44 protein-coding genes, 1 tRNA gene and 1 other RNA gene (1 of these 46 cut by a window edge) are annotated in these 49,112 nt (G+C 57.7%); 33 read left to right on the top strand and 13 right to left on the bottom strand.

Features of this window, described 5'->3' with window-relative positions:
- From ABRP88_RS06940 to ABRP88_RS06960, 5 genes are all read left to right on the top strand, one after another.
- Nucleotides 1-724 carry the end of an ATP-dependent helicase gene (locus tag ABRP88_RS06940; RefSeq protein ID WP_349836769.1) on the top strand. The gene continues 2,384 nt to the left of window position 1, outside the view, so only the last 724 of its 3,108 coding nucleotides appear in the window; the start codon falls outside the window, past its left edge; it ends in the stop codon at nucleotides 722-724.
- Nucleotides 717-3,896: an ATP-dependent helicase gene (locus tag ABRP88_RS06945; RefSeq protein ID WP_349836730.1), complete on the top strand. Its 3,180-nt coding sequence runs from the start codon at nucleotides 717-719 to the stop codon at nucleotides 3,894-3,896. Before ABRP88_RS06940 ends, ABRP88_RS06945 begins: the two co-directional genes overlap by 8 nt.
- 99 nt (nucleotides 3,897-3,995) lie before the next feature.
- Nucleotides 3,996-5,114 (top strand): potassium channel family protein, encoded by a 1,119-nt coding sequence (locus ABRP88_RS06950; protein ID WP_349836731.1) that lies wholly within the window; start codon nucleotides 3,996-3,998, stop codon nucleotides 5,112-5,114.
- On the top strand, nucleotides 5,115-5,846 hold the full coding sequence (locus tag ABRP88_RS06955) for an NAD(+) diphosphatase (protein WP_349836732.1): 732 nt from the start codon (nucleotides 5,115-5,117) through the stop codon (nucleotides 5,844-5,846). It abuts the gene before it with no gap.
- Nucleotides 5,839-7,893, top strand: a complete 2,055-nt coding sequence (locus tag ABRP88_RS06960; RefSeq protein ID WP_349836733.1) for an ATP-dependent DNA helicase UvrD2 — start codon at nucleotides 5,839-5,841, stop codon at nucleotides 7,891-7,893. The genes ABRP88_RS06955 and ABRP88_RS06960 overlap by 8 nt, the downstream gene beginning before the upstream one ends.
- On the opposite strand, the gene ABRP88_RS06965 is transcribed toward ABRP88_RS06960, so the two are convergent.
- Complete coding sequence (locus ABRP88_RS06965; protein ID WP_349836734.1) at nucleotides 7,871-8,737, bottom strand: hypothetical protein; 867 nt, start codon at nucleotides 8,735-8,737, stop codon at nucleotides 7,871-7,873. The genes ABRP88_RS06960 and ABRP88_RS06965 overlap by 23 nt on opposite strands.
- Nucleotides 8,738-8,852: 115 nt before the next feature.
- Here ABRP88_RS06965 and ABRP88_RS06970 point away from each other — a divergent pair, with 115 nt between their 5' ends.
- On the top strand, nucleotides 8,853-9,374 hold the full coding sequence (locus tag ABRP88_RS06970) for a M48 family metallopeptidase (protein ID WP_284770004.1): 522 nt from the start codon (nucleotides 8,853-8,855) through the stop codon (nucleotides 9,372-9,374).
- Nucleotides 9,375-9,380: 6 nt separating this feature from the next.
- Here ABRP88_RS06970 and ABRP88_RS06975 read toward each other — a convergent pair whose 3' ends face one another.
- Entirely contained in the window at nucleotides 9,381-10,826 is a 1,446-nt protein-coding gene (locus tag ABRP88_RS06975) for a zinc-dependent metalloprotease (protein WP_349836735.1), read from the bottom strand.
- Between the two features lie 93 nt (nucleotides 10,827-10,919).
- Here ABRP88_RS06975 and ABRP88_RS06980 point away from each other — a divergent pair, with 93 nt between their 5' ends.
- Entirely contained in the window at nucleotides 10,920-11,984 is a 1,065-nt protein-coding gene (locus ABRP88_RS06980; RefSeq protein ID WP_349836736.1) for a YlbL family protein, read from the top strand.
- A 22-nt stretch (nucleotides 11,985-12,006) separates the two neighbouring features.
- Here ABRP88_RS06980 and ABRP88_RS06985 read toward each other — a convergent pair whose 3' ends face one another.
- Both ABRP88_RS06985 and ABRP88_RS06990 read right to left on the bottom strand, forming a co-directional pair.
- Nucleotides 12,007-12,672, bottom strand: a complete 666-nt coding sequence (locus tag ABRP88_RS06985; RefSeq protein WP_349836737.1) for a beta-N-acetylglucosaminidase — start codon at nucleotides 12,670-12,672, stop codon at nucleotides 12,007-12,009.
- Nucleotides 12,673-12,708: 36 nt separating this feature from the next.
- Nucleotides 12,709-13,245, bottom strand: coding sequence for a PPA1309 family protein (locus ABRP88_RS06990; protein WP_284770000.1), 537 nt, complete (start codon nucleotides 13,243-13,245; stop codon nucleotides 12,709-12,711).
- A gap of 123 nt (nucleotides 13,246-13,368) precedes the next feature.
- On the opposite strand from ABRP88_RS06990, the gene ABRP88_RS06995 reads away from it, so the two are divergent.
- The 3 genes from ABRP88_RS06995 to ABRP88_RS07005 all read left to right on the top strand — a co-directional run bounded on the left by ABRP88_RS06995 (nucleotide 13,369) and on the right by ABRP88_RS07005 (nucleotide 18,089).
- Nucleotides 13,369-16,338 carry a UPF0182 family protein gene (locus ABRP88_RS06995; RefSeq protein ID WP_349836738.1) on the top strand — a complete coding sequence of 990 codons (2,970 nt, stop codon included), beginning with the start codon at nucleotides 13,369-13,371 and terminating at the stop codon, nucleotides 16,336-16,338.
- Nucleotides 16,339-16,500: 162 nt separating this feature from the next.
- A tRNA-Met gene (locus tag ABRP88_RS07000) sits at nucleotides 16,501-16,577 on the top strand.
- A gap of 681 nt (nucleotides 16,578-17,258) precedes the next feature.
- Nucleotides 17,259-18,089, top strand: a complete 831-nt coding sequence (locus tag ABRP88_RS07005) for a GDSL-type esterase/lipase family protein (protein ID WP_284769998.1) — start codon at nucleotides 17,259-17,261, stop codon at nucleotides 18,087-18,089.
- 157 nt (nucleotides 18,090-18,246) lie between these two features.
- Here the strand turns inward: ABRP88_RS07005 and ABRP88_RS07010 are convergent, their stop codons facing one another.
- The 3 genes from ABRP88_RS07010 to ABRP88_RS07020 are packed head-to-tail and all read right to left on the bottom strand — an operon-like array spanning nucleotide 18,247 to nucleotide 21,214.
- Entirely contained in the window at nucleotides 18,247-19,059 is an 813-nt protein-coding gene (locus ABRP88_RS07010) for an ABC transporter ATP-binding protein (RefSeq protein WP_284785015.1), read from the bottom strand.
- Nucleotides 19,059-20,150: a FecCD family ABC transporter permease gene (locus ABRP88_RS07015; RefSeq protein WP_284796857.1), complete on the bottom strand. Its 1,092-nt coding sequence runs from the start codon at nucleotides 20,148-20,150 to the stop codon at nucleotides 19,059-19,061. The genes ABRP88_RS07010 and ABRP88_RS07015 overlap by 1 nt, the downstream gene beginning before the upstream one ends.
- Nucleotides 20,147-21,214, bottom strand: coding sequence for a FecCD family ABC transporter permease (locus tag ABRP88_RS07020; protein ID WP_349836739.1), 1,068 nt, complete (start codon nucleotides 21,212-21,214; stop codon nucleotides 20,147-20,149). Before ABRP88_RS07020 ends, ABRP88_RS07015 begins: the two co-directional genes overlap by 4 nt.
- 424 nt (nucleotides 21,215-21,638) lie before the next feature.
- Between ABRP88_RS07020 and ABRP88_RS07025 the strand changes: the two genes are divergently transcribed.
- From ABRP88_RS07025 to ABRP88_RS07035, 3 genes are all read left to right on the top strand, one after another.
- Nucleotides 21,639-22,622, top strand: a complete 984-nt coding sequence (locus ABRP88_RS07025; RefSeq protein ID WP_349836740.1) for an ABC transporter substrate-binding protein — start codon at nucleotides 21,639-21,641, stop codon at nucleotides 22,620-22,622.
- Between the two features lie 403 nt (nucleotides 22,623-23,025).
- Nucleotides 23,026-24,825, top strand: a complete 1,800-nt coding sequence (locus ABRP88_RS07030; RefSeq protein WP_349836741.1) for a siderophore-interacting protein — start codon at nucleotides 23,026-23,028, stop codon at nucleotides 24,823-24,825.
- Between the two features lie 410 nt (nucleotides 24,826-25,235).
- Nucleotides 25,236-25,859 carry a kinesin gene (locus tag ABRP88_RS07035; protein ID WP_349836742.1) on the top strand — a complete coding sequence of 208 codons (624 nt, stop codon included), beginning with the start codon at nucleotides 25,236-25,238 and terminating at the stop codon, nucleotides 25,857-25,859.
- Nucleotides 25,860-25,924: 65 nt separating this feature from the next.
- Here the strand turns inward: ABRP88_RS07035 and ABRP88_RS07040 are convergent, their stop codons facing one another.
- Nucleotides 25,925-26,053 (bottom strand): hypothetical protein, encoded by a 129-nt coding sequence (locus ABRP88_RS07040; protein ID WP_255632095.1) that lies wholly within the window; start codon nucleotides 26,051-26,053, stop codon nucleotides 25,925-25,927.
- 433 nt (nucleotides 26,054-26,486) lie between these two features.
- Between ABRP88_RS07040 and ABRP88_RS07045 the strand changes: the two genes are divergently transcribed.
- Genes ABRP88_RS07045 through ABRP88_RS07060 form a run of 4 tightly spaced genes read left to right on the top strand, consistent with a single transcriptional unit; the run spans nucleotide 26,487 to nucleotide 30,109 of the window.
- Entirely contained in the window at nucleotides 26,487-27,359 is an 873-nt protein-coding gene (locus ABRP88_RS07045) for an ABC transporter substrate-binding protein (protein WP_349836743.1), read from the top strand.
- Nucleotides 27,360-27,388: 29 nt separating this feature from the next.
- Nucleotides 27,389-28,321, top strand: a complete 933-nt coding sequence (locus ABRP88_RS07050) for a FecCD family ABC transporter permease (protein ID WP_502879877.1) — start codon at nucleotides 27,389-27,391, stop codon at nucleotides 28,319-28,321.
- Nucleotides 28,311-29,294, top strand: a complete 984-nt coding sequence (locus ABRP88_RS07055; RefSeq protein WP_349836744.1) for a FecCD family ABC transporter permease — start codon at nucleotides 28,311-28,313, stop codon at nucleotides 29,292-29,294. The genes ABRP88_RS07050 and ABRP88_RS07055 overlap by 11 nt, the downstream gene beginning before the upstream one ends.
- A gap of 2 nt (nucleotides 29,295-29,296) precedes the next feature.
- Nucleotides 29,297-30,109, top strand: coding sequence for an ABC transporter ATP-binding protein (locus tag ABRP88_RS07060; protein ID WP_349836746.1), 813 nt, complete (start codon nucleotides 29,297-29,299; stop codon nucleotides 30,107-30,109).
- 904 nt (nucleotides 30,110-31,013) lie between these two features.
- On the opposite strand, the gene ABRP88_RS07065 is transcribed toward ABRP88_RS07060, so the two are convergent.
- Nucleotides 31,014-31,310 carry a hypothetical protein gene (locus ABRP88_RS07065; RefSeq protein ID WP_349836747.1) on the bottom strand — a complete coding sequence of 99 codons (297 nt, stop codon included), beginning with the start codon at nucleotides 31,308-31,310 and terminating at the stop codon, nucleotides 31,014-31,016.
- Between the two features lie 71 nt (nucleotides 31,311-31,381).
- Nucleotides 31,382-31,822 carry a DUF1990 family protein gene (locus tag ABRP88_RS07070; RefSeq protein ID WP_349836749.1) on the bottom strand — a complete coding sequence of 147 codons (441 nt, stop codon included), beginning with the start codon at nucleotides 31,820-31,822 and terminating at the stop codon, nucleotides 31,382-31,384.
- Nucleotides 31,823-32,032: 210 nt separating this feature from the next.
- Between ABRP88_RS07070 and ABRP88_RS07075 the strand changes: the two genes are divergently transcribed.
- From ABRP88_RS07075 to ABRP88_RS07090, 4 genes are all read left to right on the top strand, one after another.
- Entirely contained in the window at nucleotides 32,033-33,124 is a 1,092-nt protein-coding gene (locus ABRP88_RS07075; protein WP_349836751.1) for a S1 family peptidase, read from the top strand.
- Nucleotides 33,125-33,363: 239 nt separating this feature from the next.
- Entirely contained in the window at nucleotides 33,364-33,660 is a 297-nt protein-coding gene (locus ABRP88_RS07080; protein ID WP_349836753.1) for a FeoA family protein, read from the top strand.
- A 3-nt stretch (nucleotides 33,661-33,663) separates the two neighbouring features.
- On the top strand, nucleotides 33,664-35,601 hold the full coding sequence (feoB, locus tag ABRP88_RS07085) for a ferrous iron transport protein B (protein ID WP_349836754.1): 1,938 nt from the start codon (nucleotides 33,664-33,666) through the stop codon (nucleotides 35,599-35,601).
- Nucleotides 35,598-35,858, top strand: coding sequence for a hypothetical protein (locus ABRP88_RS07090; protein WP_005277598.1), 261 nt, complete (start codon nucleotides 35,598-35,600; stop codon nucleotides 35,856-35,858). Before feoB ends, ABRP88_RS07090 begins: the two co-directional genes overlap by 4 nt.
- Here the strand turns inward: ABRP88_RS07090 and hisN are convergent.
- Together hisN and ABRP88_RS07100 are read right to left on the bottom strand one after the other, a co-directional pair.
- Nucleotides 35,855-36,637: a histidinol-phosphatase gene (gene hisN, locus ABRP88_RS07095; RefSeq protein ID WP_349836756.1), complete on the bottom strand. Its 783-nt coding sequence runs from the start codon at nucleotides 36,635-36,637 to the stop codon at nucleotides 35,855-35,857. The genes ABRP88_RS07090 and hisN overlap by 4 nt on opposite strands.
- A complete protein-coding gene (locus ABRP88_RS07100; RefSeq protein ID WP_284849907.1) occupies nucleotides 36,630-37,466 on the bottom strand; it encodes an inositol monophosphatase family protein in 837 nt (278 codons plus the stop codon). The genes hisN and ABRP88_RS07100 overlap by 8 nt, the downstream gene beginning before the upstream one ends.
- A gap of 60 nt (nucleotides 37,467-37,526) precedes the next feature.
- On the opposite strand from ABRP88_RS07100, the gene prfB reads away from it, so the two are divergent.
- Nucleotides 37,527-38,630: a peptide chain release factor 2 gene (gene prfB / locus ABRP88_RS07105; RefSeq protein WP_005277601.1), complete on the top strand. Its 1,104-nt coding sequence runs from the start codon at nucleotides 37,527-37,529 to the stop codon at nucleotides 38,628-38,630.
- A 21-nt stretch (nucleotides 38,631-38,651) separates the two neighbouring features.
- Here prfB and ABRP88_RS07110 read toward each other — a convergent pair whose 3' ends face one another.
- Entirely contained in the window at nucleotides 38,652-40,274 is a 1,623-nt protein-coding gene (locus ABRP88_RS07110) for an AbgT family transporter (RefSeq protein ID WP_349836757.1), read from the bottom strand.
- A 120-nt stretch (nucleotides 40,275-40,394) separates the two neighbouring features.
- Between ABRP88_RS07110 and ftsE the strand changes: the two genes are divergently transcribed.
- The 11 genes from ftsE to ABRP88_RS07165 all read left to right on the top strand — a co-directional run bounded on the left by ftsE (nucleotide 40,395) and on the right by ABRP88_RS07165 (nucleotide 48,846).
- Nucleotides 40,395-41,093, top strand: coding sequence for a cell division ATP-binding protein FtsE (gene ftsE / locus ABRP88_RS07115; RefSeq protein ID WP_023028469.1), 699 nt, complete (start codon nucleotides 40,395-40,397; stop codon nucleotides 41,091-41,093).
- Nucleotides 41,090-41,992 carry a permease-like cell division protein FtsX gene (ftsX, locus tag ABRP88_RS07120; protein ID WP_349836759.1) on the top strand — a complete coding sequence of 301 codons (903 nt, stop codon included), beginning with the start codon at nucleotides 41,090-41,092 and terminating at the stop codon, nucleotides 41,990-41,992. The genes ftsE and ftsX overlap by 4 nt, the downstream gene beginning before the upstream one ends.
- A gap of 44 nt (nucleotides 41,993-42,036) precedes the next feature.
- The gene (gene smpB / locus ABRP88_RS07125; protein WP_023016945.1) at nucleotides 42,037-42,540 is read left to right on the top strand and encodes an SsrA-binding protein SmpB; all 504 of its coding nucleotides are present in this window, start codon (nucleotides 42,037-42,039) and stop codon (nucleotides 42,538-42,540) included.
- Nucleotides 42,533-42,898, top strand: coding sequence for a DUF488 domain-containing protein (locus tag ABRP88_RS07130; RefSeq protein WP_349836760.1), 366 nt, complete (start codon nucleotides 42,533-42,535; stop codon nucleotides 42,896-42,898). The genes smpB and ABRP88_RS07130 overlap by 8 nt, the downstream gene beginning before the upstream one ends.
- Before the next feature lie 66 nt (nucleotides 42,899-42,964).
- Nucleotides 42,965-43,347: a transfer-messenger RNA gene (gene ssrA / locus ABRP88_RS07135) on the top strand.
- A 172-nt stretch (nucleotides 43,348-43,519) separates the two neighbouring features.
- Nucleotides 43,520-43,843 (top strand): DUF4288 domain-containing protein, encoded by a 324-nt coding sequence (locus ABRP88_RS07140; protein ID WP_023025804.1) that lies wholly within the window; start codon nucleotides 43,520-43,522, stop codon nucleotides 43,841-43,843.
- Nucleotides 43,844-44,237: 394 nt separating this feature from the next.
- The gene (locus ABRP88_RS07145) at nucleotides 44,238-45,005 is read left to right on the top strand and encodes an amidohydrolase family protein (protein ID WP_284785002.1); all 768 of its coding nucleotides are present in this window, start codon (nucleotides 44,238-44,240) and stop codon (nucleotides 45,003-45,005) included.
- A gap of 85 nt (nucleotides 45,006-45,090) precedes the next feature.
- Entirely contained in the window at nucleotides 45,091-46,083 is a 993-nt protein-coding gene (locus ABRP88_RS07150; RefSeq protein WP_502879876.1) for a siderophore ABC transporter substrate-binding protein, read from the top strand.
- 66 nt (nucleotides 46,084-46,149) lie between these two features.
- Complete coding sequence (locus tag ABRP88_RS07155) at nucleotides 46,150-47,115, top strand: ABC transporter permease (protein WP_349836763.1); 966 nt, start codon at nucleotides 46,150-46,152, stop codon at nucleotides 47,113-47,115.
- Nucleotide 47,116: 1 nt separating this feature from the next.
- Nucleotides 47,117-48,094, top strand: a complete 978-nt coding sequence (locus ABRP88_RS07160) for an iron chelate uptake ABC transporter family permease subunit (protein WP_237801509.1) — start codon at nucleotides 47,117-47,119, stop codon at nucleotides 48,092-48,094.
- Nucleotides 48,091-48,846: an iron ABC transporter ATP-binding protein gene (locus tag ABRP88_RS07165; RefSeq protein WP_023025818.1), complete on the top strand. Its 756-nt coding sequence runs from the start codon at nucleotides 48,091-48,093 to the stop codon at nucleotides 48,844-48,846. The genes ABRP88_RS07160 and ABRP88_RS07165 overlap by 4 nt, the downstream gene beginning before the upstream one ends.
- Nucleotides 48,847-49,112: the final 266 nt, after the last annotated feature.

The raw sequence follows: 49,112 nt of genomic DNA on the forward strand, positions 1-49,112 counted from the left end.
GGCGATTGTGGGCAACCTTACCGAAGATCCCAGCGGCGCCGAGCACCTCCTGCGCGGCACCATGGCCCACGCCTTCTTGGAGGCCATCGGCCGCGGCATGGATGCGGAAAAGGCCCGCCTGCTCGTCATGGAAGCCTATGAGCTCATCCTGGATGTTCCGCAGTGGCAGCTACAGAGCAAGTTGGAAGAATTCTCCCGCCTGCTGGAGCGCACGCAGCAATGGGCGCAGCAATCCGAGGTCAAAAATGAACTCGCCGGGGTAGAAGTACCCGTCTACGTCGAGGTCGCCCCGGATATCCGGGTTGGCGGCTTCATGGACCGCTTGATGCAGGATGGAGACGGAAATTACTTGGTCGTGGATCTCAAGACCGGTAAATCTGCAGCGACGCAGGCAGAGGCGGAAGAAAACCGCCAGCTAATGACCTACCAATTGGCCTTGTCCCGGGGAAGCTTTGACGGGCAGCGCGTGCGCGATGGCGAAGGGATGCCGCGCGCAGGCGGGGTGCTTGTCTATCCCGGAAAAGATTCCAGCAAAATCACCACGCGCACACAAAGCCAGCTCACCGCAGAGGCGCTGGAAGAATTTTCCGCACTTTTGCCACCACTGGCAGCGGAACTGCGTGGTCCGCAACTTACCGCGCGCACCAATAAAGATTGCGATAAGTGCCCCATTCGTACCATCTGCCCGGTGCAGGAGGAAGGAAAGATGACCATCCATGCCTAAGCAGAATTTTTCCCCGGAAGAAATAGCCCAAGCACTGGGCAAGGATTACCCACCTACTGAGGAACAAGCCCACGTCATCGAGGGTCCTTTTGGCCCCAAGCTCGTGGTGGCCGGCGCGGGTGCAGGTAAGACGGAAACCATGGCCTCCCGCGTGGTCTATTTGGTGGCCAATGGCTACGTGCGCCCTGAAGAGGTATTGGGGCTAACCTTTACGCGCAAGGCGGCCCAGCAACTAGAACAGCGCATTCGCCGCCAGCTCATTCAGCTGCGCGATTCCGGCCTCATCGTCCCCGGTAGCCCCGCCGCGGAGGCGCTTAACAATATCGCACCCACCGTGGCCACCTATGACTCGTATGCCGGCGAGCTCGTGCGCGAATACGGCCTCTTGGTCCCGGTCGAGCCCTCGGCGCGAATTATCACGGAGGCGGAGCGCTTTGCCATTGCCTATGACGTGGTGAAAAACTACGGCGGTAAATTATCGGATGAAAAGACCTTGGGTTCCATCACGGAAACCCTGCTCAAGATCACTTCCGATATGGACAATTCCTTGAAGGATCCGGATGATATTGCCGAGTTCGCACGGGATTTCCGCGCCGATATTGACAACCTGGAAAAGGCGCCGAGGACGAAGGGCGAGTATTCCAAGAAACTGCAGGACTACATCAATGTCCAGGATCTGCGCGTGCAGTACGTGCCATTGATCGAGGAACTCAAGCGCGCGCAGGCAGAACAGCAGGTCATCACTTTTGGCGAGCAGATGTCTGTGGCAGCGCGCCTCGCGCAATCGCACCCAGCGGTGGGCAAGCAACAGGCGCAGCGCTACCGCGTGGTCATGCTGGATGAATATCAGGACACGTCTTATGCCCAGCGAGTATTATTGCGCAGCCTTTTTGGCGGGGAGCAGAAAGACATTTCCGTGACAGCGGTGGGCGATCCCATGCAGGCCATCTACGGCTGGCGAGGGGCTACCTCAGAAAACCTCACCGCATTCGTGGAGGATTTCCCGCAGGAAGATGGCGCCCCTGCTCCCAAGGATCAGCTCACTACTTCGTGGCGCAACCCGTCGGGTGCCTTGGAGCTGGCCAACTCGGTGGCGGCCGGGGTCTTTGCGGGCGGCCCGCGCCCCGTCGATGAGCTGCATGCGGCCCCGCACAAGGGTGAAGGCGAGATTGAACTGGCCTATTTCGCCAGCGAGGACGAGGAACACGATTTTATTGCCCAGAAAGTAAGGCAGCAGTGGGAAGCGCGCGAGGGAGATGGTTTTCGCGCAGCGGTATTGGTGCGCACCAACCGGCAAACCGCAGCCATTGCAGCTGCCCTGGATGCCGTCGATGTGCCCAATGAAATCAATGGTCTAGGTGGATTGCTGTGGCAACCGGAAATCCAGGACCTCGTAGCGCTGGCAACCATGTTGGTGCGGCCGGAAGATGCTCAAGCGGCCCTCCGCATTTTCGCCGGGCCCATTTGCGGGCTGGGCATGGGCGATATCCAAGCCCTTGCCGTGCGGCAAAAGAATTTGGCAGGGGCAAAGCAAGAGCGCCTGCAGTGGGAAGAGGGCGTGGATCCAGAGGAGTATCTGCGCGCCCAATTGGCGCAGCTTACGGCCGAGGGCCCTGATCAGACGGTGGGGCTTGCCGATGCCCTGGCAGACCTCGGCGAGTGCGATCGCTATACCCCGGAGGGCTTAGCGCGCATGGAAGAGGTATCTGCCAAGCTGCGCTACCTGCGCACTTACTCGCTGTCCAAGCCTTTAAGCGATCTCTTCGCTGACATCGAGGCCATCTTCAATATCCGTACCGAGGTTCTTGCCCGCGGCAGCGCCGGGGGAGCCACCCACCTAGATAAATTCGCCGATATCGTCGCGGGATTCCACGGGGATTCCCTGTATGCGCTCCTAGATTATTTGGAGCTCGCCCGCGAACATGAAGATGGCCTCGGGCTTGGGGAGGTGCCTGCTTCCACGGATCGCGTACAAATCATGACCGTGCATAAGGCCAAGGGCCTGGAGTGGGAGCACGTCTATGTCGTGCACGCTGACTCTTCGAGTTATAAGGCACAGGCAGAGACCTTTTTGTCCAAGATTGAAAAGGTGCCCGGTGACAATGACTACATCGAGGTCTCACCCGATGCGGTCACCCGTTCCGAATTCGAAAAGGCCTGCAAGGCATTCTTGGATGATGACCGCGCGCATAACGCGGAGGAAGCGGCTCGCCTGTTTTATGTGGCCTTGACCAGAACCGAGTCCACGTTGACCGTTACCGGCTCCGGTACTAATAACCGGTCGGGCAAGGCTAAGAAGGGCCCGTATGAATACCTCGAAAGGCTAAAAGAATCTTTCTCCCAGTACGTTGGGGAGTGGACTGTGCCCGAAGAGCCGGTGGAAACCTCGGCTAATGCGGCAGAAAGCGGGCTCTTCCCCGCCCTTGAAGCCGATCCGGATTCCCTGGCTGGCGCGGATGCGGTGCTAGCGGCCATGGAGGAGCTTCCTGAGTTAAGCCACGGCGAGACCTTCGAGTTGTGGGAACAGGATGCGGGCGCGCTCATTGAGGAATACAAGTCTCTGCAACAACCGGTAGTGGATGTGGAACTTCCCAGCGAGCTTACCGCCTCTGACATGGTGGCCTTGGGCAGTGATCCGCTACAGTTTGCGCGCCGGCAGCGCCGGCCGGTGCCGTTTAAGCCCAATTCTTATGCCAAGCGGGGCACCGCCTTCCACGCATGGCTGGAAGAGCGCTTTGGCAGCCCCGCGCTGCTAGGAGAAGAGGAATTGCCGGGCATCGATGAGCCGGAGGACTTCGACCTGGAAAAACTCAAGGAATCCTTCCTGAACTCCGAATGGGCGGAGCGCCAGCCGGACTTTGTGGAGGCGCCGTTTGAAATCACCATCGGCAGCGCGGTGGTGCGCGGGCGAATGGATGCCGTCTTCCGCTTGGCAGATGGCACCTGGATGGTGGTGGATTGGAAGACCGGGCGGCCGCCGAAGGGTACTGCCATGGAAGCGGCGAAGATTCAGTTGGCGGTCTACGTCGAAGCCTGGCGGCGCATCCACGGCGGCGATAAAATCCGCGCCGCTTTCCATTATGTTCACGATGGTTATACTTTTGAGCCAGATACTTTAGCCCAAGGTGAGCAGCTGCGTAGCCTGCTTGAATCGTCAGTAGCAGGCCACTAGGGCTAAGGTATGGGGACGGAACGCGGACGATGAATGGATAGTTGCGTCCCCGTATAACCGGCGGAATCAAAAATCGATCCAGAAAAGAAGGCTGGGCCAGTGGCCAAAAAACATGCGAAGGTGCTCAAAGGGCGTATCAAACAGCGCTTTTTGCCGCAGGTCGAGTTGTCCTCGCAACCTGATCACGCGCTCCTTGATGTCATCACTGTGCCCAAGGATCAAAATGCCAGCCCGTGGCGCCAGTTGGCCAAACGCGCGCTGTGGGCATTTGGCATACTCATCTTCGTCACCGTCGTGGTGTACTTGGACGGCGAGGGCTATAGCGAGGACATGTCGCTTTTGGATTCCTCCTACTATGCCGCCGTCACGCTGACCACCGTGGGTTATGGCGATATCGTTCCCGTTACGGAGCAATCGCGGTTTATTAACCTCGTACTTATCACCCCGGCCCGCCTCGTCTTCCTTGTGCTGTTGGTTGGTGCGACGCTATCCGTGCTCACGGACAAGGCCCGCCGCACCTTTGAAATCCAGAACTGGAGAAAGCAATTGCGTAACCACACCGTCGTTATTGGCTATGGAACGAAGGGTGCCGGGGCGGTCGCCGCGCTCTTGGCAGATGACGTACCCACCTCCCAGATCGTGGTCATCGATAATAACCGCGCGTCGCTGGCGCATGCGGAGCACCACGGTCTGGTCACCATCTTTGGTTCGGGAACCAAGCAGGACGTGCTTAAGGTGGCCGGGGTGGAGCACGCGAGCTCCATAGTGGTCACCCCGTCCTCGGACGATACCGCGGTGCTGTGCTGCCTATCGGTGCGCGAGCTTGCCCCCAAGGCCAAGATTGTGGCCTCGGTGCGCGAGTCCGAAAACCGCCACCTCTTGCGCCAATCCGGTGCCGATTCCGTGGTGACGTCTGCAGAGACCGCCGGCCGCCTGCTGGGGCTTGCCACCGTGACCCCCACCGTGGTGGAAATGATGGAAGACCTGCTTTCTCCTAATGAGGGCTTTTCGGTATCTGAGCGCGCCGTGCGCGAGTTCGAGGTCGGGTCCAACCCGCGCCACCTGGCGGATATCGTGCTCGCGGTGCTGCGCAATAACGAACTCCACCGCGTCGATACTGCTGATGCCTCCGCACTGAAACCGGGCGACCGCCTGCTGTATATCAAGCACGATCTGGAACAACCCGTGGAAGTGCAAGATGATGACGAGGAGGATTAATTGTATTTGCCCGTAACGCACACGGGACTAGTGCCCGCCACCGCGAGTGGGGACGCGGCGTTGGTGGAGGAATTGCCGGAAGGTGTGGGAACTCCGGAGATGGTGGACATCGGCACGCTGCACGTTTTTGCCTGCCCGGAAGCAATTGCACGGGGGATAGGGCAGCTGCAACCTGCGACCTTTTTCGCCGATAATTCCCTTATCATGCAGGCGATTGCTTTGATCCGCAACAGGTTGGAGCAACGCTTCGATCCACGCACAGGCCAGCCGTTGGATTATCCAACGCCGGGTATCGTTGGCCGCGATCCGCAGGATTCGCGCCGTATGGTATTCCCGCGCTTGGACCCCGCGGTCATTGGGCTTATTGAGCTCAAGGGCGAGGAGAAGATTTTGCTGGCGCGCAATCGCGGGCGCAATAACTTCTTTTCCTTGATCGCTGGATACGTGGAGCCGGGCGAGACCATTGAGGCCGCCTTTGCCCGCGAAACCATGGAGGAAACTGGGCGGCGCATTGAGAATCTTCGTTACTGGGGATCCCAGCCGTGGCCGCCGAGCGGCTCGCTTATGCTGGGCTTTCACGCAGAGACATCGGATGTCCAGGCCACCTGCCATACTGATGGGGAACTGGAAGAAATTCGTTGGGTGACCCGCGCCGAGCTGCCTAAGCTTCCGCTGGCCACCGCGGGTTCTATCGCACACACGATGATTATGGAGTGGTATCACGGTGAGTAAGCCGGATTTGTCCCTGCTGGATGAGGATCAGCGCCGCGCGGCCACCGCCCCGCGCGGACCGGTGTGCATTTTGGCGGGCGCGGGTACCGGTAAGACCCGCACCATTACCTATCGCATCGCCAACATGGTGGATCAAGGGTTCGTAAACCCCCAGCGAGTTTTGGCCGTGACCTTTACCGCGCGTGCGGCGGGAGAAATGCGGGATCGCCTGCGCATGATGGGTGTTGCTGGCGTGCAGGCCCAAACCTTTCACGCGGCCGCGCGGCGGCAGCTGAAGTATTTCTGGCCGCAGGTCGCAGGCGATCTGCCATGGACGCTTTTGGATAATAAATTCCCGTTGGTAGCCCGCGCGGTGCGCTCGGTGGGGCTGGATAATTCCAAAGACATGATCCGTGACGTGCTGGCGGAAATCGAATGGGCGAAATCCGCACTGGTCAGCGCGGAGGACTATGAGAGCGTCATCGCGGAAACGGATCGCACCGCCCCGGCTGATGCCGCCAAGGTGGCCGAGGCCTTCCGGCGTTACGAAAAGGCCAAAGCCACGCCGGATATGATGCATCTGGACTTCGATGACCTGCTCATGCACATCGCGGGCGCCATCGAAAACGTCCCAGCCATTGCGGAGACCTTCCGCGAGCAATACCGCACCTTCGTCGTTGACGAGTACCAGGACGTCACGCCCCTGCAGCAGCGCGTGCTGAACGCCTGGCTGGGTGATCGCGATGATCTCACCGTGGTGGGCGATGCCAACCAGACCATCTATTCCTTCAATGGCGCATCTCCGGAGTACCTGCTGAATTTTTCGCGCAGCTATCCGGACGGGACCATTGTCAAGCTGCAGCGCGACTATCGTTCCACGCCGCAGGTAACGGATTTGGCGAACCGGGTCATCGGCAAGGCTACGGGGCGCGCGGCGGGCACCCGCTTGGAGCTGCAGGGCATGCGCGAGCCCGGGCCGGAGCCGACGTTCAAGGCCTACGAGTCCGAGGAAAATGAGGCACAGGAGGTGGCTGGGCAGGTGCTGACACTGCTCAATCAGGGTGTGCCGGCTTCAGAAATTGCTATCTTGTACCGCATTAACGCCCAGTCGGAACAGTTCGAGCAGGCGCTTGCCGATGCCGGAGTGGTCTACCAAGTCCGCGGCGGTGAAGGTTTCTTCCGCCGCCCGGAGATTCTGGAGGCCATTCGCGTGCTCATCGCCGCAACGCGCCGCGATGATTTGCCGGAGGACCCCGTGGCGATTGCGCGGGCCGCCTTCGTGGAGCTTGGGCTCAGCGCCACCGAACCGCAGGGCGCGCAGGCCCGCGAGCGGTGGCAATCGCTGAACGCGCTGGTGGGCTTGATCGAAAAGATCGTGGAATCCACCCCGGGTATCGATCTCAATGGGGTGCTGGGTGAGCTGCGGCGCCGCTCCACCGATAAGCAAGCCCCCGCCATGGAGGGCGTGACCCTCGCTACGGTGCACGCGGCGAAGGGCTTGGAATGGGACGCCGTCTTCCTCGTCGGGCTGAGCGAAAAACTCATGCCCATCAACCACGCCATTAAGGCGGGCGATGAGCAGATTGAGGAAGAACGCCGCCTGTTTTATGTAGGCATTACCCGCGCCCGCGAGCACCTGGCCCTGTCGTGGGCATTGGCGAAGACCGCCGGTTCGCGAGCCTCCCGGGAACGCACCCGCTTTCTCGACGGCATCGCGCCCGGCGTGGAATCTTCTGCAGGGAGTGGCCGCTCCGGCCGCCCGAAGCGCTGCCGCGTATGCAGCGGGGTTTTAGAGACCCCGGCGGAAAAGGTCATTGGCCGGCATGAAGACTGTGAGGGCAATGGCGATGACGAGGTCTTTTCCGCCCTGCGCTCGTGGCGCGCGCAGGTGGCCCGTGAGGAAAAGGTTCCGGCCTATGTCATCTTTACGGATGCCACGCTGCAGGCCATCTCGGAAGAGCTGCCGGCAGATGAGGCGGAGCTGCTGTCCATTTCCGGAATAGGGCCCAATAAGTTGGAGCGCTACGGCGAGCAAATCCTGGAGGTCATTCGCTCGGTGCGGCTGTAGCCAGGTTGACCTTGCCGCCAAAGCACACCGGGCATCGCGGATGGGCGATGGCCGTGCGTTGCTGGTGGCGGCCGTAGACGTCTACCTCCCATTGCTGCCCCGGCCGTGGGAAGGCCGTGGGCGCGCCTGGTGGTAAGGGGCGCTTGCTTAAGCGGCGGATCACCACCTGTGCTTGGGCCGCTACGGCATCGATGACTAGTTTTTCTGGCTGCCTGCGCACGCTGGCGAGCTGGGAAGCAATGGCGCTCCACTGCGGATCCGCATCCACACGGAATAAGTGAATGCACAGCGGGCAGGGGCCTTGCCCTTCTACGCGCAGGGGCCCGATGACGCCGCGGTTATCTAGTAAGGAAATGGGCAACCAGGTCGTCTGGGTGCCGGCAAGCGCATTGGCGCAATCGATGGGGCAGTGGAGCTGGTCGATGCCAAGTACCGTAAAAAGCCCATCGAGGTCGTGGATATAGGAAAAGATATTGTCTTCATCAAGGGGGATGCGCACCGTGTATCCATCTGCCGTCAAGCGGGCGCGCAGCTCCGCAGCGAGCGGGGATTCACCCAGCATGATGATGGTTTCAGGCTTCTTGGGATGTGGCGGCAGGGGCCAGAGGATGCCATAGGCTAGGGCATCATCGATAAGGCTACTGGCGGCAGCGCTATCCAAGCCGGCCGCTTCCAACCGCGCCGCCAAGTCGGAAGAGTCGACCGGCTGATGGGCCGTGGCAAAAGCGCGGGCCACGCCCGGCGCACTGCCCGTATCCGCCACCGCCACCCGGGTGGCATCCATTCCGAATTGCACCACGGAATCCTCGCGGCAAAATACGCCACACCCTGGAGCTAATGTCACAAGTTGAGTGGTGCCTTGTGAGGCAGTCATTGCTTCCCCCGAATCCCCTCGAGCACCCCGAATACGGCAAAGTGCCGCATGTGCGTCCATTGCACCACAGGTACAATGGCCTGTCATGTCGAGCACGCAACCACCAGGAAGTAACCACCCTGAGGTCAAGGTTATCCGTTCTGCGCGGCGGCGAAAGTCGGTGCAGGCGCGCATGGTGGCCGGGGTATTGGAAGTGCGCATTCCTGCCTGGATGTCCGCCCGTGAGGAAAACGAGGCGGTACAGGACATGCTCGCGCGCTTAGAAAAGAAAACCGGTGGTGCGGCGAAGACCGATGCGGCGCTCCTCCAGCGCGCCGAACAGCTCAACGCGCAGTACCTGGAAGGGCGTGCTTGGATTGGCTCTATCCGTTGGGTGAGCAATCAAAATACGCGGTGGGGTAGTTGTACTACCTCCACCGCGGATATCCGGCTGAGCAACCGGCTACAGCAGGTGCCGGATTATGTTTTGGATTCGGTCATCATCCATGAGCTGACCCATACCTTCATCCCGCGCCATGGGCGCGATTTCTGGCAGTGGGCCGATAGAGCACCCCACGCCGAGCGGGCCAAGGGCTACCTCGAGGCCTACCAGCGCTGGGGCGGTTAGCGCGAGCTACTTATCCTCGCTGCCGTTGTCCTTATCGGTGCTCTCGTCGCTGTCGGCACCGTCGTCGCTGCCCTTGGAATCCTGGTCCTCTGCAGAATCTTTGTGCTCTTCGGAATTCTTTTCGGAGTCCTCGCCGTTTTTGAGCATCTCCTCGAGCTTTGCAAATTCTTCCTCGAAGCCCTCATCCGTCTCGTCATCCAAGAGGGAATCGATGAAGGCGGCCGGGTTATCGAGGTGCTCTGCGGTGGGCAGGAAGTCTGGGTGGTCCCAGGCCTTATCGCGCTTCTCTGCACCCACGGCAACGGTGGCGCGGCGCCACAGCTCGGCGGCCTCGGTCACCTTGGGGGCGTTGAGCTCGATGCCCACGACCTTGCTGAAAGCCTGCTCGGCAGACCCGCCGGTGCTGCGGCGGTGCGCCCACGCTTCAGTGAGCTTGGAGGTGGAGGGAATGCGATCGCCCAAGGCCTCGCTTACGACGTGCTCGGCCCAGCCCTCAACCAAGGCCAGCAGGGTTTCTAGCCTTGAGGCGGCAGCGGTGTTCTTGGAGGTAATGCGCGGGGAGAGGTCCATTCCCTGCAGCTTGCTCATTGCCTCTTGAATGGCCTGCGGATCACCGGATTCTAGGTTGAGCTCGCGGGCAAGCTCTTCAATGTGGGAGGTATCAATGACCAAACCGATGGCGTATTCCTCCACGGAGGAGACGATGCGCTCTACCAACCACGGCACGTGCTTGAACAAGCGCTGGCGGGCGGCCTCGCGCGCGGCAATGTACACTAGTACTTCTTGGCCAGGAACGTTGAGCTCGCGCGCGACTTTCTGAATGGTATGCGGCAAAAGCGCCACCGTATTGGCCGGGGCGATGGGCAGGCCAAAGTCGGAGCCGGTTAGTGCCTGGCTGGCCAGATCGCCCAAGGCGTGGCCTAGCTGCATGCCGAAATTCATGCTAGACATTTGGCCCATCATTTTGGTCATTGGACCCATCATTTCGCGGGCCTCTTCCGGCATGGACTCCAGCTGGGCATCGTTCATGTGCTGGGCCACCGGGGTGACCATGCGCTCCCAAGCGGGCATGGTTTCTTCCAACCACTGCTTGGAATCCCATGCCTGCGTGGCGCCGGAAGCGGTGGGGAGAATGGAGGCATCGTCAAGCCACAGCTCCGCCAAGCGCACCGATTCCTCTACTGCCTTGGAATCTTCCGCGCTGATGCTCTTTGACTTGGGGATCTGCTGCAGGGCGATGCGCTTGGCCATGTCGTAATTGACCGGCCCGGAGTTCTGGAGCGAGTTCATGGACGAGCCCATGCCGGATAGCATCTGACCGAACTGGTTCAGCATGTCTCCGAGGCCGCCACCATTACCGCCGCCGAATGCGCCGAACGGGTTCTGGTCACGACGGCCGTCATTATCGTCGTCATCGTTATTTGGGAAAGAAAAACCGAATCCGTTGCTCATGCGCTCCAATCTACCGGCACCGTGCGGAAAGTTTCCATGATCACAGCAACGCTGACAGCGAACAGTACGCCAAAGGTTGTAGGCTATTGCTTCGTGAATTCTCCTGCTAGCCGTCGCGTCCGCACCATCGCCTGGGGTGCCATCCCCGTTGTGCTTACCGGTGCGTTGGTATCGCTTGACCATATCCCGGGCACCGATGTCTCGCTGACCGTTCCCTATGCCGCCGAAGGCCCTGGCCCCACCGTGGATACGCTGGGCGAGGTCGATGGCACCCAAGTCGTTGATGTGCAGGCGCCAAAGACCTATGAGCCCAGTGGGCACCTCAATATGACCACCGTATCCGTGCGCACCAATATGACCTTGGCGCAGGCGTTGGGGCGCTGGGCGCTTACCGATGACACCCTGGTGCCCATCGATACCGTCATTCCGCAAAACATGACCGATGAAGAGGTCCAAGAATCCAATAAGCAGGCCTTTACCCAATCGGAGTCCGCGGCCACCATCGCGGCGATGGACTATTTGCACCTGCCGGTCAAAATCACCGTGGCCGAGGTCATCGAGGACGGCGCCGCTTCGGAGCACCTCAAAAAAGACGATGTCATCACCGCAGTCGATGACACCGAGGTCACCGAGCCAAGCGAGGTCCAAGACATCATCAAGGACAAAAGCCCCGGCGATAAGGTGAAAGTCAGCGTGACGCGCGGGGATAAAGAGCTCAGCGAAGAAATCGAATTGGGCGAAAACCCGCACGATAAGGGCAAGGCGTTGCTCGGAATCGCCATGCTATCCCAGCCCAAGGACGATATCTCGGTGAACTACAACCTGCAGGATATCGGCGGGCCGTCAGCGGGAATGATGTTTACCCTGGCGGTCATCGACAAGCTCAGCGATGAAGACCTAACCGGTGGCACCTTCGTGGCCGGCACCGGCACCATTCAGGCCGATAGCAAGGTCGGGCCGATTGGCGGCATTGAGCATAAAATCGCCGCCGCGCACGAGGCAGGCGCCGAGCTTTTCTTGGCGCCCAAGGACAACTGTTCAGCGGCGGCCGGCAGCGACCACGGCGATATGACCATTGCGCAGGTAGAAAACCTCGACGATGCCGTGGCGGCCATGAAGGACTTTGCGGCGGGCAAAGACGTCAAGGAATGCAGCTAAAAAGAGCTTGTGCGGCCGAGGCCTAGTTCTTTACTAGGCCCAATTCCTTAATTTTTTCTTCCGGGTCCACCTGGTCAGAAGAGATCATCTGCTGCATGACCAGGCCTTCCTTATTATCCACCACGGTGATAACCGCCGTGGTGCCCAACGTGGACCAGCCGACGACGCGATCGCCATCGTCCTCGATGGCATGGGAGCTGCGCAGCTCTGTAAGTACCTGGGTGGTCTGGGAGGCCTTGGAGTGCGACTTAAAGAACTGGAATTGCCCCACCTTAGGACCGGAGCAATTGTAGGAAGAATCCCCGCCAGTGGAATCGCAGCGCTCAAACTGGGCGAATAGGTCCTTGGGTGCCAGCGACTTATATGTGTCATAGACCTTGGCCACCGATTTATCCAGCTCGCCGCTAGCACTCGGCTCGCTGGTGGTGCTTTCCTCGGAAGCCTCGTCCTCGTCCTTGTCTGCCGATTCTGACTCCGTGGAAGACGTGGAGGATTCGGTGCTTGATGCCGCGGACTCCTTGTCGTTCTCAGAGGTCGTGGTGGTGGCCGCAGAGGTGGTCTCTACGGGGGCATCGTCAGGCGCATCAGCATCGGAAGAACAACCTGCCGCAGCCACGCTGAGCCCTAGTAACGCCGCCGCGGTAGCGGTGCGGGCAGAAGAACGGCGGGTGAAGGAAAGGCGTCGCACTGTATAGAACTCCTTGGTTGCGGGCTTAATTGCCACTTAGTCTAGTTCATCCGGATCCTGGTTGAGGCCATAGCGCAGCGCGGCGATTACGCCAGGGGCCACCTGCGGGCCGCCGCGGAGCTGAATATCGTCCTCAGCAAAGGGGCCGGCCGCCTCAAGCTCTTCTTCAGTGGGCCGCAGCTGCAGCAAGGTGGTCTCAATTCCTTCCTCGCGCAGGGCACCCGAATACAGGCGCGCCGGGCGAGGGGAGGGGTCCTCGCTAGAGGTATCCCGGAACTTGATCTCCTGGGCCAAGATGGCGCCTGCGACCTCGCGCGGCCAGGCCAAGCGGGAGACGTAATCGGCCAATTCCTCGGAACCCGGCTCAATGTTTTCCGGGACATTGTCTTGCACGATAAGGGTCAGCGGGGACGCGGTTTCCTCATCCATGGCCGCTAGCTGGTCCGCCACCAGATGGGTGGGAACAAGGGCGAAGATGGTGGGGCGGGCGTCCCAACCTTCAGCATGGACGAAATCCACGGCCTCCGTCATAGCGCGGTTTAAAGCTGGCTGTGATAATTCGGGGGAACTCATAGGCATCCTTATTCGTTATCTGGGTATTGATTCCTTAAACTGGAAAAAGTCTACATGTTTAATATTCGCACTATTTGATTGGAGCTGGCGTTGTCCCTAGGGTCATCCACACCAGCCGCCCCATTGAAGCGGCCACCTAAGGTCGCGGCAATTATTGCGGCCATCATTGCCGTCCTCTTATTCTTCGGCCCCATGCTCGTGGGCATGTACACGGATTGGAGGTGGTTTGGCTCCATTGATTACCGCAGTGTTTTCACCACCGCGATTATTGCGCGCATAGTCCTCTTTATCATCTTCGGGCTCGTTGCTGCCGCAGTGGTGTGGGCAGCCGGGTTCTTTGCCTGGCGCGGCCGCCCCGATTCCCTGGATATGGGGGATTTGAATTCGCCGGTCTATCAGTACCGCCAGTCCATTGAGAAGTCCATGGGCGTGCTGTTCAAGGTCATCCCGGCCATCGTGGGCATCATCGCCGGTTTCATCGGCCAGTCCCACTGGCGCGATGTGATGCTATTCCTCAATGGTCAGGACTTCGGCGTACAAGACCCCCAATTCCACCACGACTTGGGCTTTTATGCCTTTAGCCTGCCCGTGCTGCAGATGGTGGTCAGCACCCTGTCCATCCTGCTTGTACTCGCCTTCCTCATTGCCCTATTCGGCCACTACATCTTGGGCGGAATCCGCATTGGCAATAAGGCCGCGGGCGTGCGCGGCTCTATCTCCCGCTCGGCGCGCCTGCAGCTTGCCATTACGGCCGGGCTGTGGATGGTGGCCCAGGTCGCCGGATACTGGCTGGAGCGCTACGGGCTGCTGTATTCCGAGCACGACCTGTTTACCGGTGGTTCCTACACGGATATCCACGCCTACCTGCCCGCCAAGATCATTTTGATGATCATCGGCGTCTTCGTCGCTATTGCGCTCTTTATGGCCATCGTCATCAAGGACCTGCGCATCCCTGGCCTCGCCGTCGTGCTGATGCTCGCGTCCTCGCTCATCATCGGCCAGGCATGGCCGCTGCTCATGGAGCGCTTCTCGGTACAGCCAAACCGCCAGGCGAAGGAAAACGAGTCCATTGCCCGCAATATCGAGGCCACGCGGTATGCCTATGGGCTTACCGATGACCACGTGACCTACAAGGAAAACTGGGGCGGCGACAACGTATCGGATGACAAGGTTGCCTCCGATAACGCCACCATCAATAACCTGCGCTTGCTGGATCCAGAGATTTTGTCGCCGACGTTTACCCAGATGCAGCAGCTGAAGAACTTCTATGGGTTCCCAGAAACGCTGTCCATGGACCGCTATGAAACCGATGGCAAGATGCGCGACTTCGTCGTTGCAGCCCGCGAGCTGGACCCGAATGAGCTGCGCGAAAACCAGTCCGACTGGATCAACCGCCACACCGTATATACTCACGGCAATGGCTTCGTAGCCGCGCAGGCCAATACCGTCGATGAGGTTGCCCGCGATGCCGGTTCTGCTCGCGGTGGTTACCCCATCTTCACCGTCTCTGACCTACAGACCCAGGCCGGCGAGTCCGAGGGTGAGGGCGAGACCCAAGATGCCGAGAAGTCCTTGGGCATCAAGGTAGACCAGCCCCGCATTTACTACGGCCCGGTCATCGCTAGTGCCGCAGATAATTTGGACTACGCCATTACCGGTACCACCGGCGAGAACCCGGTGGAGTACGACACCGATAGCACCAACTACACCTATGACGGTGAGGGCGGCGTTGAGATTGGCAATCTGTTTGACCGCACCATGTATGCTGCCAAATACCGCGAGCTGAACTTCCTGCTTTCGGACCGCGTGGGCAGCGAATCCAAGCTGCTCTATGACCGCGACCCCCGCGAGCGCGTGGAGAAGGTTGCCCCATGGTTGACCACCGATTCCGCTACCTACCCGGCCGTTATTGATGGCCACCTGAAGTGGATCGTTGATGGCTACACCACCCTGGACTCCCTGCCGTACTCGCAGCGCGCTTCGCTTTCCGATGCCACCCAGGACGCCCTCAACCCCGATGGCACCACCCAGCGCTTGGTCAATGACCGGGTGGGCTATATCCGCAACTCCGTGAAGGCAACCGTGGATGCCTATGACGGCAGCGTGGACCTCTACGAGTTCGACAAGGAAGACCCCGTGCTTAAGGCCTGGGAAGGTGTCTTCCCGGATGTGGTGAAGCCGGAATCCGAGATCTCCGATGAGCTGCGCGAGCACTTCCGCTACCCAGAGGACATGTTCAAGGTGCAGCGTGACCTCTTGGCCCGCTACCACGTTGATGACCCGAACGTCTTCTTCAATAACGACGCCTTCTGGTCCGTGCCGAATGACCCGACCGCGGAGGAATCCCGCGACCTGAACCAGCCGCCGTACTACGTGATGGCTGCCGATCCGGAAACGGGCGACCCGAGCTTCCAGCTGACTACCTCGTACCGTGGCCTGAACCGTGAGTTCCTGTCCGCGCACATGGCGGTATCTTCCGATCCGGATACCTACGGCGATATCACCGTGCGCGTGCTGCCAACCAATACGCAGACGCAGGGTCCGAAGCAGGCGCAGGACGCCATGATGTCTTCTGACCAGGTCGCCCGCGACCGTACCCTGTGGGAGGGCACCAACGATCTGCACAACGGCAACCTGCTGGCCTTGCCTGTTGGCGGTGGCGAGATCCTCTACCTCGAGCCGATTTACTCGCAGCGCAAGGATCAGGCTTCTGCCTTCCCGAAGCTGCTGCGCGTGCTCGTGTCCTACAAGGGCCGCGTGGGGTATGCACCGACTATCGGTGATGCCCTTGAGCAGGTGGGAATCGATGCCAAGTCCGCCCAGGACATCGAAGAGATTGAGGGCGATTCCGGCGACGACGATGCCGACAAAGACAGCTCTTCTGCGGATAAGAAGGACGAGAAGAAGGAGTCTTCTGAGGAATCGACTCCGGCTTCGGCCCCTCGCTCCTCCGATGAAGCAGGCGCTATCGATGACATCAACAAGGCTCTGAAGGGCCTAGAAGATGCCCGCGACGGTTCCTTCGAAGAGTATGGCCGCGCCCTAGATGAGTTGGATAAGGCCGTCGAGTCCTACCAGAAGTCCGAAGGCTAAAACCTCCAACTTCTTACACTCGAAACTCAGGAAATAAGGCACCTACCCAGGGGATTTGGGTAGGTGCCTTCCTGTCTGTATAGTTACAGAAGTCGCCGGGACAGAGCGAATACATTAAGTATTAATGAACTGTTCAAGCGTAGATGATGGAAGTCATCTCGACGCGGGGTGGAGCAGCTCGGTAGCTCGCTGGGCTCATAACCCAGAGGTCGTAGGTTCGAATCCTGCCCCCGCTACCAACTTCCAGGCCCTGACCAGATTAAGTTCTGGTCAGGGCTTTTATTTATGCCTTGTGGAGCTGAATGCGGCCTAGACGACAGGGTTAAACGAGAAAACGTGTTGTTTGGTGTTGTGTCATCGGCTGGGCACCTTTTGTCATTTCATGGGTCCTTTTCTGATTCCTATGAAGTGTGAGTATTCGGTTGGGAAACCGTTGCCAAAGAAGGCTGGTGGACCGAGGGCGGGTCTGCAGATTCCTCAGAAGCTACCGAAACTACATCAGCCGTTTTGGCGGGCTACAGGTACATGTGGGACCGATGCATATGATTTGGATCTCGCGACTGGATTTGGGAATTAAAATGAGAGTAAAAGTGCGGTAACTTCCTACCAGAAACTCCCAAATTGTAATGTTGCAGTCTCCAGTAGTGATAGATCGCACTTATATTGAAAATAAATTATTTATTCTGGAGTTTCGTGAGAAGCGCGAGTGAAAATACTAATGGATTGAGATAAAAGTATGAAAGTATGCATCCACTGGGCGGGTTCGCTATAGTTATAGCCGTAAACATGTTCGCCGATGGGTGCTATTTATAAATTGTGTATATCGATGCCAATGACACTCTTAATACGAGCAGTTATCTATCGGACGGCTAGAAAAGTAACTCATTTTTTGATTGAAAGGGAACGCAAATATGCGCCTTGTGAGCAAATACATTGCTGCAGCTTGCGGAGCAGTCATGCTCGCTACAGGTCTTTCCGGTGTCGCGTCAGCCGCACCGACCGGTAATCTCGTTACGCTCGGAGACTCCTACTCCGCCAACCCTGACCAAGTCCGAAATACCTTCCGCGGGGTTCCTGGCGCAACCGATAATTACCCCCAGCGCGAGGGGTGCCTTCAGGCGCCTAATAACTGGCCGCGGAAGCTAGCCGCAAAGACGAATCGACCACTGGCTGATTGGTCCTGCACCGCTCAGACGTCCAATACCATGAATCAACGCTTGGACCGGGCTATTGCCAATGGCGACATCCGCAATGACTCCACCGTCGTCATCGCTGTAGGAATGAATGACTACGGTCCGTATAACTTCGATGTGTTGAAGAGGTCTCCGGATGTCCCGAAAAACGTCCACGATAACTATGTGAACCGTCTGCGGGAAGCTGGCGATAAGATTCACCGCGCAGCACCGGGAGCAAAGATCGTTGTATCGGGCGCACTACCTACCGTGGATCGTGAACACGCAACGCTCTGCGCGGTCAATGTGATCCCGAACCGCCCGGGCGGTATTTACGTCCCAATCCTGCGGGATGTCGAAAATTGGAACCGTGATAACCAAATTGAGGCAGCTAATTCAATTGGGGCAACCTACGTTGACATGATTGATGGCGCTCGCGGCCATGATACGTGTGCTCCAGATGCCGAGCGTTGGGTCGCTGGCTTGATTGATACCACGACGCCGAACTACAACATGAGTATTCATCCGTCGGATGCAGGCTCCGAGTACATTGCTAACACTCTTTTGGCTCACGTATAAGTATTCGAAGCTCCTTTAATTGGAGGCAGTGGTTTCCAACTCAGCTTTTGTCTCCAATTTTTAGACCTTCACCAGTGGAAAGCACGGGTGAAGGTCTTTTTATATTTTCGATCTAAGCCCGCCGCGAATTGTAGGCGTGCATGGGGGTGCGGCGTAGCTAGATATTAGCGCCAGAGGGGACAACGAGTGGGCCTCCTGTAACCGGATCTTCAATAACTAAGGCGTTTAAGTTGAATGCGGTGAGAAGTAATTGAGGAGAAATGATCTCCTTGGGGGTCCCAGTTATAAGAATCTTACCTTGGTTCATTGCAATCAAATGGTCGCTATATCGAATAGCCAAGTTGAGGTCATGCAAAACCATAACGATGCTGCGCCCCAGCTTAGTTCGCAGCGAACGAATGAGCTCGAGAATTTCGATGGACGTCGCCAAATCTAAGTATGTTGTGGGCTCGTCGAGGAACATAATCTCTGTGTCTTGAGCTAGAACCATGGAAATCCACACTCGTTGGCGTTGGCCACCGGAAAGCTCATTAATGGAGCGTTCAGCAAATTGCAGGGAGCCGGTTTGTGTGAGCGCGGAATAAACCTCCTGCTCATCCGATGCTGACCATTGGCGCAGCCATGATTGATGTGGATGGCGCCCGCGAGCGACAAGATCGGATACAAGTAAACCCTCTGGCGCAATGGGAGCCTGTGGCAGCACACTAATTTTTGTGGCCACATCCTTTCGGCGAAGCTCAGTGATATCGCGCTCACCTAACATTACGGTGCCACTTTCTATGGGTAACAGCCTTGCGAGGCTGCGTAAGAGGGTTGATTTTCCGCACCCGTTGGGACCAACAATCGTAGTAACTTTGCCTTTGGGGAGCTCTACATCAATATTTTCAAGGATCGGAGTGTTGCGCGCGTATCCTACAGTGAGGTTTGATGCCGTAATTGCTGTGCGCGAAGTGATTAATGGGTCAGACATTAAACTGATTGGACCTTCCGATTTTGCTGGACGAGTAAATAGAGTAAAAACAGGCCCCCAATTATCGAAGTAACGATTCCAACAGGAAGCTCGATCCCCAACAGAGCATGAATGACGACGTCTGCGCCGAGTAAAAGAATCGCTCCAGTAAAGGCGGAGGCTAGCAGCGGTGGTGTTGCGGTACGGCAGATACGAAGTGCTAATTGGGGAGCGACAAAGGCTACAAAGCCAATGGGGCCTGCTGCGGAGACCGCAACGGCAGTTAATGCTACGGCGAGTATAAGTACGGAGAATTGCACCGCATTGACACGAGAACCGAGTGCCTGTGCCATGTCTGTGCCGAGCGCCGTGGGCAGTAGTTGGTAACTAACCCATCCGAGCAATGGCGCAGACATTATTATTGCAATGGCTACTGGAAAAGTAGTCGTCCAATTTGCTCGTTCTAGTGAGCCAGTCAGCCAAAATTGAGCGACGGAGGCATCGTGCAATTGGGCACGAATCATGGCGAAGCTGATGTAACCAGACAACAGCGAGGTAATGATTATGCCCGAGAGCACGAGCCTGAATGGGTTTGCGTCTCCTTTCCAGGAAAGAATCCACACGACGACGCTTGTACTGACTGCTCCGATAAAAGCGGCCAATGGGACTCCGATGCCGGCCAACCAGCCTATGATGCCGGTACCCGAGCCGAAGACGATAACCGTAACCGCCATTGCTGAGGCGCCGGCGGTTATGCCTAAAATGTCAGGACTGGCGAGCGGATTTCTGGTTACCGATTGTGTTAAAGCTCCAGCGAGACCAAGAGCACAACCTACTGTAAGCGCAGTGAGAGCACGCGGCATTCGCCATTCGAAGACTACTAGTTTCTCCAGTCGAGTGCCTTGGCCGCTGACAATAACTTCCAGTATTCGGCCGAAAGAAATTGGATAATCTCCCAGCATGATAGAAAAAGGCACAAGAAGTAGAGCCAGCACAGCGAGAATGAAAGTGGTAGATAACTGCCACGGGCGCCAAACAACTGAGAGCTCTAATAGTTTTGTGCCAATGCGGAAGGCAGGGCGGCCGGGGACGGAATTGCGGTGACTATTCATAGCGCTACCTCCTTCCGCCGGAAGACAAGCACGAAGAATAATGGAGCGCCAATAAAAGCGACGACGATTCCTACTGGTAACTCGCCTGGACGTGTGATGATTCGGCCAATGACGTCAGCTAGCACCAGTAGCGTGGCACCTAATAGGGCAGAATACGGCAAAATCCACCGATAGTCAGGACCCGTGATAGCACGTACCAAGTGCGGCACTATCAAGCCAATGAACCCAACTGGTCCTGCCATAGCGGTCGCAGCCCCCGCAAGCAAAGAGATTAGGACCATACCTAAGAGACGAGTCCGATCGGTTCGAACACCGAGACTTTGAGCCACATCGTCTCCGAGGCTGAGTAGATTTAGAGACGGCGCAGAAGCAAGGGCTAAGACGATGCCCAAGACTGCAAATGGAAGTACTCCCCAAAAGATGTCTAGACCTCGACCCGCTACCGAACCTACGGTCCAAAAACGCATGCGGTCCAGGTTGGCTTCTTCTGCCAGAATGAGGCCTGTAGTGATCGAATTCAACACGGCAGACAAGGCTGCGCCACTAAGCGTAAGAGTGAGCGGACTAGCATTGCCTCCATTGATGCGTCCCAGGCCGAAGACAATGATGGTTGCACTTATCGCGCCCAAGAATGCAGCCACAGTTGTTGCAAACATACTGATTGAGCCAAAGAGTGCGAAGCTGGAAACCACGGCCAAAGCGGCACCAGCGTTGACCCCAAGAATGCCTGGATCTGCGAGCGGGTTTCGTGTGTGGCCTTGAATCAATGCACCAGCTACTCCGAGAGATGCGCCCACTACGATTGCGATCAATGTTCTCGGTACACGGAGCTCGAAGAGTACGCGCTGTTCAAAGTTCAGAGCAGTTTCACGGTGCGAAGGAACTTCTCTGAGAGCAGATATGACATCGGTTAGTGGAATACTTCTAGCTCCGACAGCGATACTCAAGCAAACTCCAAGGACGAGCAGCGCCAAACATAGTATGAGTCCCGCAACGCGTCGCGAATAGGTGCGGCTTCGAGGCACATGGGCGCTGTTAATGCTGAAACTGGAATGAATACTCATGGTGATCAGTAGAAAAGTTCCTGTTCCCACTTGTGGCTCACGCTGAGCTAGCGACTGAATTTGCGCGGTTAAGCGTCATTGACAATCCGGGAAGTGTTAGGTGTGACACAAATATATGCGCCGCAGGTTAGGTTAGTCAACCCTAATACTGTTGGATAGATTGATGTCGAACGCTTTAGGGGTGGAGAAGTGGTTGTAGAAGCACATTTCGTCTTCGGGCCGCAGATAAAGGCGCATTCTTTACGGGAATAATTTTCCGCCTAGATAAGGCTGGTTAATGGCATATTGTGCTGATTTGTGGTGGAACACTATTGCAGTTTGATGTAGGTAAAGCTAACCTAATCTAAAAGTTGCCTGCGGGTCTGTGGGAAATCCAGTGAAAAACGTCGAGGACAACTTCAGGAAACCGACTTAAGGAAAAGGGATGGCAGTAAAGAGGAGAGTACAGTCAGTTATCGCAGCCGCTATCTGTGCTGGATTGGTTTTGTCAGGATGCTCGTCGAACGATTCAACCGATGAAGCAGCAACAACCTCCGAGGTTGCAGAAGACGTGACCATTGAGCACGCACGGGGAACGGATACGTATCCGGTCAACCCGCAGAACGTGGTTGCCGTGGGGCCGGCTGTTGATAACCTGCTGGAACTTGGAGTTAAACCAGCAGCCGTCGTGCAGAATGCAAAAGATAAGAACTCACCCTGGCGCGAGGGGAAGCTCGATGGTGTCAAGGTGATCGATCAGGCAGACTTCAAGACTTTGCCCCAGGAACAAATTGCGGCAATCGAACCCGACTTTATCGTTGGGGATTACTGGACAATATCTGAGGATAATTACAAAGAATTGTCTGCAATCGCACCGACTCTCGGCGGCATCTCCGATAAGGGCGAGGGGATTGGCTGGGAGGCACAGTTAGAAGCTTTGGGTAAGATCTTTAATAAGGAATCCGAAGCGAAGAAAGCCATCGATGAGGATCAGAAGCGTTTCGCTGACGTGAAGGAAAAATTGCCGAACCTCGCGGGTAAAATCGGCATTGTTTCTCAATTCGCCCAGGGATCCTTTGGTGCCGTTGCAGACCCTGAGGATCCGGGTGCATCCTTCATCTACGATTTGGGCATGAAGTTCCCGGATAAGCTGACTGACGGTACGGTTCCAGTTGATAAAGGCCGCGTCACGCTTTCTCCGGAAAACGTATCCTACCTGGCCGCTGATTTTATGGTTATTTATAACCGCACCGGCTCAATCGAAGAAGTTGAAAATACTCCGGGATACAAAGATTTGCCGCAGGTGAATTCCGGTGCGACTCTCGCTGGTGACGAGGCGGTCGTCGCTGGACTCAACAACCCGACGAGCCTGAGCCGAGCTTGGGTGCTGGACAAGACAATGCCGACGCTGGAAAAAGTTGGAAAGTAGTCAAGGTCCGCACGGCTCCGATACTTGCTAGATAGGGCCCGCTCCTTTGCAGCAGGTTGTCATGAACGCCTTCCGATTTATCGGAAGGCGTTCTCTTCAATGGACTGCATCAAAGGTAGTGGTGCGTCCGTTCTTGCCTTTCCGGCACGGAAAACCAGCGTCAGGCTTTCCGCATCTTCGCTCACCGGCGCAGCACGATGACTGCACTAAAAGGTGTGTAGGTGGGCCGGAAAATGCTTAGGGCTGGGAAAGGCGTGCACAGTATCGGCAAAACTTAATAAGAAAATAGGCCATCGAACAAAGTGAATTAAAAGCCATCTAGACCGAGAGGGGAATGGTCTCAAATATGCCAAGGAACAGTCGGAGCAGGGAAATCTATCCGATTTCTTACCGGGAATTATATGTGGAAAACATCGAAGATATATCGCCAGCCATGCGGCGTATTACGCTTAGCGGGGAACAGCTCCAGGAGCACGAACGCGATGGTATTTCCGTCCCTTCATTGTTAAGCCATGGTTTTGATGACGACGTTCGGCTCATCTTCCCAGATCCGGAAACTGGAGAGCGGCCGCACCCAATCGCCCAAAACGATGGCAACCTCCTGTGGCCAGAAGCCGTTAAAAATCTATTCCGCACATACACGGTTCGCTACTTTGACGCTGTAAACGGGCGATTAGCAATTGATTTTGCGCGCCATGGTGAGGGCTTGGCCGAAAACTGGTCACAGAGTGTCCGCATCGGTGACCCCATTTTTGTGGCAGGCCCGAAGTCGTGTGCACAGTTACCCACGCACACCGATTGGCTTTTCTTGGCAGGAGACGAGACTGCGCTCCCAGCCATCGGCCGCTGCCTGGAATCGCTCCCGTCTGGGCATGATGCGATTGCGGTGGTAGAGGTTCCGACAAGCGCTGATATTCAAGACTTAGATATTCCGGATTCAGTACAGATCCACTGGGCGATACGTGACCAGGGCGAGGGCTTCGTAGAAAAGTCTAGTGCGCTCTTTGAAGAGAGCGCTGATTCACAATTGCCTAGTGGCGAAGCATACGTGTGGGCGGCGGGGGAGGCCTCCCGGCTGAAAACACTGCGACGTTTGTTCAAGGTTTCCGGAATTGCCCCTGAGCATCAGGAGATTACAGGATACTGGCGGCGCACTAGCCGGAAAGACGGCAAAGAAAGCGCAACGAGCAGTAGCAATAGTGTCTTGCACAATATCCACGATTTGGCTGAGCTGAATTCAGCCTTTGCGCTCCGCACTGCCGTACGTTTAGGCCTATTCCAAGAGATCGATGCGGGTGCCAATACTGTTCCTGCCCTCGCTGCTGCAAAAGATCTTCACGAGGAGGCGTTGCGGAGGTTTATCCGTTACCTGGCGGCTCTTGAACTTGTCGAAGTTAGCGAAACCACCCTCGCCTTGACCGCAATGGGAACGGAACTGGCGGACCCAGATTCAAATGTGGTGCGTTGGCTAAGCGGGCCCGCGCATCTTGAGGCGATGGCGCTGATGCGCCTTGAACACAGTCTTCGTACCGGTGAGTCGGCACCGCAAGGCGAAAGGGGTTTGCCATGGTCAGAATATGTGAGCCGTGACCCACAACTCGCCGCCGAGCGCTTTGAGCAAAAGAATGTGAGCGCTGGGTGGACTGCTCCATCCGCTGCACAGGCGCTGCAGCAGCACTTGGATGACACCGCTCGTGTTCTCATCATTGGCCAGGGAGGTGCAGTATATGCGGATGAAATTCTCCGGCGATGTGAGCAGGCCCAGAGCCGGATTATTACCGATGCGCCCTCGGAAACAGTACTAGGGGAAATCGCAGGAGCTTCTCGTGAACGATGTGAAACGAGTGGCGACGGAAGCGGCTTCAACCCCACCGAGGCGGACTATGCGTGGGCAACTGATGTAATTTTCATTGATCCCTGGAGCGTCTTTGGTGGCAATGAGGTGGCTGCCCAATTAGGTCGGGCAACTCACGGGGATGCGTTCCGTCGGGCCTATATCCTTTCTGAGGTTCTCGAGGAAACCGGCGGCGATGAGCATTCCTATGAAGAGGACATGGTGAGGCTTTCGATGTTCGGCACCAAGGTGCCGACTCAGGACGATGTCAGCGCTGCTACCGCTGATAGCGGCACTTTAATTTCTTCAGCCACGGCTGTTGGCTGGGGCAAACACCTTTTCGTCCTGGAAGCAGAAGCGAATTCCTAAAGAAGAACCTCGGTAGGCCAAAATCCCCAAGCTTAACCTTTCATTTGCGGACCACGGTCCCGCGCGGGAGCCGGGTGGCTGTGGTTGCCATAAGCGTGGTGGACACGGTGAAGTAAGCGAATGTTGTTCAGCCGACTCCGTGGGTGAGAGCCTTTTCGACCGCGACGTTGTGTTGGCGCGGCGGCGGAATGCCCAAAACAACCGCGTTTGTCCACTTTTCGGCTCGATTTTTGGCGAAACGCGGTTGTTTTGAACAACCCGAGGCTCAGCCGTATCTCTCACTGAAGGGAGGGACACCGAAATCACAAAAGAGCCTTCCGGTTTTCCAATTCCGGTTCCCCGTGCACGCACCTTAACTTTCTGGAACGCTAGGATAGGAGAAAATAGATCTAGTTAAGGAGTACAAAGCAATGGCTAAAGAAACTGCACGCGCCCTTGGCCACGAAGTAGACGTGGACCGCGAGAAGTTTACCTACCTGGCATCCACTGATGCCGAGGGCAACAAGATTGAATCCGGCAAGGCTGCGGCAGCGGGAGCTGGCGCCGCAGGAGTTGCAGCTGCTGGAACTGCTGCTACCGGTGCCGCCGTAACGGCGAACACAGATGAGCAGAATGATGCCGCGACCCAGAGCGATTACGAGCCGAAGAACCACGTCGTCGCGGGTGCGGATGAGGAACACGTCGGCGCTGCGGCGGAGCAGCCTGATCTGCAAGAACAGTTGGACGAGGATAACGCGGACTATGAGCCCTTACAGCATGTGGTGGGCGAGGCCGAGCAAGAGCACATCGGCACCGCGCCGGAGCAGCCGGAAGAGGATGTAGCAGATGATGAGCGCGATGACTTTGATGACCTGAAGAATAAGGTCACCGAGGCCGGCAACGTCGTTGAAGAGGCCATCAACCGCGCCAAGGACTTCGTGGAAGACAAGGCCCAGGAGTACCAGGAAGGATCTGGTAAGAAGGGCGGTTTCTTTGACCGCGTGAAAGACGTTGTGCGCGAGGCTCGCGATAACCTCGATGAGAAGCGCAAGTAATTAACTACGCGTAGGCCGCTGCTTTTCCCGTAGGGGGAGAGGCAGCGGCCTTTTGTGCTGTCGTGCTAGTCCAGCGCGTGCAGGTAGAACCGGCGGATGAGCAGGCGACGGGGGATATCGACAAGCGGGCGCAAGAAGGGCAGGAAGGGCTCGGAGGCGGCATCGATAAGCAGCAGCGTCCGCCCATCGCGCAACCGTATCGGCCCGATTGGGGTTCCTTAAACCCTTCCTGTTGTGGCGGATCTGAATGCTATCAAGGGTGACGAGTTCTACATTGGAGGGGAAAATTGGGCCGCAAATACGTGATTAGCCGTCAGGAATTGGAAGCTGCGGTAGATCAGAGCGTTGTAGGGATTTACGTCCCTGCTGAGTAGTGCTGGTTTTGGTCTAGGTAGTGACGTCCGATGACAGTGGTAGCAATGCATATATGAATGCTTTTCGCGTGCCTCCATCAAACGATGAACTTTTCCGGCGCCGAGGGGTTGAAGAAACAAGGGGATGCGTACGTGCACCACGCCACTGCCACTTCGGTGTCTCATGGCGCTCATAACGTGGCTATATCGTCGGTATTGGCGAGACAAGTAATCAATCCTAGACAGCAAACCCTTATTAACTTAAGGTAAAGCTATGCTAAAATATTTCACGAAAGTGCGTGTAGTTCTTGCGTTCGTATCCGTCTTAGCTGTAGGGGCAGGACTTGTAGCGTGTTCTTCTGATTCTTCTTCTACGGAAGAGAACGGAGATAAGAAGATCGAGCGAGTTGTAGCGCTCGATTGGCGCTACGAGGAAATTCTCAAGGCTCTCGATGTGGCCCCAGTGGGAATCGTGGAAATCGGTAAGTCGGATGCGCCGACCACCTTGAAGGGTCAGCTGGAGCAGGCCACCTCAGTCGGCCAAGCCAAGCAACCGAACTTAGAGGTTATCCAGTCCTTGGAGCCAGATCTTATTCTGGCTAGCCCTACCCGTCAGGGAAATATTATGCCACAGCTAGAAGAGATTGCGGATACCGAATCCTACTCAGATGAGACTTACTCGGACGTGCTGAACTCGATGGACGAGATCGCGTCCAAGCTTGGCAAAGAGGAAAAGGCTAAAGAGGTCCGTCTGCGCATCGAGGACAAGATCGCTCAGACTAAGGACAAGGTAAAGCCAGGCAGCCGTGCTGTTGTGGCCGGTTGGTCCAGCGAGCTGCTCTATACTTGGGTCAATCCTTCCTTCCCCCAGTCCCTGCTGAGTGAGGTGGGCTATGACTATGCCTTTGAAGGTGAGAAGTCATCCATCGAATCTAAGACCGATGTAGCGGAGCTGACTGGCGATAAGCTCCCCGGTATGAAGGCTGACCGGGTCTTTATGTACAAGGACGTCGATGCGTTTAAGAAGACACCCTATGCCAAAGGGAGCGGTGACATCGTAGAAGTAGACCAAGATATCTGGTCACGCGCCCGCGGGCCGCTTTCTGCCGAGCACATGCTCGATGACATTATTGCAGCTGAAAAGTAGTGGCACTACGAACTAAAACCGGTTCCTGCTTGGTCCTTGCCACCGCTGCCGCCGTGTTCGTGTGGTGGTGGCGGCTTCGCCATGTTCAGGTGCCAGTTGATGCCCCGTGGCTGGAAGAAGAGCTACATAGCGTGGCTTTTGACCGCCTCCTTGCTACCACGGTGGTTGGTATCGCGTTAGGCGTGGGTGGGCTATTGCTGCGCACGGCCACCGCGAACCCGCTTGCCGATCCGTCCATTACTGGTGTGAACTCCGGTGCGGCACTCGGTGCAGTCGCAACCGCAATGTTTATAGGAAGCGAAACCTCGAGCGTCGATCAGCTGCCCGGTGCGCTGTTGGGAGCAGGGATTGCTGTGGGGGTGACTGTGGGCGTCGGTAAGAGCGGTGCGATCCAGCGCATGGTGCTCGTTGGCGTTGCTGTTTCCACGCTGTGTAGCGCTTTGACCTCCATTTTCCTAGTGATCGATGAGGCTCAACTGGCGACGGTGATGTCATGGCTTTCTGGGCGGCTTGCCGGAGTGCGCCTGGTTGATATTACCCCCGTGCTGGTTTCCGTGCTGGTCGTGGTGCCCTTGACCTTAGTCAGCGCGAAAAGATTGGACTTACTCGTAGCTGGTGATGCCGTGGCCGGTGCTGTAGGCGCGAAGCCGGAGCGAATTCGGTTGGCTGCCATTGTGGCGGCGGTAGTGCTCATTGCTCCGGCGGTGGCCGCGACTGGGCCGATTGGGTTCTTGGGGTTAATGGCCGCAGCAGTTGCGTGGCGCGTATGTGGTCCGCATCACCGCACGGGGCTGTGCGTGGCTGGAATTGTTGGAGGGGCGGTGCTCCTAGTAGCCGATTTGATTGGCCAGGCAATCTGGGCGCCGGCCGAGACCCCAGTGGGCATCGTGACTTCTTTGGCTGGCATGCCATTAGTGTTGTGGTCCGTCCATGCGCTGGGGAGGAGGAAGCATGCGGCATAAGAGATTTGTTGGGGTGCTAGTAGTACTTATCCTGGCGTTGGCGTTGAGCGCAATCATCGGCATGGGCGTCGGTGCGGTGATGAAACCGCCGGGCGAGGTGATCACCGCCTTCGTTACCGGAGAGCCGCTCATCTGGAAGTACCGCGCCCCGCGGATCTTGGTGGGTATATGCGCAGGCGTCGCCATGGCCGTGTCCGGCTGCCTATTGCAATCTGCGCTGCGCAACCCCTTGGCTGCACCAGATACGGTGGGTATTACCTCCGGCGGTGGACTCGCGGCCGTTGCGGTACTCATGGGAGCAGGTGCCCTGCCGGCCCACTTGTTGACTTTTATTGTCTTTATCGGCGCGTTGGCGGGAACTGCGCTGGTTCTCCTCCTCGCTGGACGTGGGGCGAGTGATCCGGTACGCCTGCCGCTTACCGGGGTAGCGGTATCTTTTGGGCTGGGCGCAATCACCGAACTGTTGCTGGTGCGTGCCGCCCCAGAAGCGGGCGCGGCCATGACATGGCTGAAAGGTTCGCTTTACGCCCGCTCGCTTGGCGATGCCATTATTGTCGCCCCCTTTATCCTTTTCGCCCTAACCGTTGCGATGGTGGTGGCAAAACACCTGGATATGCTGGCGCTGGATGATTCCACCATGGCCGGTATCGGTGTTAGGACTCGGACGTGGCGCCTCGTAGCCATCGCCTTGGCCGTCATCCTCGGCGCCGCAGGGGTCGCCGCGGCCGGGGTCTTGGGGTTCGCTGGGCTTATCGTCCCACATGCTGCCCGTTTGGTGGTCGGTACGAATCTGCGCCGGCAAATACCCGTGGCGGCGCTCGGCGGCGCGGTCCTTGTCACCGCATGCGATTCGGTAGGCCGGTGGGCCTTTGCGCCCACGGAAATTCCCGTCGGTGCGCTCATCGCGTTGATTGGCGCACCTTACTTCATTTTCTTATTGACTCGGCTCACCCGAGTGCGAAACGGAGGCTAGACATGACACTGACGTGTAGCGCATTAACCGTGGGCTACGGTGGTCCAGATGTGGTCAAGAATGTAAATCTCCACTTAGCCAGCGGTCAAGTAACTGCCCTTATCGGGCCAAATGGCTGCGGTAAGTCGACGCTTCTCAAGACCTTGGGCCGCCAACTTACACCTAGCTCAGGCGCAGCCTACCTCTCAGGAAAAGATATCAGCGAGTATTCCTCGCGCGCTTTTGCCCGGGAGGTTTCTTTCCTGCCACAACACCCCGTGGCCCCGGAAGGTGTAGTAGTGCGCGACGTCATCGGCTACGGCCGCTATCCCTATACGGGGGCGCTAGCAACGATGCGGGCCGGAGATCATGAAGCGGTAGAGCGTGCAGCCAGACGTGCTGGGGTGAGCGAGCTTCTTGATACCCCCGCCGCAGACCTTTCGGGCGGCCAGCGCCAGCGCGTTTTCCTCGCTATGACGTTGGCACAAGAAACACCAATTACCTTGCTTGATGAGCCAACTACTTACCTCGACCCCGCGCACCAATTGTCCATCTTGGACCTCATCCGAGATCTTAACCGTGCCGAGACTACGGTGGTCATGGTGGTCCACGATATGGTCCATGCCGCGCGCTACGCCGATCGAATCGTAGCCATGCGTGAGGGGCGCATTGTGGCCGAAGGGCCCACCGAGGAAGTTATGACCGCTGAACTCGTACGCGAAACCTTCCATGTTGAGTGCCTAGAGATGACTGATCCATCTACCGGTCGACGCTTCCCTATACCCATTTCCGTTCATGCTCCTGAACTTTTTGGACCCCCAGAAGGAAGAAGATAAATCTCTTTAAAGGAACACGTAGTAATGGAAAACGATCTAGGCCACGAGGTCGACTCGAACCGCACACTTAACTTTTGACAACTCCGTATCTTCAACTGCTAGGTCGGACAAGCTTCCGAGCCGCCTGCAGCTGTGAGCGCACCTGCAACGGGTGCCGTAGGAGATGCCTTCCAACGCGCTAAGGGACTGACACACTCTTTAGTTAAGGGGCGCTCCGAAGAAGATCGCGATTGCAGACTTTATCTATTCCGGTGCAAGAACGGCCATTGGGCACGGGTGCGTAAAGCTAGAGGATGCAACCAATTAATTGGTTTTGTGTCCCTGCATACCTAGTTCGCTGAAATGTCTAAAAGCAACCGCGTTTGTCCATTTTCGGGCCTGATTTTTGAAGAAACGCGGTCGCTTTGGAAAATTTTGCAGCGATTAGTTGTCCAAGCTGGCCTTCCAACGTGGTTTTCTGTCGCCGACCAAAGCAGCAACGATGGGCAGGAGGACCCTAGGGGTATTTCTGCGCGCTCGTTTGCCAAGGAATGCCCTTTTGCCCCAGCATTCGGCTGTGCCGGAGGGTGCCGACGGTGTTCATGGCCGACTAGGGCAGGATTCACGCCGTGCGTTACGTTGACCGCATTGAGAGAATGAGGGATGGCACCATTGTGGCCAAGGGCCCGATCGACGAAGCTATGACCAGCCGGGGCTGGTGTGAACCATTCCAAGTAGATTGTTTGGAAATGGTGAAGCCGGATTGTGGCTGGGTATTTCCCATTCCGGCTCCCGTGCACGCACCTTAACTTTCTGGAACGCCAGGATAGGAGAGAATAGATCTAATTAAGGAGTACACAACAATGGCTAAAAATACTGCCCGCCCGTTAGGGTACGAAGTAGATGTGGATCGCGATGAGTTCACTTACCTTGCCCCCACTGTTGCGAACGGCAATGAGATTAAAGCAGGCTCTGCAGCTGCTACTGCTGTCGGAGCCGGTGCCGCGGCGGAGCAGCCCAGGATGCCGATGGCGATTTCGATGACTTCAAGGACAAGGTCACCGAGGCTGGCAATGTCGTTGAAGAGGCTATCAACCGCGCGAAGGACTTTGTAGAAGACAAGGCCCAGGAGTACCAGGAAGGTTCCGGTAAGAAGGGCGGTTTCTTTGACCGCGTGAAAGACGTTGTGCGCGAGGCTCGCGATAACCTCGATGAGAAGCATAAGTAGTTAACTACGCGTAGGCCGCTGCTTTTCCGGTAGGGGGAGGGGCAGCGGCCTTTTGTGCTGTCGTGCTAGTCCAGCGCGTGCAGGTAGAACCGGCGGATGAGGAGGTGGCGGGGGATATCGACAAGCGGGCGCAAGAAGGGGAGGAAGGGCTCGGAGGTGGCATCGATAAGCAGCAGCGTCCGCCCATCGCGCAGGCGCTCTAGGGTAAAGGTTTCCTCGCCGCGCTCGAGGTGTCCGGGCAAGGTGCCGTAGGTAAAGCCGCAGCGGCCATCGTCGGCGAAGGTCTCGACCACGCGGCAGCGGAAATCAAACGGGCCAAGGCCCATGGTGACCTCGGCGCCTTCTTGTACGACTGGGTGGGTGGGGCTCACGCGGAATAGGCCGCTGCGCTGGATGCCCCAGCGAAAGAGCCGGTGGGCTGCGGTATCGAAATCGGCGTCGATGACCCTGCTCATGTGCAGCTGCGGAAATCCGGCGGTATCGGAATAAGAAAACGGCTCTGGCATCTTAAGTCTCAGCGCTAATCTGTGGGGACCTCATGGGGTGAAGAATAGGGCATCGAAAAGTTTTTGGGTACGGATTAATAGTGTGATCACCCCCGAAACCTGAAAGAACGGTAACGGCTTGGAAACAGTCACAGGACTGAGCTGCTTTCACACGAGATTCATGTCAGGATTTAGCTAGCACGATCTTGACAACTGAAAGAAGGTACTTTGATGCTTCGCATTCCGCACCTAAAGAAAGTCCTGGTGGGCTCGGCTTTCGCTGGTGCGTTTTTCTTGGGCTCCCCGGCAGCAGGCGCCCAAGAGTTGCCCCAACCGGATATTGACTCGGCAGGGTTAATCAACCACGTGCGCGAAGGTCTCGCGGACTTTGGCATTGAGACCCCAGAGGTGGATAAGCAGGTCACCGATACCGTAGATTCCGCGGTGCAGAACGCGCACGATACGGTGGCGAATAAGGTCCAGCAGGGGGCTCAGTATGCGGAGCCGGCCACGAACCCGAATCCCTTCGGGCTGCTGGAACAAGCTACCCAGGTAGAGCAAAAGCCCCTCGGCAATAACCCCAACTACCAGTGGAAAAATGATGGTTTTTCCAAGGTAGCTGCGGGCAAGCCCGATGCGGACTTTGTTTTGCACCGCGTGCCGGGCTCCTTGTTCGATGCCCCGCGCATCCCTGAGGAAGCCGATGCGGCCATGAACCAAGGCAAATCCCTCTACGGTCCTGGCACCCCCATCTACGTCAATGGTGAGACCATGTGCACCTTGAGCGTTGCCGGCAATGACGCCGCCGGGCGCAAGGTGGGCCTGACCGCAGGGCACTGCGGCAACGAGGGCGATGCCATTACCTCGGCCGATTCTGATCACATTGGCCCGACGGGCACCATCGTGTCCAAGAACGCTGCGCTGGATTACTCGGTGATCGAATTCGGCTCCAACGCTGAGGTCACCCGCACCTACAACGGGGTTACCGTCAACTCCCTGGGCGGGACCGTCAACCCCGGTGAGACCGTGTGCAAGCAGGGCGTTGCCACCGGCAAGACCTGCGGCATGACCTACCAGCAGGCGCAAAGCGTCCAGGTCAACCAGGTCTGCGCCATGATGGGCGATTCCGGCGCGCCGCTGCTTGCCGGTGACCGCCTCATTGGTTCTATCTCCGGCGGCTTCCTCCCGGTGAACTTCCCGTGCCGCACCCCGCTGCAGGGCCCAGTTCATAACCCCACCGCCGCTACCAACATGGATACCGTCCTGGCGGATATGAACCGCCGCGGTGGCGTTGGCGCAGGCTTCACCTTGCCTGAGGCTTAAGTGCGAAGAAGATAGCGCCCCGTTTGGCTTTGAGAGCCGCACGGGGCGCTTTTTCATGTGCTATTTCTATAGCTATATAACGCGCATCCGCCCCGCCAAAGTGGGGGAAAGCCCAGGCTATCCTTGTTCGCAGCCAGCGGCCTAAACTAAACTGAGACTTACCTATTACCCACTTAGGGTTAGTCAATATCTGCTGTGGATAACGCTTTCACCGCGAAGTTTGAACCGAGGTTACCCCCATGCACAAACCTTTTTCCTCATCCCATCCCACCCCACCAGAATCTGGGTCCATGCGCGCGGATCAGGCACCCACCGATGCCGTGGTAGAACTGTCCGCTGAGTGCCTGCACAACGCGATAGAGACCCAACCAGCACTGGCCGTACGGCTGCGCGAGCTGGGCTTTCGCCCAGGCACCCGCGTGCAGATTGGCCGCACCGTCGCCGGCGGTGCGCGCGTAGTCACCGTGGGCACGGCCCGCTACGCGGTGGATGCGCACACGCTGCGCCAACTCGAAGTCATTCCGGTGGAGGCATAAGCCATGGCACATAACTCCACGGCCCCAGCAAGCTGCCACAGTACCTCTAGTATGCGGATAGCGGCGGAAGGCACGCCGGTGCTCGCGCTGGTGGGCGCGCCCAACTCCGGAAAATCCACCCTCTTTAACGCATTGACCGGTGCGAAGGTCCAGACCGGCAACTGGCCGGGCACCTCCGTCGAGGTTAGCCGCGGGCTCTGGAATGCGCAGCCAGAGGCTTTCGACATCATCGACCTGCCCGGCGCCTATTCCCTGGACCCCATGAGCCCGGACGAGGCCTTTACCAAGCAGATGCTCATTGACTGCCCAGCGGACGAGCGCCCCGATGTCGTCGTGGTCCTCGTGGACGCAACGGCCCCGGCCCGCGGGCTCAACCTGGCGCTGCAAATCGCCGCCGAGCCGTACCGCGTCATCCTCGGCGTGACCAAGGAAGATATGGCCGAGCAGCAGGGCATTAGCATCGATACTGATGCGCTCTCCCGCGCTACCGGCATGCCAGTGGTCAGCGTTAATGGACGGCGCCGGCGCAACCTCGACGGGTTGGAAACCACCGTGGCGCAGGCCATGCGCGCCGAGCCAACCATCATCCGCCAGGATTCCGGCCTGGACCAGCGCTTTGCGGATCTCGATGCCGCCGAAAAAGCCGCGGTCCACCGCGTAGAGGTAGGTGAGACCCTCACCCAACGCGTCGACCGCGTGGTGCTGCACCCGGTGGTGGGCCCACTGCTCTTCCTCGCGGTGATGTGGGCGGTCTTCTTCATCACCACCACGGTGGCAGGGCCCATGCAGGACGGGCTCGAGGACCTTATTACCGGTCCGGTCTCGGACGCGGCCCGCGCCGGGCTGGAAGCCATTGGCCTCGACCATTGGCTGATTACGGGCCTGCTTGTCGATGGCCTCATTGGCGGCGTCGGCATGGTCCTGACCTTCGCCCCGCTGCTGGCGCTGATGTTTCTGTGCCTGGCCGTGCTGGAGGATTCCGGCTACATGGCCCGCGCGGCGGTGGTCACCGATAGGGTGATGCGCTCGATTGGCCTGCCCGGCAAGGCCTTTATCCCCATCGTGGTGGGCTATGGCTGCAACGTGCCAGCGATTTCGGCCACGCGCGTGCTTGGCGATGTCCGCCACCGCATCCTTACCTGCCTGCTCATCCCGTTTACTTCGTGCTCGGCGCGGCTCATCGTCTTTATGATGCTGGCGCAGGTCTTCTTCCCCGATCACGCCGGATCGGCCGTCTTTGGCATGTACGTCTTATCCATCGCCTTGGTGGTTGCCGTGGGCCTGACGCTGCGGAAAACGGTCTGGCGCGCCATGCCGTCCGAGGCGCTCGTAATTGACCTTCCTTCGTATCAGCTGCCCACGCTCAAACTATCGGTCTCGGTTATGTGGGTGCGCTTGAAGGGATTTCTTCACACCGCAGGCGGCATCATCGTGGCCACGGTGGTGGTCATTTGGCTGCTCATGTCCATCCCAGTTACCGGTGGGCATTCCTTTGACGAGGAAGCCGTCCCGCCGGAGGACTCGGCGTATGGCGCGGTTTCAAAGGCGATATCCCCGGCCTTCGCGCCGGCAGGCTTCGATTCATGGTCCCTGACCGGCCCGCTGGTTACCGGCTTCGTGGCGAAGGAAACGCTGATTTCCACCTGGGCGCAGACCTACGCCGTCGATGACGTCACGGATGCGGATCCTGAGGAACAAGCCGAGTCTTCGCTGGCCGATCACATCCGCAGCGACTTCGACGCCGCCTCCGGTGGGCACGGGCTGGCCGCGGTGTGGGCGTATATGGTCTTCCTCTTGGCCTATACGCCGTGCGTAGCCACGGTGGCCGCGCAGCGGCGCGAAATTGGCTGGAAGTGGACGCTCATCGGCTTTGTGCTGCAGCTCGTCACGGCATGGGTTTTGGCCGTTGGCGTCTTCCAAGTGCTGAGGTTATTCCTATGAGCCCTACAGACAAGGTAAAAGAAGCGATCCGCGGCGGTCACTCCACGCCCGCGGATATCGCCCGGGCAACGGGATTAGGGCAGGGGACCGTGGAGGTCATCCTCGCCCACTTGGAACACAGCGCGCAGCTCGTGCGCGAATCGCTGTCCTCGTGCCCCACGGGCGGCTGCGGAAGCTGCTCGCACAGTGATGGCTGCTCTGGCGCCGAAGGCGGGCGCCGTGAACCGGTGTTATTGAAGCTTTCGGCCCACCCTTAATCCTGCAGCATCTCCAATGCGGCCTTGTGCAGGCGGCCATTGGAGGCAATGGCCGATCCGCCGTGCGGCCCAGGATTGCCGGAAAGATCGGTAAACGTGCCGCCGGCTTCGGTAACCAGCAGGGAAGGGGCGGCGAGATCCCAGAGGGAGACCTCCGGCTCGGTGGCGATATCGACGGCGCCTTCTGCCACGAGGCAGTAGGACCAGAAATCGCCGTAGCCGCGCAGGCGCCACGTCTTATCCGTGAGGTTGAGGAATTTATCGCGCAACCCTCGCTCGGACCAGCCGGTCAACGAGCTCATGGCTAGGGAAGCGTCCCCAAGTTTTTCGATCTGGGAGACGTGTAGGCGCTTTGGCTCGCCGCCAAAGACACGGTAGGCACCGGCGCCCTTAGCCGCATACCAGCGCCGGCGCAGGGCAGGGGCGGAGACCACGGAGACGACCGGTTCGCCGTCCTCAAGCAGGGAAATAAGCGTGGCCCATACCGGCACGCCGCGCACGAAGTTCTTGGTACCATCGATGGGATCGATAACCCACTGGCGGCCTTCGTAGCAGGCCTGGCCGCCGAATTCTTCGCCCAAAACCTCATCACGCGGGCGGGAACGCTTCAGCGAATCGCGGATGTGCTTCTCGCAGTTCAGATCCGCATCCGAAACCGGGGTCAGGTCCGGCTTTTCCTTCACGGAAAGGTCGGTGGCTTCGAAACGGTGCATCGTGACCACATCGGCGTGACCGGCTAACTCGAGCGCGAGACCTAAGTCTTCTTTGAATTTACCCACGGAGCCATTCCTCCATTTGTTGAACTACTTGTTTATTTCCGGCCAAGCACCACTCGACGCCACCGGCTTCTATCTTGCGGGCCGCACCACCGGCGGCCTCAATGAGAGCCTTGCCGGGGAACCAATCCCAATCTGCTACCGAGTGCTGCATCCAAGCGCCCCACGTACCTTCTGCCACGGAGGCCAAGTCCACCGAACCGGCACCAAGCATACGGACTGTAGCAAAGTTTTCGGTTACCCGCTGCCATGCAGCACGAATTTCTGGATCCGCGAGCGACGTGGGGTGCAGGTAGGACGAGAGTGAGATCTCTTCCGCGGGCTTATCTGCCAGCTTGGCGACGTCCTTGCCATCCAGCGAGGTGGGGTAATCGCGCCCGCCAAACCAGGTATAGCCCATGGCGGGGCGGTGGACGGCACCGAGGGCGACCCCGGAGGCATCGGTAAGCGCGAGCGCTGAGCACCAATAATCGGAGCCAGAGGTGAAATTATAGGTGCCATCGACCGGATCGATGACCCAATTGCGCCCGGACTGGGACTCGCGGGCGGTGCCTTCCTCGCCCACGAGACCGTCCTCGGGGCGCACGGCCTCTAGCACGCCAGCGACGAAGCGCTCGGCGGCGCGGTCCGCATCCGTGACCACATCAGAAATAGAGGTTTTCTGCTCAACCGAGACGCCCATCTCGCGCAAGCGCCAAGCCAAGCGTCCAGCGTTATACACAAGCGCCTGCGCCAAATGGGCATCCCCATCGTCTGCATGCGCGACAATAAACGTTTTGATGACCGCATCGATCATCTCCTGCAAGCTTGGCTTTTGATCCATGCACACCATTGTCGCCCTAAATCCAACCAATGGCTAATTCTGTGGGGGAGGTGGGTAAGATTGGGGCCTATGCGTCCCGAAGTAATTACACGGCTCAAGCAATTGGACACCACCCTGACCACCATTGAAAAGGTCATGGATCCGGAAGCCTTGGCTGCGCGCATTCGGGAATTGGAAGCCCAAGCTGGGGATCCCTCGCTGTGGGATGACCCCGAGCACGCACAGAAGGTCACCTCTGAGCTGTCTTCAGCGCAAGCAAAGGTCCGCAAACTGGAATCCTTGCGCGGACGCTTAGATGATATGCCGGTGATGTACGAGCTTGCGGAGGAAGAAGGTACCGTCTCCGTTGCCGATGAAGACCTTGCTGAGCTGGAAAGCGCCATCGAATCCCTCGAGGTAACAACCATGCTCTCCGGCGAATATGACCCGCGCGAGGCCGTGATCAATATCCGGTCGGGTGCTGGCGGGGTAGACGCGGCCGATTGGGCGGAGATGCTCATGCGCATGTACACCCGCTGGGCGGGAAAGCACGACCACAAAGTGGATATTTACGATATTTCCTATGCCGAGGAAGCAGGCATTAAATCCGCCACCTTCGTGGTGCACGGGGAATACATGTACGGCCAGCTTTCCGTGGAACAGGGCGCCCATCGCCTCGTGCGCCTTTCGCCCTTTGATAACCAGGGCCGGCGCCAAACCTCCTTTGCAGAGGTTGAGGTCCTTCCCGTAGTGGAGCAAACGGACCACATTGATGTGCCAGATAACGAGGTGCGCGTGGATGTGTACCGTTCCTCTGGCCCCGGTGGACAGTCAGTCAACACCACCGATTCCGCGGTGCGCCTGACCCATATCCCCACCGGCATCGTGGTCACCTGCCAGAACGAGAAGTCACAGATCCAAAATAAGGCCTCTGCCATGCGGGTTTTGCAGGCGAAGCTCTTGGAACGCAAGCGCCAAGAAGAGCGGGCGGAGCTCGATGCGCTCGGCGCCGGCGGAAATGCGTCTTGGGGCAACCAGATGCGCTCTTATGTTTTGCACCCGTACCAAATGGTCAAAGACCTACGCACCAATTTTGAAATGGGCGATCCCTCCAAGGTGCTCGATGGGGACATCGACGGCTTCTTGGAAGCCGGCATCCGGTGGCGCATGCAACAAGAGCGCGGCGAGGATTAACCTCAACCGCGCTCTGCAGGCTTAAGCCGGGTAGTGCATCGGGGCGCCCGGCCCGAGTGGGATACCCAGCAGGTACCACACGATAAAGAAGATAAACCACCCAACGATCATGGCGATGGAATACGGCAGCGCCAGCGACATCAACGTGCCAACGCCCGCCGGCTTGTAGTAGCGCTGCAGGAAGGTCAGTGCGAGGGCGAAGTACGGCGACATCGGGGTGATGATATTTGTCGGCGAGTCACCGATACGGAAGAGCATCTGGGAGACCTCAGGCGAGATGCCCACATACATCATCATCGGGACGATCACCGGCGCCATCAGTGCCCACTGCGCGGAACCTGAGGTAATGAACAGGTTGAGAACTGCCACCATGGCCACGAGTGCGGCGAACATCAAGATGGGCGGCAGCGACCATGCCTGCAGCAGCTCAGAACCCTTAATCGCTGTCCAGACGCCGAGGTTGGACCACTGGAACCACGCCAAGAACTGGGCGACGGCGAAAAAGAGCACCAGCATGGGAACCAAGGTCTTAATGCCTTTAGCCATGAAATCTGGCACGTCGGAGGCAGACTTCAGCGTACCGGCGTAGATGCCGTAGACGATGCCGCAGACCAAGAACGCCAGGGCAATGGGAACCGCAATCGCGCTAATCAGCGGCGATTCCATAAAGCTATCTTCTTGGCTAGCGAGCGGGGAGCCCGGGATGAAGAGCAGGGCGAAGAATCCCGCGAGGAAGATAAGTAGCGCGATACCAGAGGCGGCCAAGCCCTTTTGCTCCTCCGGCTTTACCCGCAGCTCGTCTTCTTCTTCCTCGAAATCAACGTCGCTTTCTTCCTCGTCCGCCTCGTTATCAGCGGCGCCGGCGGCCTGGGAGAAGGAGACTTCCTCGTAATTGATCTTGTCGTGGTTGACCAGGTCGCGGGCCTTTTTCACCATGAACCATTCCGTGACGGCGGTGATGATAAGAGACAGCACGATGGCGGATGGGATGACAAAGAAGATATTGGCCAGCGGGCTGACCTCATAAGCCTCATCCACAAACTGCGCGGCAGGAGTGGAGATACCAGCCAGCAGGAGGTCAGTAATGTTCAGGATGAGCGAGGCGTTGAAGCCTGCCGAGGACGCCGCAAAGGCCACCATGGCACCCACGATGGGGGAGCGACCCACCGAGTGGAAGGCCATCGCGCCCAGCGGGATGAGGATGACATAAATGGCATCGGAGGCCACGGAACCGGTCACGCCGGCCAGCGCAACGATGAAGGTAAGGAACTTTGGGCTGACCTTGGTCACCATGGCGCGCACGAGCGCGGACAAGAGCCCAGACTGCTCGGCTACGGCCACACCCAGCATCACGGCAAGGATGACGCCCAATGGTGGGAAGCTCGTGAAATTTTCCACCGCATCCGTGACCATGCGCGAGATATTTTCGGTGGTCAGGAGGGATTCAACCTCGATGGTATCGCCGGATTTGGGATCCTCGGCGCTCATGCCAATCAGATGGCCAATCCAAGAGGTAATGGCGACGATTATCGCGAGGATGACGAAGAGCCAGAAAGGATCGGGGAGTTTATTGCCGATCTTTTCTACGGTGCCTAAAAAGCCGCTAGCTTTCTCCGGTTTTTCTTTGGTTTTAGTCTCGGCCATAGTATCGGCACTTTCTGTCGATCGGGTCGGGCATCATTGCGCACCAGATTTTGTGTTCTAGAATACACTACTAAATAGCGTTCACAGGTTGCTGTCAACTTTGGTTGCTACAGTGGCGGGGTGATTACTTTCAATAACGTGACTAAGGTGTATTCCGCCCAGTCCCGCCCCGCGCTCGATGGGGTGTCTTTTGAGATTGCGGACGGTGAGTTTGCCTTCCTCATCGGCCCTTCAGGGTCCGGAAAGTCCACCTTTCTAGAGCTCATGGTGCGCTATAGCAATGTGACCTCAGGCGATATTTACTTCGGCGATTTTCACGTCAACGAGCTAAGCGGCAAGGATATCAACGCCCTGCGCCAATCCATTGGTTACGTATTCCAGGATTTTCGGCTGCTGCCCAAGCTGAACGTGTACCAGAATGTGGCGTTTGCCCTGGAGGTCATCGGCAAGAGCAAGCACCGCATCTCCACCGCGGTACCGCAGGTACTGGAGATGGTGGGCCTAGAAAACCGTCATCACGCGATGCCACACGAGCTTTCCGGCGGTGAGCAGCAGCGCGTGGCCATCGCACGCGCCTTGGTTAATCGCCCGAAGCTGCTGCTTGCCGATGAACCCACGGGCAACCTCGATCCCGCCACCGCCGACGGGATCATGGACTTGCTGCTGCGCATCAACAAACGTGGCACCACCGTCGTGATGTCTACGCACAATTCCCGCGCCGTGGATAAGGCGAAGAGGCGCGTGCTGGAATTGCGCGATGGCACGCTCGTTCGCGATGAACACAACGCCGCCTATTCGGCGCAGGAGGAGCAGGCATGAAGCTAGGATTCATCTTCCGCGAGGCCAGCAAGGGCTTGGGTCGCAACCTGACGATGACCATCGCGATGATCATTACCACGGCCATTTCTGTCGGCGCCGTGGTTGCCGGCATTATGGTCACCAACCTCACCAAGGATACGAAGGAAATCTACTTGGACCGAGTGGAGGTTATGGTGCAGCTCAACGAGGATATTTCCGCCACGGATCCAAACTGCACCACTCCTGCCTGCGCGGATTTAAAGGAACAGCTGGAATCCGATAGTTCTGTAGAGTCCGTGGAATTTCGCAACCGGGAGGCCTCCTACGAGCGCTTCCGCGAGCTATTCCAGGACACCGACCCGGTGATGGTGGAACAAACCTCGCCGGATGCGCTTCCCGCAGCGTTGCACGTGCGCCTCGTTGACCCGGAGGAAGCCTCCGCCATCGATGCCGTGCGGGATAACCCGGCGGTAGAAGAGGTCGTGGATCAGCAAGAGGAGGTGCGTGAAGCGGCAAGCAACCTCGATTCCATCCGCGCCGCCACCTTCATCGTGGCCATCGTGATGTCCATTGCAGCTATCTTCTTGGTGGCCAATATGGTGCAAATCGCCGCCTTCCACCGCACCCGTGAGACCGAAATCATGCGCATGGTGGGCGCCTCGCGCTGGATGACGCAGGCGCCATTCGTGGTAGAAGCCGTGCTCGCCTCCCTTATCGGTGTGGTCCTTGGCGGCGCTGGGCTGCTCCTGGCGAAATCCCAAGTGATCGATCCTGCGCTACAGGGCCTGTATGAATCGCAGTTGCTGGCACCGATGAAGTCCAGCGATCTGTGGATTGCACTGCCGCTGGTGGGGCTGCTCGCTTTGGCGGTTACCGCTGCCACCGCGCAGATTACCCTGCGTTCTTATGTCCGCCGCTAAGCCGTTTGCCGGGTGTGGTAAACGAGCAGTACACTGAGGTAATTATGGCTAAAAAGGGCAAGAAGAATAAGAAGGCGGCTTCCGGGGACGCTACGCTTGCGACCAACCGCCGGGCCCGGCACGACTATAAGATCCTCGAAGAATTCGAGTGTGGCATCGTCCTGCTCGGCACGGAGATCAAATCCCTCCGGGAGGGCAAAATCTCGCTCAATGATGCCTTCGCCACCATTGATAATGGCGAGGTGTACCTGCGGAATTTACACATTCCGGAGTATTCGATGGGGTCCTGGACCAACCACAGCCCGCGGCGCACCCGCAAGCTCTTGCTGCACCGCCGGGAGATCGACAAGCTTTACGGGCAGGTGCGCAATGGCAATAAAACCCTGGTGCCGCTCAAGGTGTACCTCAAAAATGGGTACGCGAAGTTGTCGCTGGCGCTCGCGCAAGGTAAGCAGGATTATGACAAGCGCGAAGACATCAAGCGGCGCGACCAGAACCGCGAAATCACCCGCGAGCTCGGCCGCCGCGTGAAGGGGATTAATGCTTAAAACGGTAAAGGTTCACGATGCTGTCAAGGGTGAAGACTCCATTTCCGGGACGGGCGTTTTGGTAGACCGCCTGTGGCCGCGGGGCATCGCCAAGGCGGACCTGGACTATGACGAGTGGTTCAAGGACGTGGCCCCCAGCCCCGAGCTGCGCAAGTGGTGGAGCCATGACGCGGATTCCTTCGAGGAGTTTTCGCGCCGCTACCGCGCCGAGCTCGATGATCGCGAAGCCGAAGAGCTCACCCAGTTGCTCTCCTTGGCAAAAGAGGGGGACCTGACGCTGCTCTTTGGCGCCGCCGACCGCAAGATTAACCACGCGGTGGTCTTAAAAGAGTGGCTGGAAGAGCACTTGGAGAAATAGAAGCGTCTGCGGTAGTGTTGGAACAACCGTAGGGAATGATGCACTATCCCGTCCCTACAGTGCTATGGGGTTGATTTGGTTTCGACTTCGTACACTGCGCCAGGGGAAGCGTGCCGGTGAAGGCTGCCGACCACCGTTTAAGCGTCGTAGCAAACAAATAAACGCAGAGAAGAACTCTCAGCGTGACTACGCCCTCGCTGCCTAATTACAGCGACGCGTGTCTGTCAGCCTAGGTTTCGTTCCTGACCTAGAACCTGGCATCGACTAAGGAACTTGCCGTCTGGCTGTGTCATCAGGGCCAGATGGGACTCTTACTGGTGACTGGGCCCATCATCCGGTACGAGTTCGCCCGAACCGGAGGGCCGAGCAGAGATCATGTGCGAACTGCGCACGGAGAAGCCCTGGCAAGGTGACGAAGGACCCGGGTTCAAGTCCCGGCAACTCCACCGAGAGCCCCTCACCTGCATTTGCAGGTGAGGGGCTATTTTTATTCCGTATCAGTCATCGTGACTACTTGATCGGGGTACCAGATGAAAAACTTGTTAAACTCACGAACGTGAACACTTCCACGTTGTGTCAGCAGAGATAGGTTGCACGACCTCGACTAAGAGAAGGTGAAGCATGGAACCTTACGTAGGAATAGTGGTATTCGAGCTGTCTCGTGTCGGGACGCAAAAGAGCTATTTCCGTGAAGATTTTTATATCGTCTATGCAGATACGGACGAAGCTGCCTCGGAGCGTGTACAGGCGTTGGCGCATGCACAAGAAGACGAAGGAGACGCCGAACATGGCTCAGTAAAGGTTCGTCACATCGTAGATATTGCCCCTGCCTTGTATGGGACTGTGGAAAAGGACATTGACTTGTACTCTCGGCATTTCGCTTCACTCGAAGACTATAAGCGGTTCGAAATGAAGCTTGGAGGGACTAACCCCCTGAAAGATTAAATCAAGCTCAACGTCGAGGTTAGGCAGCTTTCTTAGCGAGTAGTGCTGGCTCCATTGCTTCGGCGATTGCTTCTAGGACGGGGAAGGGGGGAATAGTTGACTTTTAGGCTAGTGCCATAGTCGACGGCTTGTACCCAATTGGATACTAAGCGTCCTTTACGTTAGTGAAATGTCCCAGATTCTCCCATCTATCCACACGGAACAAAATCTGGGACACTTCAGTACTAGGCTCAACTCTCGCCGCCCTGGTGTCCAGGTAAGTGACAGTTCGGCCAGTAACGTCCATGGCTTAGACGGGTTCAGTTCCCGGAAACTCCACCGAGAGCCCCAGCTGGATTCAGTTCTAGCTGGGGTTTTCTTATGAGAGTCCCCGCGCGCGGCTAGGGTAGTGGCCATGCAGCGAGTATTTGATTCCCACCTCCACATCATCGATTTTTCCCACCCCATTCAGGAAAATCAGGGCTATACGCCGCCGGAGTTTTTGGTTCCGGCCTATGACGTATGGCGCGAGAAGCTGCGCGGTGAGGGTTTTGATATCACCGCCGGCGCGGTCGTCTCCGGTTCCTTTCAGGGCTTTGACCAGGGGTATCTGGCAGAAGCCCTGGGGGAATTGGATAGCTTCGTAGGCGTGACACAGCTGCCTGCCGATGTCCCCGATGCCGAAATCCGCCGGTTGGATGGCTTGGGCGTGCGGGCGGTGCGCTTTAACTTGCGGCGCGGTGGCAGCGCAGCACGGGAGGACCTCGAGGAACTCGCCTGGCGGATCTATGACCTGGCAGGTTGGCACGTGGAGCTTTATGTCGACGCGGCTACGCTGGGCGATATGGCCCCAGTGCTCAAGAAGCTGCCGGCCGTGAGCATCGACCACCTGGGCCTGAGCGCGCAGGGAGTAGACGGCCTCTTAGAACTTGTCGATGCCGGGGTAAAGGTCAAGGCCACCGGATTCGGGCGCGTAGACCTCGATCCGGGAGAGGTGGTGCGCCGCATTGTCGACGTTGATCCCACCGCCCTCATGGCGGGTACCGATTTGCCCTCGCAGCGGACGAGCCGGGTGTTTTCGGTGGACGATTTCCGGCTCATCGGGGAGGCGGCGGGGGTACATGCTGATGACGTTTTCTTCGCCAATGCAGCGCGTTTCTATGGGCTGGACGCTGTACTTTAGGAAAGGTTACCCTCAACCTTGATTGGTTAGGGTGACTTAAGATAAGTTAATGGGGCATTTGTTTCTCGTCTATAAGGAAAGCACAATGAAGAAAATTCATCGCGCTCTTTTGTCTGTCGTGGCTGTCGCCTCCTTGGCACTTACCGCATGTAGCACTGCGGAAGAAGAGGACCAGGGTTCGAATAAGGGGACATCGGAAAGCGCACTGCAGATCGAAGATAATAACGGCACCCACGAGCTGGACCTACCGTTCGAGCGCGTCGCGGTAACGGATAACCGCGCCTTCGAAATCCTCGCGGATTGGGATGTCAATATCGTGGCCGCCCCGCTTGGCATCGTCCCGGATACCCTCTCGGACAAGATCAATGAAGACTCGATCGAGGCCAACCTGGGCATGCACCGCGAACCCGACCTGGAGGCACTGGTTGCCGCAGAGCCGGACATCGTCATCAACGGTCAGCGCTTCACCCAGCACCAGGCCGATATCGAGGCTTTGATGGAAGATACTCCGGTCCTGGACTTCTCCCCGCGCGACGATAAGGACATGGCGGAAGAACTCATCCGCCAGACCGAAGCACTGGGCAAGATCTTCGACCACGAAGATGAAGCAAAGAAGCTCGTCGATGACTTCAACAAGGCCCTGGACCGCGCTAAGGACGCCTACGATCCAGAGAAGACCGTTATGGCCGTCAACACCACCGGTGGGGATATCAACTACATCGCCCCAGGTAAGGGCCGCTTCTTCGGACCATTCTTTGAGCTGCTGGGCATGAAGCCTTCCCTCGAGGTGGAAAACGCCAGCGATGACCACGAGGGCGATGACATCTCCGTCGAGGCAATCGCTGATTCCAACCCTGACTACATCCTCATCATGGACCGCGACGGTGCCATTGCCAAGGATGAAGCAGGCTATACCCCAGGTAAGAAGCTGGTAGAGGATTCCGCGGCACTCAAGAACGTGACTGCCGTGAAGGAAGGCAAGATCGTTGCCGCTCCGCAGGATACCTACACCAATGAAAACATCATTACCTTCACGGAGACGCTCAACGCGATGGCAGACGCGTTTGAAAAGAACTAGCCACCACTAAAAACCGGAAACCGGAGGGATTTTGCCCTCCGGTTTTCAGGTGCGTAAAGGATAGTTATGGAAACCACCACCCGCACAAAGGTCTGGGATTGGAAGCTCGGCCTCGGCGTGCTCATCGTTGCCGCGTTGCTCGTTGCCTCCTTGCTGACCGGGCAGTACGACGTTTTTGGCGCCGACGATGGCGCCGCCATGTTCGGCATTACCCGCTTGCCGCGCACCATCGCCTTGGTGCTGGCCGGCGCGGCCATGGCTGTGAGCGGCCTGGTCATGCAGCTGCTTACCCAGAACCGCTTCGTCGAACCCTCGACCACCGGCACCACGGAGTGGGCCGGGTTGGGCCTGCTCATCGTCATGGTCGTCGCGCCCACGTCCTCGATTCTGGTCAAGATGATTGGTGCGGTGGTCTTTTCCTTCCTGGGCACCGTCGTATTCTTCCTCTTCCTGCGCCGGGTGAACCTGCGCTCTTCGCTCATCGTGCCGATCATCGGCATCATGCTGGGTGCCGTGGTCTCTGCAATCTCGACGTTTTTCGCGCTGATGACGGACATGCTCCAGCAATTGGGAATCTGGTTCATGGGCTCATTTACCGCGGTATACAAGGGCCAATACGAGGTTTTGTGGATCGTGCTCTTGGTACTGGTGGCGGTGTATATCTACGCCGACCGCCTCACCGTAGTTGGCTTGGGCGAGGACGTGGCCACCAACGTCGGGCTGAACTATAACCGCATGTTGTTGCTGGGAACCGGCCTCATCGCCATTGCCACGGGCGTGGTGACCGTCGTCGTGGGGTCCCTTCCATTCCTGGGGCTTATCGTGCCCAATATCGTCTCCATGATGCGCGGCGATGACTTGCGCTCCAACGTGCCCTGGGTCTGCCTGCTGGGCATCGGCATCGTCACCGTGTGTGACCTGGTGGGCCGCGTCATCATCGCCCCCTTCGAGATGCCGGTTTCGGTGATTCTTGGCGTCATCGGTGCCATCGTCTTCATCATCATGATTGTGAGGTCGACCCGTGCTAACTAAGATGTCCGCCCCGCCCAAGAAATACTGGATCACCCTGGCCTGCGTATGGATCTTGGCTGTATCTTTGGCCTTTGCATACCTAGCCTATGGCAACCCGATGGATTTTGGTACGCGCAAGTTTTGGCTCATCGCCCAGCGCCGCGCCGATGCCCTCATCGCCATGGCGATCGTCGCTGTGTGCCAAGCCATGGCCACGGTGTCTTTTCATACCGTGACGAATAACCGCATCTTGACGCCATCCATCATGGGTTTTGAGTCCCTGTACGTTGCCATCAATACCGCGACCATTTTCTTCCTGGGCGCTAGTGGGCTTAACGAAGCCCGCACCGTGCCCACTTTCCTCATGCAAATGGGCGTCATGGTGGGCCTTTCCTTGGTGCTTTATTCGTGGCTGCTGACCAACCGAAAACAGAATATGCACGCCATGCTGTTAGTCGGCGTGGTCATCGGTGGTGGCCTGGGCTCGCTGTCTACCTTTATGCAGCGCATGCTAACCCCCAGCGAGTTCGACGTGCTGACCGCGCGCCTTTTTGGCTCCGTCAATAACGCCGAATCCGAGTACTATCCCATCGCCATTCCCATCGTGGCCATCGCCACTACGCTCTTGGTGCTCAATGCGCGCAAGCTCAACGTGATTTCCTTGGGCGCCGATGTCAGCACCAACCTGGGCGTGAACCATAAAGCACACGCGATCTACACGCTGGTGTTGGTCTCGCTGCTGATGGCGACGACCACCGCGTTGGTAGGTCCCATGACCTTCCTGGGCTTTTTGGTAGCTACGCTGGCTTATCAATTTGCCGATACCTACGATCACCGCTACATCTTTCCGATGGCGGTGGGCTTAGCATTCCTCGTGCTCATTGCGGCCTACTTCCTCATGCAGCACGTATTTTCCGCCCAAGGCGTGGTGTCCATCATCATTGAGCTGGTAGGTGGCTCCGTGTTCCTGTTTGTCATTATGCGAAAGGGCCGACTGTGATCGAATTAAAGAACGTTTCTAAAACCTATTCCGCCGAGACCGCTATTGGTCCGCTCAACCTGACCATCCCGCAAGGAGGCATCACCGCGCTGGTGGGGCCCAATGGTGCGGGTAAGTCGACGATGCTCACCATGATCGGGCGCCTGCTCGACATGGATGAAGGCAGCATCGAAATCGCCGGCTATGACATCCAGTCCAGCAAGTCGGCCGACCTAGCGAAGATCGTGTCTATCTTGCGGCAGGAAAATCACTTCGTCACGAAACTGACCGTGCGCCAGCTCGTGGGCTTTGGCCGCTTCCCCTATACCAAGGGTCGACTTAATAAACACGATGAAGAGGTCATTTCCAAATACATCCACTTCCTGCATTTGGAAGAACTGCAGCACCGCTACCTTGACCAGCTATCCGGTGGTCAGCGCCAGCGCGCGTACGTAGCCATGGTGCTGTGCCAAGAAACTGATTACGTGTTGCTGGATGAGCCGCTGAATAACTTGGACATCTCGCACTCGGTGGACATGATGCGCCACCTGCGCGAGGCTGCCCAGGAGTTGGGGCGCACGGTCATCGTGGTTCTGCATGACATCAACTTTGCCGCGCGCTACGCGGACTATATCTGTGCCTGCAAGGACGGGCAGATCGTCGAATTCGGCCCGGCGGAGGAGATTATGCGCGACGATATCCTGACGCCCATCTTCAATACTCCGGTGCGCGTTATCGATGGGCCCGATGGAAAGATCGCGTGCTATCACTAAAAAGCAACGTTGGCCTGCGAGTTTGCGTTGTGTAGTGGGGTAGTATAAATTTTAGCGAGTCGCCGAGAGGTAGCCGGTTGGTTACTTTTTAGTGATTTTTTGTACTGACTTGGCTCTAAGATTTGACTTGGTTCAGGTTGTTGGGTAGGTTAGTACGGGCCGCCGATGAAAGGTTAACGTTTGGTTAATTTTCTTGTGGTGTGTGGATGTTGTTTGAGAACTCAATAGTGTGCCAATGTACTTATTTTTTATTTTTGTGTGCATGG

Origin of the sequence: Corynebacterium sp. KPL2734 (assembly GCF_040225595.1) — a bacterium.
Taxonomy (GTDB): domain Bacteria; phylum Actinomycetota; class Actinomycetes; order Mycobacteriales; family Mycobacteriaceae; genus Corynebacterium; species Corynebacterium rhinophilum.

Bases quoted from the DNA above. Each gene is read 5' to 3' on its own strand.
- ABRP88_RS06945 (WP_349836730.1), top strand. From the start codon at position 717: ATGCCTAAGCAGAATTTTTCCCCGGAAGAAATAGCCCAAGCACTGGGC.
- ABRP88_RS06970 (WP_284770004.1), top strand. From the start codon at position 8,853: ATGTCGAGCACGCAACCACCAGGAAGTAACCACCCTGAGGTCAAGGTT.
- ABRP88_RS06975 (WP_349836735.1), bottom strand. From the start codon at position 10,826: ATGAGCAACGGATTCGGTTTTTCTTTCCCAAATAACGATGACGACGAT.
- ABRP88_RS06990 (WP_284770000.1), bottom strand. From the start codon at position 13,245: ATGAGTTCCCCCGAATTATCACAGCCAGCTTTAAACCGCGCTATGACG.
- ABRP88_RS07010 (WP_284785015.1), bottom strand. From the start codon at position 19,059: ATGTCTGACCCATTAATCACTTCGCGCACAGCAATTACGGCATCAAAC.
- ABRP88_RS07015 (WP_284796857.1), bottom strand. From the start codon at position 20,150: ATGAATAGTCACCGCAATTCCGTCCCCGGCCGCCCTGCCTTCCGCATT.
- ABRP88_RS07020 (WP_349836739.1), bottom strand. From the start codon at position 21,214: ATGAGTATTCATTCCAGTTTCAGCATTAACAGCGCCCATGTGCCTCGA.
- ABRP88_RS07025 (WP_349836740.1), top strand. From the start codon at position 21,639: ATGGCAGTAAAGAGGAGAGTACAGTCAGTTATCGCAGCCGCTATCTGT.
- ABRP88_RS07035 (WP_349836742.1), top strand. From the start codon at position 25,236: ATGGCTAAAGAAACTGCACGCGCCCTTGGCCACGAAGTAGACGTGGAC.
- ABRP88_RS07045 (WP_349836743.1), top strand. From the start codon at position 26,487: ATGCTAAAATATTTCACGAAAGTGCGTGTAGTTCTTGCGTTCGTATCC.
- ABRP88_RS07055 (WP_349836744.1), top strand. From the start codon at position 28,311: ATGCGGCATAAGAGATTTGTTGGGGTGCTAGTAGTACTTATCCTGGCG.
- ABRP88_RS07060 (WP_349836746.1), top strand. From the start codon at position 29,297: ATGACACTGACGTGTAGCGCATTAACCGTGGGCTACGGTGGTCCAGAT.
- ABRP88_RS07065 (WP_349836747.1), bottom strand. From the start codon at position 31,310: ATGCTTCTCATCGAGGTTATCGCGAGCCTCGCGCACAACGTCTTTCAC.
- ABRP88_RS07070 (WP_349836749.1), bottom strand. From the start codon at position 31,822: ATGCCAGAGCCGTTTTCTTATTCCGATACCGCCGGATTTCCGCAGCTG.
- ABRP88_RS07075 (WP_349836751.1), top strand. From the start codon at position 32,033: ATGCTTCGCATTCCGCACCTAAAGAAAGTCCTGGTGGGCTCGGCTTTC.
- ABRP88_RS07080 (WP_349836753.1), top strand. From the start codon at position 33,364: ATGCACAAACCTTTTTCCTCATCCCATCCCACCCCACCAGAATCTGGG.
- feoB (WP_349836754.1), top strand. From the start codon at position 33,664: ATGGCACATAACTCCACGGCCCCAGCAAGCTGCCACAGTACCTCTAGT.
- ABRP88_RS07090 (WP_005277598.1), top strand. From the start codon at position 35,598: ATGAGCCCTACAGACAAGGTAAAAGAAGCGATCCGCGGCGGTCACTCC.
- ABRP88_RS07100 (WP_284849907.1), bottom strand. From the start codon at position 37,466: ATGGTGTGCATGGATCAAAAGCCAAGCTTGCAGGAGATGATCGATGCG.
- prfB (WP_005277601.1), top strand. From the start codon at position 37,527: ATGCGTCCCGAAGTAATTACACGGCTCAAGCAATTGGACACCACCCTG.
- ABRP88_RS07110 (WP_349836757.1), bottom strand. From the start codon at position 40,274: ATGGCCGAGACTAAAACCAAAGAAAAACCGGAGAAAGCTAGCGGCTTT.
- ftsX (WP_349836759.1), top strand. From the start codon at position 41,090: ATGAAGCTAGGATTCATCTTCCGCGAGGCCAGCAAGGGCTTGGGTCGC.
- smpB (WP_023016945.1), top strand. From the start codon at position 42,037: ATGGCTAAAAAGGGCAAGAAGAATAAGAAGGCGGCTTCCGGGGACGCT.
- ABRP88_RS07130 (WP_349836760.1), top strand. From the start codon at position 42,533: ATGCTTAAAACGGTAAAGGTTCACGATGCTGTCAAGGGTGAAGACTCC.
- ABRP88_RS07140 (WP_023025804.1), top strand. From the start codon at position 43,520: ATGGAACCTTACGTAGGAATAGTGGTATTCGAGCTGTCTCGTGTCGGG.
- ABRP88_RS07145 (WP_284785002.1), top strand. From the start codon at position 44,238: ATGCAGCGAGTATTTGATTCCCACCTCCACATCATCGATTTTTCCCAC.
- ABRP88_RS07150 (WP_502879876.1), top strand. From the start codon at position 45,091: ATGAAGAAAATTCATCGCGCTCTTTTGTCTGTCGTGGCTGTCGCCTCC.
- ABRP88_RS07155 (WP_349836763.1), top strand. From the start codon at position 46,150: ATGGAAACCACCACCCGCACAAAGGTCTGGGATTGGAAGCTCGGCCTC.
- ABRP88_RS07160 (WP_237801509.1), top strand. From the start codon at position 47,117: ATGTCCGCCCCGCCCAAGAAATACTGGATCACCCTGGCCTGCGTATGG.